This is a genomic window from Adlercreutzia sp. CNCM I-6207 (assembly GCF_977072305.1).
Map to the genome: position 1 here is coordinate 1 of NZ_CDRVLZ010000019.1, position 50,114 is coordinate 50,114.

39 protein-coding genes and 2 tRNA genes are annotated in these 50,114 nt (G+C 62.6%); 34 read left to right on the forward strand and 7 right to left on the reverse strand.

Going from position 1 to position 50,114, the window contains the following annotated elements:
• The first annotated feature begins 496 nt into the window (after positions 1 to 496).
• The 13 genes from ACW4QM_RS09630 to sstT all read left to right on the forward strand — a co-directional run bounded on the left by ACW4QM_RS09630 (position 497) and on the right by sstT (position 13,962).
• Complete coding sequence (locus ACW4QM_RS09630) at positions 497 to 676, forward strand: hypothetical protein (RefSeq protein WP_161127834.1); 180 nt, start codon at positions 497 to 499, stop codon at positions 674 to 676.
• Between the two features lie 462 nt (positions 677 to 1,138).
• On the forward strand, positions 1,139 to 1,399 hold the full coding sequence (locus tag ACW4QM_RS09635) for a hypothetical protein (RefSeq protein ID WP_161127835.1): 261 nt from the start codon (positions 1,139 to 1,141) through the stop codon (positions 1,397 to 1,399).
• Positions 1,392 to 1,667 (forward strand): DUF4160 domain-containing protein, encoded by a 276-nt coding sequence (locus ACW4QM_RS09640; protein WP_161127836.1) that lies wholly within the window; start codon positions 1,392 to 1,394, stop codon positions 1,665 to 1,667. Before ACW4QM_RS09635 ends, ACW4QM_RS09640 begins: the two co-directional genes overlap by 8 nt.
• The gene (locus ACW4QM_RS09645) at positions 1,642 to 2,172 is read left to right on the forward strand and encodes a hypothetical protein (RefSeq protein WP_237975011.1); all 531 of its coding nucleotides are present in this window, start codon (positions 1,642 to 1,644) and stop codon (positions 2,170 to 2,172) included. The genes ACW4QM_RS09640 and ACW4QM_RS09645 overlap by 26 nt, the downstream gene beginning before the upstream one ends.
• Positions 2,173 to 2,339: 167 nt before the next feature.
• Positions 2,340 to 4,967 carry a DMSO/selenate family reductase complex A subunit gene (locus tag ACW4QM_RS09650; protein ID WP_455798407.1) on the forward strand — a complete coding sequence of 876 codons (2,628 nt, stop codon included), beginning with the start codon at positions 2,340 to 2,342 and terminating at the stop codon, positions 4,965 to 4,967.
• Between the two features lie 15 nt (positions 4,968 to 4,982).
• Positions 4,983 to 5,600, forward strand: a complete 618-nt coding sequence (locus ACW4QM_RS09655; protein WP_161127838.1) for a 4Fe-4S dicluster domain-containing protein — start codon at positions 4,983 to 4,985, stop codon at positions 5,598 to 5,600.
• Between the two features lie 144 nt (positions 5,601 to 5,744).
• Positions 5,745 to 7,553 carry an ATP-binding protein gene (locus ACW4QM_RS09660; protein ID WP_161127839.1) on the forward strand — a complete coding sequence of 603 codons (1,809 nt, stop codon included), beginning with the start codon at positions 5,745 to 5,747 and terminating at the stop codon, positions 7,551 to 7,553.
• Positions 7,546 to 8,256: a response regulator transcription factor gene (locus tag ACW4QM_RS09665; protein ID WP_161127840.1), complete on the forward strand. Its 711-nt coding sequence runs from the start codon at positions 7,546 to 7,548 to the stop codon at positions 8,254 to 8,256. Before ACW4QM_RS09660 ends, ACW4QM_RS09665 begins: the two co-directional genes overlap by 8 nt.
• 346 nt (positions 8,257 to 8,602) lie before the next feature.
• On the forward strand, positions 8,603 to 9,757 hold the full coding sequence (gene rpoD, locus ACW4QM_RS09670) for an RNA polymerase sigma factor RpoD (RefSeq protein WP_273701303.1): 1,155 nt from the start codon (positions 8,603 to 8,605) through the stop codon (positions 9,755 to 9,757).
• Positions 9,758 to 10,026: 269 nt separating this feature from the next.
• Positions 10,027 to 12,192 carry a class I SAM-dependent methyltransferase gene (locus ACW4QM_RS09675; protein ID WP_161127842.1) on the forward strand — a complete coding sequence of 722 codons (2,166 nt, stop codon included), beginning with the start codon at positions 10,027 to 10,029 and terminating at the stop codon, positions 12,190 to 12,192.
• A gap of 94 nt (positions 12,193 to 12,286) precedes the next feature.
• Positions 12,287 to 12,361 (forward strand) — tRNA-Asn (locus tag ACW4QM_RS09680).
• Positions 12,362 to 12,524: 163 nt separating this feature from the next.
• A tRNA-Leu gene (locus tag ACW4QM_RS09685) sits at positions 12,525 to 12,610 on the forward strand.
• A gap of 80 nt (positions 12,611 to 12,690) precedes the next feature.
• Positions 12,691 to 13,962 (forward strand): serine/threonine transporter SstT, encoded by a 1,272-nt coding sequence (gene sstT / locus ACW4QM_RS09690; protein ID WP_237418861.1) that lies wholly within the window; start codon positions 12,691 to 12,693, stop codon positions 13,960 to 13,962.
• 170 nt (positions 13,963 to 14,132) lie between these two features.
• On the opposite strand, the gene ACW4QM_RS09695 is transcribed toward sstT, so the two are convergent.
• Positions 14,133 to 15,788, reverse strand: coding sequence for an MFS transporter (locus ACW4QM_RS09695; protein ID WP_161127844.1), 1,656 nt, complete (start codon positions 15,786 to 15,788; stop codon positions 14,133 to 14,135).
• Positions 15,789 to 16,009: 221 nt separating this feature from the next.
• Between ACW4QM_RS09695 and ACW4QM_RS09700 the strand changes: the two genes are divergently transcribed.
• Positions 16,010 to 17,890: a BglG family transcription antiterminator gene (locus ACW4QM_RS09700; RefSeq protein WP_455798408.1), complete on the forward strand. Its 1,881-nt coding sequence runs from the start codon at positions 16,010 to 16,012 to the stop codon at positions 17,888 to 17,890.
• A gap of 168 nt (positions 17,891 to 18,058) precedes the next feature.
• On the opposite strand, the gene ACW4QM_RS09705 is transcribed toward ACW4QM_RS09700, so the two are convergent.
• Positions 18,059 to 19,687 (reverse strand): amidohydrolase, encoded by a 1,629-nt coding sequence (locus ACW4QM_RS09705; RefSeq protein WP_302383247.1) that lies wholly within the window; start codon positions 19,685 to 19,687, stop codon positions 18,059 to 18,061.
• Between the two features lie 25 nt (positions 19,688 to 19,712).
• On the reverse strand, positions 19,713 to 21,398 hold the full coding sequence (locus ACW4QM_RS09710) for an MFS transporter (protein ID WP_455798409.1): 1,686 nt from the start codon (positions 21,396 to 21,398) through the stop codon (positions 19,713 to 19,715).
• A gap of 287 nt (positions 21,399 to 21,685) precedes the next feature.
• On the opposite strand from ACW4QM_RS09710, the gene ACW4QM_RS09715 reads away from it, so the two are divergent.
• The 11 genes from ACW4QM_RS09715 to panF all read left to right on the forward strand — a co-directional run bounded on the left by ACW4QM_RS09715 (position 21,686) and on the right by panF (position 35,462).
• Complete coding sequence (locus ACW4QM_RS09715; protein ID WP_161127847.1) at positions 21,686 to 22,246, forward strand: hypothetical protein; 561 nt, start codon at positions 21,686 to 21,688, stop codon at positions 22,244 to 22,246.
• A gap of 294 nt (positions 22,247 to 22,540) precedes the next feature.
• Entirely contained in the window at positions 22,541 to 23,077 is a 537-nt protein-coding gene (locus ACW4QM_RS09720) for a hypothetical protein (protein ID WP_022740012.1), read from the forward strand.
• A 264-nt stretch (positions 23,078 to 23,341) separates the two neighbouring features.
• Positions 23,342 to 24,742: a trigger factor gene (gene tig, locus ACW4QM_RS09725; protein ID WP_455798410.1), complete on the forward strand. Its 1,401-nt coding sequence runs from the start codon at positions 23,342 to 23,344 to the stop codon at positions 24,740 to 24,742.
• Between the two features lie 379 nt (positions 24,743 to 25,121).
• Positions 25,122 to 25,760 carry an ATP-dependent Clp endopeptidase proteolytic subunit ClpP gene (clpP, locus tag ACW4QM_RS09730; RefSeq protein ID WP_114540283.1) on the forward strand — a complete coding sequence of 213 codons (639 nt, stop codon included), beginning with the start codon at positions 25,122 to 25,124 and terminating at the stop codon, positions 25,758 to 25,760.
• Positions 25,761 to 25,766: 6 nt separating this feature from the next.
• Positions 25,767 to 27,164: an ATP-dependent Clp protease ATP-binding subunit ClpX gene (gene clpX / locus ACW4QM_RS09735; RefSeq protein WP_161127849.1), complete on the forward strand. Its 1,398-nt coding sequence runs from the start codon at positions 25,767 to 25,769 to the stop codon at positions 27,162 to 27,164.
• A 111-nt stretch (positions 27,165 to 27,275) separates the two neighbouring features.
• The gene (locus ACW4QM_RS09740; RefSeq protein ID WP_302148269.1) at positions 27,276 to 29,951 is read left to right on the forward strand and encodes a valine--tRNA ligase; all 2,676 of its coding nucleotides are present in this window, start codon (positions 27,276 to 27,278) and stop codon (positions 29,949 to 29,951) included.
• A 257-nt stretch (positions 29,952 to 30,208) separates the two neighbouring features.
• Positions 30,209 to 30,760: a hypothetical protein gene (locus ACW4QM_RS09745; protein WP_157011698.1), complete on the forward strand. Its 552-nt coding sequence runs from the start codon at positions 30,209 to 30,211 to the stop codon at positions 30,758 to 30,760.
• Between the two features lie 153 nt (positions 30,761 to 30,913).
• The gene (locus ACW4QM_RS09750) at positions 30,914 to 31,417 is read left to right on the forward strand and encodes a zinc ribbon domain-containing protein (protein ID WP_022740006.1); all 504 of its coding nucleotides are present in this window, start codon (positions 30,914 to 30,916) and stop codon (positions 31,415 to 31,417) included.
• Between the two features lie 166 nt (positions 31,418 to 31,583).
• Positions 31,584 to 33,503 carry a threonine--tRNA ligase gene (gene thrS / locus ACW4QM_RS09755; RefSeq protein ID WP_114548443.1) on the forward strand — a complete coding sequence of 640 codons (1,920 nt, stop codon included), beginning with the start codon at positions 31,584 to 31,586 and terminating at the stop codon, positions 33,501 to 33,503.
• Between the two features lie 155 nt (positions 33,504 to 33,658).
• A complete protein-coding gene (locus ACW4QM_RS09760) occupies positions 33,659 to 33,985 on the forward strand; it encodes a DUF997 family protein (RefSeq protein WP_225885451.1) in 327 nt (108 codons plus the stop codon).
• Positions 33,978 to 35,462, forward strand: coding sequence for a sodium/pantothenate symporter (panF, locus tag ACW4QM_RS09765; protein WP_455798411.1), 1,485 nt, complete (start codon positions 33,978 to 33,980; stop codon positions 35,460 to 35,462). The genes ACW4QM_RS09760 and panF overlap by 8 nt, the downstream gene beginning before the upstream one ends.
• Before the next feature lie 90 nt (positions 35,463 to 35,552).
• Here panF and trxB read toward each other — a convergent pair whose 3' ends face one another.
• Together trxB and trxA are read right to left on the reverse strand one after the other, a co-directional pair.
• Positions 35,553 to 36,563, reverse strand: a complete 1,011-nt coding sequence (trxB, locus tag ACW4QM_RS09770) for a thioredoxin-disulfide reductase (protein WP_114540265.1) — start codon at positions 36,561 to 36,563, stop codon at positions 35,553 to 35,555.
• Positions 36,564 to 36,741: 178 nt separating this feature from the next.
• Positions 36,742 to 37,050: a thioredoxin gene (trxA, locus tag ACW4QM_RS09775; RefSeq protein ID WP_161127852.1), complete on the reverse strand. Its 309-nt coding sequence runs from the start codon at positions 37,048 to 37,050 to the stop codon at positions 36,742 to 36,744.
• A 295-nt stretch (positions 37,051 to 37,345) separates the two neighbouring features.
• Between trxA and ACW4QM_RS09780 the strand changes: the two genes are divergently transcribed.
• Positions 37,346 to 38,734 carry a cation:proton antiporter gene (locus ACW4QM_RS09780; RefSeq protein ID WP_161127853.1) on the forward strand — a complete coding sequence of 463 codons (1,389 nt, stop codon included), beginning with the start codon at positions 37,346 to 37,348 and terminating at the stop codon, positions 38,732 to 38,734.
• Between the two features lie 11 nt (positions 38,735 to 38,745).
• On the opposite strand, the gene ACW4QM_RS09785 is transcribed toward ACW4QM_RS09780, so the two are convergent.
• Positions 38,746 to 40,281: a response regulator transcription factor gene (locus ACW4QM_RS09785; protein ID WP_114540268.1), complete on the reverse strand. Its 1,536-nt coding sequence runs from the start codon at positions 40,279 to 40,281 to the stop codon at positions 38,746 to 38,748.
• Between the two features lie 411 nt (positions 40,282 to 40,692).
• On the opposite strand from ACW4QM_RS09785, the gene ACW4QM_RS09790 reads away from it, so the two are divergent.
• From ACW4QM_RS09790 to ACW4QM_RS09825, 8 genes are all read left to right on the forward strand, one after another.
• Positions 40,693 to 43,473, forward strand: coding sequence for a molybdopterin-containing oxidoreductase family protein (locus tag ACW4QM_RS09790; RefSeq protein WP_161127854.1), 2,781 nt, complete (start codon positions 40,693 to 40,695; stop codon positions 43,471 to 43,473).
• Positions 43,474 to 43,490: 17 nt separating this feature from the next.
• Positions 43,491 to 44,069 carry a 4Fe-4S dicluster domain-containing protein gene (locus tag ACW4QM_RS09795; RefSeq protein ID WP_114540270.1) on the forward strand — a complete coding sequence of 193 codons (579 nt, stop codon included), beginning with the start codon at positions 43,491 to 43,493 and terminating at the stop codon, positions 44,067 to 44,069.
• 90 nt (positions 44,070 to 44,159) lie between these two features.
• Entirely contained in the window at positions 44,160 to 45,011 is an 852-nt protein-coding gene (locus ACW4QM_RS09800) for a TorD/DmsD family molecular chaperone (RefSeq protein WP_161127855.1), read from the forward strand.
• A 127-nt stretch (positions 45,012 to 45,138) separates the two neighbouring features.
• Complete coding sequence (locus tag ACW4QM_RS09805; RefSeq protein ID WP_114540272.1) at positions 45,139 to 45,435, forward strand: nucleotidyltransferase family protein; 297 nt, start codon at positions 45,139 to 45,141, stop codon at positions 45,433 to 45,435.
• Positions 45,432 to 45,827: a HepT-like ribonuclease domain-containing protein gene (locus ACW4QM_RS09810; RefSeq protein ID WP_114540273.1), complete on the forward strand. Its 396-nt coding sequence runs from the start codon at positions 45,432 to 45,434 to the stop codon at positions 45,825 to 45,827. Before ACW4QM_RS09805 ends, ACW4QM_RS09810 begins: the two co-directional genes overlap by 4 nt.
• A 162-nt stretch (positions 45,828 to 45,989) precedes the next feature.
• Positions 45,990 to 47,063, forward strand: a complete 1,074-nt coding sequence (prfA, locus tag ACW4QM_RS09815) for a peptide chain release factor 1 (RefSeq protein ID WP_237418862.1) — start codon at positions 45,990 to 45,992, stop codon at positions 47,061 to 47,063.
• A gap of 171 nt (positions 47,064 to 47,234) precedes the next feature.
• Positions 47,235 to 48,344, forward strand: a complete 1,110-nt coding sequence (locus ACW4QM_RS09820; protein WP_161127856.1) for a N5-glutamine methyltransferase family protein — start codon at positions 47,235 to 47,237, stop codon at positions 48,342 to 48,344.
• 14 nt (positions 48,345 to 48,358) lie between these two features.
• Entirely contained in the window at positions 48,359 to 49,189 is an 831-nt protein-coding gene (locus ACW4QM_RS09825) for a purine-nucleoside phosphorylase (protein WP_161127857.1), read from the forward strand.
• A gap of 166 nt (positions 49,190 to 49,355) precedes the next feature.
• Here ACW4QM_RS09825 and ACW4QM_RS09830 read toward each other — a convergent pair whose 3' ends face one another.
• On the reverse strand, positions 49,356 to 49,916 hold the full coding sequence (locus tag ACW4QM_RS09830; protein WP_161127858.1) for a gamma carbonic anhydrase family protein: 561 nt from the start codon (positions 49,914 to 49,916) through the stop codon (positions 49,356 to 49,358).
• Positions 49,917 to 50,114: the final 198 nt, after the last annotated feature.

Here is a 50,114-nt window from a genome sequence, read left to right on the forward strand (position 1 = left end):
CGGCGGTACCAATTTATCTTACCCAGGGTACCAAGCCCGCTGACTGGCGGTACCAGATTCTGCTGATTGTTGGTACCGGAGAGGGTTACTACTCACCGCAATTAGCATAGATCCGAATGATGACGAAGAAGATCTGACGCGTTACAAGAATCTTATATCAATAACAGAGAAGATCCGCGATACTTACTCGGTAACATACAATCCTGGAGACCTATATGTAAGTGCGAAATGGTTTAAAGAGTATGAGCTTACCGACAAGGCTAAAGAAGCACGAGATAATCAGATAAAAAATTGGAAGAGCAAAAAGGAGGAGACGGAAAGGAGAATTCACCAGAAAAAGGTAGATGATTATTGGGGCGCGCACGAGGAGGAAAGAAAAGACATTGAGGAAAGAATTAAATCTCTTGAAAAAGAAGTTTCGGATTTTACCTCCAGCGCAGATTACAAAGAGTGCAATGAAGCCGTTTGCAATTTCATTCTAGAAGAAGCAGATTTGTTGAAAAAGTTGGATCAATGCGGGTTTTTTGCTAAAGGAAAGATAAAAGCTCAAATTAAAGAGGCGAGAAGTAAGGCCAAGCCAACTATGGACAAGCTTACCGCGCTGGACAAGCGTATAGAGCCCAAAAGGGCCGAAATAAAAGGCCTTAAAGAAAAGCTTGCTAATCCCATCCAATGAGTTTTATGAGCATGAGGTAAGGGCGCGTCCTTCCGACGACGGTTGCGTGCAACCGCGGCGACGGCCCCATACAGAGGTAAGGAGGGTATCCACCGCAGTTACCACACTGTGTCGGGGCGCTCGGAACACGGCGAACCACCAGACAGGCAGATACCCTCCTTATCAATGGTTCAACCGCGAGAACGCAACGTGCGCAAGCCGACAGCGAGCGCCAAGGCTCCTCTGCCGCCTATTCTGTTGTAAGCGCCTTGCCCTCAAGGACAACGACACAGTGTGGTACTCGGCATTGTACCATCAATGCGATATACCTCGAAGGACGCAAAAGTGGTTCATGGCATGTAGGATCGTTCTTGAGCAATGGCTGGCTGGAAAGGGAAGGGGGTTGGAATGACGATATTGGCCTTCGGGGTGCGTGCTACAATGGCGTCCAAGACGTGAGTTCCCGATCACGGAGGCCTGCTCATGATGTACGACTATATCAAGCTTGCTGACGACACGCAGATAGCGCACTCGAACATACTGGAAGATCAAACGGTGCAGGTCTCTATTGAGCGCCCTGTTGATGGCGGCTTTTGTTCGGCAACGTGTTTCCTTCCCCAGTGTCGCTGGCAGTCTGTCGAGGGCTTCAACGCCTCCGAACTTGAATACTTTACCGAGATTGTGAGAAACAACGCCCCCCTCATCTACCGTCTTGCCCGAGAGGCGGGAAAGCAATATGCCTAGAGTGCTCGTCTTTGGTGCCTACATCATCTTTTTCTGGGTAGGCGAGAACGGTGAGCCGGTTCATGTGCATGTGGCAGAAAAGAGGCCATCGGAGAACGCTACGAAAATCTGGCTTACCTCTTCGGGTGGATGCCTTCTCGCCCATAATCGGTCGAAAATTCCGGACAGGGATCTATCGAATATTCTGGAATTGATCTCGCTGAATCACGGGTATATTTGCGATAAATGGCGAGAGGTGTTCCATGGCGATATTAGCTTCTATTGCTAGTGAGGCTAAAGGTGATGCCGAGCGCGCCGTAGCGATTTCGGACTTGCCTGAGTATCTCTATAAGACCGAGCGCGAAAACAAGGTGTTCTTCGTTTGCAGCCTGGTCGATTATATCGCGCGCAAGACGAAGAACCGCCGGTCGGATGTTGTGGAAGCGCTCGGGTCGCAGCGCCTGGGGCGCATCGTGGAGTTGGCCGATGTGTACCATTGCGACAACATCGATGTGGTGAGCGATCACTTCATCGAAGAGGCCGATATCGGCGAAGGCGTTTTCGACAACGTCGCCGCCGCTCGCTACGCCGTTCCCTCCCACTGGGACATAGGCAAGGTGTACAAGCGGCTCGTCCTTGCCATCGCCGACCGCGAGGGGACGACCGATGTCGAAGCAATTCTGCGCGCCTACTGCTCGCCGGTCAGTGCCCTCATCGACGACTACAACGGCAGCTTCTACTACGATTCGCCCGAGGCCATCTACGACGCTTACGCCACGGGGGAGTTGGAGTAGCGATTTTTGTGACTCTGACCTGGGATGCAATAATTCGATAAGAAATCCCTAAGGAAAAATGAACCAAATACCCATGGAGGTTCCATGCTCGCGCGCGTAGACTTCCTTTCCGAGGGAGGGCCCGACTTCCACTTCGGGCCCCGAACAAGAAGAGGAAAGGGGAGTCTATGGGAAAGACTGCGCAAACCTTCGGCAAGATCAGCCGCCGGTCGTTCCTCGGCCTGGCCGGGGCGACGGGAGTCGGCGTGGCGCTGACCGGCTGCGCGCCGGCCGCCAAGCAGGAGGAGCCGGCCGCAGACAGCCTGCCCGCCACTGGCGGCGATCCGCTCGATTACGACACCGTCAGCTGGTCTGCATGCCATGTGAACTGCGGCAGCCGCTGCCCGTTGAAGGCCTATGTGAAGGACGGCCAGGTCGTGCGCATCGACATTGATTCTGACGGCGACGACGAGTTCGGCCCCGGCAAGATCTACCAGATGCGCTCCTGCGTGCGCGGCCGCACCAACCGCCAGCGCATCTACAGCCCCGACCGCATCCAGAGGCCGCTGAAGCGCGTCGAGGGCACCAAGCGCGGCGAGGGCAAGTACGAGGAGATCACCTGGGACGAGGCCATCAACCTCATCGCCACCACCATGAAGGAGATCAAGGAGGAGTACGGCAACGACGCCTTCTACATCCAGTACGGCACCGGCGTGCTGGGCGGTACGGTGTCGAAGTCGTGGCACCCCGACCAGACCATGTTCGCGCGTCTCATGAACTTGTGGGGCGGCTACCTGCGCCAGTACGCCGACTACTCCACCGGTCAGATCACCTGGGAGATGCCGCTCTTCAACGGCGACGCCTGGTCGAACAACGAGGTGACCGATCTCGTGAACTCCAAGAACATCGTGCTGTTCGGTAACAACCCGGCCAACACCCGCATGTCTGGCTCGGCCATGCAGTACCTGCTCACCCAGGTGCGCCTGCAAAACCCCGAGGCCACCATCGTAGTGGTGGATCCGCACCTGTCGGACACCGCCGTGGGCGTGGCCAACCGCTGGATCCCTATCCGCCCCGGCACTGATATGGCGCTCGTGGCCGGCATGATCCAGTACCTGTTCAGCGCTGGCAAGCTGGACGAGCAGCTCATCCGCGACAAGTTCGTCGGCTTCTTCTCCGACAGCTTCGCCGACGATGTGAAAGCGGCCGAGCCCACAAGCACCGCCTTCATGGGGCTCGACAAGTCTGGCGCGCTCACCATCGATGAGGATATGTCCTATGAGGCCTACCTCGCTGGCACCGGCGCCTATGCGGGCACCGGCGAGAAGACCCCCGAGTGGGCCGCCGGCATCACCGGTGTTCCGGCCGATACCATCCGCGAGCTGGCCGACCTGTACATGGACGGCCCCACGGCCACCATTCAGGGCTGGGGTCCGCAGCGCCACTCCAACGGTGGCAACAACTCCCGCGCCATCGCGATGATCGCCGCCATCACCGGCAACGTGGGCATCTCCGGCGGCGGCACCGGCGCCCGCGAGGGCGTGGGCGGCGTTCCCTTCGCCACGCCCACGGCTATCCCGTGCTTCCCCGAGAAGAACACGGTGGGGGTGTGCGTTTCGTTCTTCGACTGGTATCAGGCCATCGAAGACTACACGGTCATGAACGACGCCACCTGGGGCATCCGCGCCATCGATGAGACCGGTGTCACCAGCTACGCCGAGGAGCCCGGCACCCTGAAGCTTAGGGCCCCCATCAAGTTCATTTGGAACTACGGATCCAATGTCATGATGGGCCAGCACGCCGACATCAACGACTCGCTCCGCATCTACAACCTGCCTGATGAAAAGGACTCCGGCGTGCGCATGATCGTCACCGTGGACCCGTGGATGACGCCGACGGCTATGGCCTCCGACATCATCCTGCCCGGCACCACGCCCTTCGAGGAGGACGATCTCACCACTGGCGGTACCGCTTGGACCGGCTTCATCTGCTGCGAGTCGAAGGCCATCGAGCCTCTGTTCGAGGCCAAACCCATCTACGAGATCTGCACCCTTCTGGCCGACGCGCTCGGCATCAAGGACGAGTTCACCGAGGGCAAGACCCAGCTCGACTGGATCGAGTGGTGCTACAACGAGGGGAAGGCGGCCGGCGACGACTTGCCCGACACCTTCGAGGAGTTCCGCGCCGCAGGCCTCATCAAGCAGACTGACGACCACACGCCGGCCATCGCCGCGCCGGAGGGCCCGCTCGCCACGCCCTCGGGCAAGTACGAGGTGTTCTCGAAGCAGGCCTACAACCTGTCGCGCCAGTGGGACCTCACCGGCGGCGGGTATGTGCCCGACGACGGCCGCGACCAGATCACGGGCCTGCCCATCTGGTACGAGAACTTCGAGGGATACGGCGACCCGCTGCGCGAGGAGTATCCCTTCCAGCTCATCGGCCATCATACCAAGACGCGCACCCACTCCTCCTACGGCAACGTGCCGTGGATGAGCTCGGTGGCCCCGCAGCAGTGCTGGATCAACGAGGGCGACGCCGCCACGCTCGGCATCAACCAGGACGACACCGTCATTGTGTCCACCGAGCGCGGCCGCTCTCAGATGACCGCTAAGGTGACGAACCGCATCATGCCCGGGGTGGTCAGCGTGCCCCAGGGCGCCTGGTACGACCCGGAGACCCGCGACGGCGCTACCATCGGCGACCCCAGCGTGCTCGATTTGGGCGGCTGCATCTCGGTGCTGACGTCCTCGCGCCCAACGCCGATTTCCAAGGGCAACGGCGTCCATTCCAACCTGTGCAAGATCGAGAAGGCCTAAAGAGGGGGATAGATCATGGAACAGTACGGATTTTTCGTCAACACCGACATCTGCACCGGCTGCAAGGCCTGCATGACCTCGTGCTTCGACCGCAACAACCTAGAGGTGCCGCAAAAGTTCCGCAAGGTGTACGAGTTCGGCGGCGGCGAGTGGAAGGCCGACGATGCCGGTGCCTTTACCGCCACGGCGTTCACCTACTACGTATCGATGACCTGCGGCCACTGCGAGAACCCGGCCTGCGTGGCCAACTGCCCCACCGGAGCCATGCAGAAGGATCCGGAAACGGGCATCGTCAACAACGACAAGGAGAAGTGCATCGGCTGCATGACCTGCGAGAAAAGCTGCCCTTATGGGCATCCCGTGCAGCTGGACGACGGCCTGTCCCACAAGTGCGTGCTCTGCTCGGACGAGAACCCGGAGGGCGTGCCGGATCCGACCTGCGCCAAGGCGTGCCCGGTGCGCGCGCTCGAGTTCGGCACCCTCGCGGAACTGCGGGAGCGTCATCCCGAGGGCGTGAGCGCCCTGGGCGAGCTGACCGATGAGACGGTCCCCGCTGTGGTGTTCGCGCCCCATCGCGACGCGGCCAAAGGCGGCGTGCTGCGCAACCCGCAGGAAGTGAGCCACGAGGCCTGAGCGCCAACGGCTTAAGAACGGGACACTAGCTTTACGGCGGCTGGTAGGGTATAACTCCTACCAGCCGCATCGGGCGTTAGGGAGGGTGCATGGAGAAGAAGGCGAGCCGGCCGCGCGCTGCCTGGAAGCAGGCGCGATAGAGCCATGACGATTTTTGGGCGACAGAGGAAGATCGGGCTGCGGACGAAGCTTATCGGGCTTCTCACGGTTGTTCTCGTGCTGATATCGGCGGTGTTCCTTGCGTTCACCTATGACGATCAATCGCGCCGCGCCGAGACCGATCTTCTGGAGAAGTCGCGGGTGCTCGTTACCGAGATGGATGCCATGTGGGATTTCATCTCGCTGAACCAGAACGTCATCAACTATACCTCCGACGGGGAGTACGACTACAAGGGACTGCATTGCGCCATTGCGGGGAAGTCGGTGGCGGCGCTGTTCTCCGAGAAGACGGATTACTCCATCCGCTTCACGAACTTGAACCCGCGCAACATCTACAATACCCCGGACGCCTACGAGGCCGCCGCCATCGAGACGTTTCTGGCGGATAAGGACACCGACGAGGTATGGGGCTACCAGACCGAGGGAGGCGATCAGGTTTTCCGCTATGTGCGGGCCATGGACGTCTCCAACGACTGCACCGAGTGCCATGGCCAGCCTGCCGGCGAGTTGGATGCGACCGGTTACCCGAAAGAGGGCTGGAGCGTGGGAGATGTGGCCGGAGCGGTGTCGGTGGTGGTGCCCGCAGATGGCGCCATGACCAACATGCGCGACGCCATCATCAGCAACATGATGTTCTTTCTTGCCGTGGTGGCGGCCATGGCGCTTCTCATCTACGTTGTCATCAGCCGACTCATTACCGAGCCCTTGACGGAGCTTCGAGCTTCTTTCTCCCGCGTAGCCGAGCCCGATGCGCACGCGACCGAGGGGGAAACGACCACTCCGAGGGTCTTTGGGCCAGCAGCCGTCGATGCGAATGAGCCCGCGCTCGTTCCAGGTTGCCTACGTGGCCTGCCGGCGCGAGGTTCCCTGGCCACGACCGACCGAGGCGTGCTGTACTCGTCCCGCGAGATAGACGACCTCATCGAGCAGTACCATTCCATGGCCCGGCGCTTGGAGGAGCTTTACGGAAGTCTGGAGTCGCAGGTGGCCGAGCGCACCGAGCAACTCTCCCGCGCTAATGCCGAGCTGGAGCGTCAACGTCGTCGAGCGGAGGAGATCAATGCCCAACTCGCCCGAGACAACCAGTACAAGTCCGATTTCCTTGCCATCGTTAGCCACGAGCTGCGCACGCCACTTACTTCCATTTTGGCTTTCGCCGAGCTCCTGGGCGAGTCCATCGGGCCCGGCCGGCCCGAGGCGCGCCGCCAGTTGGAGGAGATTGGCAAAAACGGTGCCATTTTGCTTGAGATGGTGGACAACGTGCTGGAGTGCGCCCGCATTCAGGCGGGCTCCGAGACGTTGAACCTGGAGCTGGTTGATCTGAACGACCTCGTGGGTATGGTAGAGTCGGCTATGGCGCCGGTGGCCGCCAAAAAGGGCGTAGCCTTTACCACCCGGGTCGACTTCGACGTGCCCCTCATCATGGGGGATTGGGAAAAGCTGCGTCGGGTGCTTGCGAATCTGACGAGCAATGCCGTGAAGTTCACCGATGCCGGCGGCGAGGTGGCTGTGCGCGTTTGCTGCGAGGCGGACGAGGATGACGCTCGCAAAGTGGTGATGCGCGTGACCGATACCGGCATCGGCATTCCGAAAGAGGCCCAGGAGCTTATCTTCGAGCGGTTCCGTCAGGAGAACATGTCCACGGTGCGCCGCTACGGCGGCAGCGGACTGGGGCTCTCGTTGGTGAAGGATCTGGTGGCCATGATGGGCGGCACCGTGGCTGTGGCAAGTGAGCCGGGGTGTGGCTCGACGTTCACCGTCGAATTGCCCGTAGAGGAGGAAGATCATGACTAAGGTGATGCTCGTCGACGACGACGCTTCTATGCAGGTGCTCATCGAGCAGATTGTACGCCGCGGCGGCTACGACTTCTGCTGTGCGGGCAACGGGGCCGACGGCCTGGAGATGCTGAGGGCCGAGCGCCCCGACTTCCTTATTCTTGATGTGATGCTGCCCGATATCAACGGTTTCGAAATCTGCGAGATCGTCCGAGGTGAGGGACGCGAGGTGCCGATCATGTTTCTCACGGCCAAGGGCGACATTGTCGACAAATCAATCGGCTTTAAGGCCGGTGCCGACGACTACCTTGTGAAGCCCTTCCAGCCTGAGGAGCTGCTTTTGCGGCTGAACGCGCATTTGCGCCGTCGAGAACGCGATCGCGAGCGCCAGCATGAGGGACGCGACCGCCGTCCCGAGGCGTTCTCGGTAGGGGATTTGGAGATACGCTTCGGGAAGTACGAGGTTCGAATGCGCGGAGAAGTCGTGGCGCTGTCCTCCCGGGAGATCGAGCTTTTAGAGCTGCTCGCCTCCGATCCGGGCGCCGTGTTCACCCGCGATCAGATCCTCGAGGCGCTTTGGGGAAGCAAGGAGGCTGCCGACCCCAACTCCATCACCGTCATGGTGCGTAAGATCCGCGAGAAGATAGAGGACGACCCTTCCAAACCACGCTACCTCGTCACTATCTGGCGCGTCGGGTACAAGTTGGCCGAGACGATATAGGCCGTTCTTCTATTGGGACTGATTTTCCTTTGAGGTTCGCCGAAACGATGGGGCAACTGCTGCAGCGGCATGGAGCCTTTCTTCCATGGAGGTTCCATGGATAATGCGTTTGTCGTTGCGCTTAAACTTCCGGCCGGTTTTCTCTTGAAGGGGTCTTCTCTTTGTAGTATTCTTCTCTGCTGTATCTCTGCGCCAGAATTGTGTTTCTATGCCCAAAATCAGGCGCAGACGCCAGAGAAAGGACTATCGCGTGGCTGATGCTGCAAAGAAGAATCCTGAGAACGAAACCGAAGAGATCGTCGTGACCGAGGACGTCGAGGAGATGGATGACCTGGATGACGACGACATGGACAACGCGGAACCTCCCGCGAACGCGACGAACGACACTGCTTCCGACAGCCTGACCGAGGACAAGATCGAGGCCGGCATCGACTCCGAAGAGGATCTGCTCGACGGCATTCCCGAGGAGGAGCTGAAGGCCACCGTTGAAGCGGCTGCTCTCCCCAAGGTCACTCCCCGTACCAAGGCCCGCGCCCGCAATCGCGCCAAGCGCAACGCCGATGCCGGCGTGACCATGCTCACGGGCGATCCGGTGCGCATGTATCTGAAGGAAATCGGCAAGGTGCCCCTGCTCACCGCTGCCGAGGAGATCGATCTGGCCATGAAGATCGAGGCCGGCGTGGCCGCCACCGAGGAGCTGGAGCGCGCCGAGGCCGACGGCGTGGAACTGGATCGCCGCGAGAAGCGTCGCCTCGGCCGCATCGAGCAGGTGGGCCTGGACGCCAAGCAGCAGCTCATCGAGGCCAATTTGCGCCTGGTGGTCTCCATTGCCAAGCGCTATGTGGGCCGCGGCATGCTGTTTCTGGATCTCATTCAGGAGGGCAATCTGGGCCTCATCCGCGCGGTGGAGAAGTTCGACTACACCAAGGGCTTCAAGTTCTCCACCTACGCCACCTGGTGGATTCGCCAGGCCATCACCCGCGCCATCGCCGACCAGGCCCGCACCATCCGCATTCCTGTGCACATGGTGGAGACCATCAACAAGCTCGTGCGCATCCAGCGCCAGCTTCTGCAGGAGCTCGGCCGCGAGCCAACCCCCGAAGAGATCGGCGAGGAGATGGGACTCACTGCCGAGCGCGTCCGCGAGATCCAGAAGATCTCCCAGGAGCCGGTGAGCCTTGAGACCCCCATCGGCGAGGAGGAGGACTCCCAGCTCGGCGACTTCATCGAGGACGATGCCGCCGTGGTGCCCCCCGATGCCGCCTCGTTCTCTATGCTGCAGGAGCAGCTGGCCAAGGTGCTGGAGGGCCTGGCCGAGCGCGAGCGCAAGGTTATCAGCCTCCGTTTCGGCCTGGAGGACGGTCATCCGCGCACGCTGGAGGAGGTGGGCCGCGAGTTCGGTGTCACCCGCGAGCGCATCCGCCAGATCGAGAGCAAGACGCTTGCGAAGCTGAGGCACCCCAGCCGGTCCAGCAAGCTTAAGGACTATCTGGAGGACTAGGAAACGATCCGACAGATCCGATGCCCGCGGCCTCGCTGCTGCGGGCATCTTCTTTTGCGGCAAAGATTTTTGGAAAAATGGTCACAAAGTCGAGTTTTGGGTTTCTGCGATGGCTTAAATTCGCATATCTTGCTTGTCTCGGCTTCTTCTGCAGACAAATTAGGGCATAAATGTCGCCGAATCGCCGAAAACGTTGATCCAGAAAACCCAAAACTCGATTTTGTGACCAGAAATTTCAAAACTATTGTAAGAGAGGCAGTGAAAGCCCTATGAACGAGGCCGTTTATGAGTTCTTCGCCACGTGCCTGCCGGGCGCCGAGAGGCTCCTGGCGGACGAGCTGCACGGACTCGGCGTGAAGAAGGTGCGTCCGCTGTCCGGCGGCGCATCGTTTTTCGGCGCGCCCGAAGACGCCCTGCGGGTGTGCCTGTGGTCGCGGCTCGCGGGGCGCGTTAATCTCACGGTAGGTCGCGTGGCGGCGCGGGACGCCGATGCCCTGTACGCCGGCGTGCGCGAACTTCCCTGGGAAACGGTGATCGCCGATGGTGCGAGTATCGCCGTGCGGGCGAGCGGTACCAACGCGGAGCTGCGCAACACCCAGTTCGTCGCCTTGAAGGTGAAGGATGCTATCTGTGATCGCCTGGCCGAGACTCGCGGCGCGCGGCCCGATGTGAAGCCCCAGCAGCCCGACGCTCTCGTTGAGGTGCGCCTTAGAGAGGAGAAGGCGAGCCTGTCTCTTGATCTGTCGGGCCGCTCCCTCACACGCCGGGCGTACCTTGGCGACGAGGCCGGGGAGGAGGCGCCCTCGGTGGTGTCGCAGGCGGCGACGCTGCTCGCGGCAGTTGGTGCGGCCGAGCTGTTTGCGGAGGGGACGACGTTTCTCGACCCCGTCGACGTCGACAGCATCCTCGCCCGCGAGGCAGCGGAGGTGCGCGAGGACCGGGCGCCGGGCCTCTTGCGCGAACGATGGGGGTTCACGGGCTGGACAGCGTTTCCCGATAAAGCCTGGGGCGACCTGTTGGACGAGGCGGACGAACGCTGCGAGGCGCGCATGGCGCTGCTTGCCACCGCGCCGGCGTGTCCCGATGCCCCTCGGCTCGTGGCCAGCGTCGCCTCGGTCTTTCGGGCCGACGACGATGCCGAGGCCGTGGCTGTCCGGGCTGCCTGCGTGGCCGCTTCCCGCGAGGCGCCGGCCGGCTCCCGTTTCGCCTTCGCCGGCTTCGAGGGCATGGCTGCGAAGTTCAAGGAGGAACCGACGGTGCGCCTCAAGCTGGGCCGCGGCCGTTCAGAGACGACAGTCGAGGTGTTCGATAGGCCGCCCCGGCGCCCCTCGGTTATCTCTGTGGCCAACCCCGCCGGTGGCGCCGACATTCCCGTTGAGGTGAACGACCCGGCGGCGGCCCAGTTCGCGAGTCGTTTGCGCAAGGTGGCCCGCGAGCGGCGCAAATGGGCGGCGCGCGAGGGGGTGGCCTGCTATCGTCTCTACGATGCCGATGTGCCTGAGTACGCCTGCGCCATCGACCTGTACGAGGGGGCGGCCGAGGCCGAGGGCGAGCTGTACGCCCATGTGGCCGAATACGCGCCGCCCAAATCCGTCGACCCTGAGCAGGCCCACGCACGTTTCGAGGACGTGCTCGCCCTGGTGCCCGTCGTGCTGGGCATTCCGCCGGAGCACGTGTTCTCCAAGTCCCGCCTGCGCGCGAAGGGCGGCGGGCAGTACCGCGACGCCGGCGGTCGCCGTTTTGTGACCCACACGAGCGAGGACGGCTTGATCTGCGAGATCGATTTGGGCGGCTATCTTGATACGGGCATCTTCCTCGATCACCGCGTAACCCGCGAGATGGTAGGGAAGATGGCCGCCGGCAAACGCTTCCTGAACCTGTTCGCCTATACGGGCGTGGCGACGCTGCATGCTGCGGCCGGCGGTGCGAAGGAGACGACGACGGTGGACTTGTCTCAGACGTACCTGGACTGGGCGGCCCGCAATCTTGCGGCCAACGGGTTCGCCTTCGAAGTTGTTGACAAGCCGAATCGAAGGGATCGAACGGACGGAGGTTCGGCGAGGGGTCGGCGGGGAGGGGCGGCCAACAAGCTCGTTCGCGCCGACGTCACTCGCTGGATCGCCGAAGCGCGCCGCCGCCATGAGCGCTACGACCTTATCTTCGTGGATCCCCCGACCTTCTCCAATTCGAAGGCCATGGGCCGACGCACCTGGGACGTGCAGCGCGACCATGTGGAGCTGCTCGTCGGCGTCTCGCGTCTGTTGGCCGACGGGGGAGTGGCGGTCTTCTCCTGCAACCTGCGAACCTTCAAGCCCGATCTCGAGGAGCTGGCGCGCTGCGGCGTGGAATTGGAGGACATTACCGCCCAGACCATTCCGCACGATTTCGAGCGAAACCTCCGCATCCACAAATGCTATCTGGTGCGCCGAAAATAATTTTCGCCTTCGAGGAAAATAGGGTCTTGCAAAGAGAAGCCCCTCCGTTATAATACTATCTTGCGCGTCAGGGCAAAGGTTCTGAAAGCGACATTCCTCGGTAGCTCAACGGCAGAGCATCCGGCTGTTAACCGGAGGGTTGTAGGTTCGAATCCTACCCGGGGAGCCAGAATTTTCGCGAGTCCGCTTCGGCGGGCTCGTTTCTTTTTCGGCAGCATTTGCGGGTTAGGGGCGCGGCACCGTCATCTCATCCGAATTGTGACCTCGCATTCTGGGTTTCTTTGCTATTATTAACCAATCCGACAAGCTGTTTTGTCGGCAACCGCAGAAGTGCGGGCGTGGCGGAATTGGCAGACGCGCCAGATTTAGGTTCTGGTGGGCAACCCCCGTGAAGGTTCAAGTCCTTTCGCCCGCACCATTCCCGTTCGAGTCCTGCCGGGACCGTGCGGCTGGGATGCGCGCCGAAGTATGGGCGCGCGCGAGAAAAGGAGAATCACCTTGGCAGTCCCCGCAGTATTCAGGAAGTACAACGAGATCAGCCTTATCAAGCGCATTCTCGTCGGCCTTGCCATCGGCATCGTCTTGGCGCTGCTCATTCCGAATGTGCAGCCTTGGACCGACATCATTACGCTTCTGGGCTCGCTGTTCGTCGGCGCGTTGAAGGCCGTCGCTCCCGTGCTCGTGTTCTTCCTGGTCATCAGCGCCCTTTGCAACGCCCAGGGTGCCGGTACCATGAAAACCGTCGTCGTGCTCTACGTCATCAGCACGCTGGTGGCGGCTATCGTGGCCCTCATCGGCAGCGAGATCTTCCCGACAACCCTCACGCTGGACACCTCTTCCATGGTTGAGCAGGCGGCCCCCGAGGGCATTGGGGAGGTGCTCACCACGCTGCTCATGAACATCGTGGCCAATCCGGTGGACGCGCTCATGAACGCCAACTACGTAGGCATCCTCGCCTGGGCCGTGGTGCTCGGCGTCGCCCTGCGCGCTGCCGGTGAGCGCACCAAGGAAGTGTTCACCGCCATCTCCGACGCCGTTTCCAAGGCGGTGCGCTGGGTCATCAATCTGGCTCCCTTCGGCATCCTCGGCCTGGTGTACGCCTCGGTCAGCACCTCGGGCCTGGAGATCTTCACCGAGTACGGCCATCTCATCTTGGTGCTCGTGGCCTGCATGCTCATCATCGCGCTGGTCACCAACCCTCTCATCGTGTGGATCTGCACCCGCAAGAACCCCTATCCGCTCGTCCTGCGCTGTCTGAAGGATTCCGGCCTCACCGCCTTCTTCACCCGCAGCTCTGCCGCCAACATACCGGTGAACATGGAGCTGTGCCGCAAGCTCGGCCTGAACAAGGACAACTACTCGGTGTCCATCCCGCTGGGCGCCACTATCAACATGGCCGGCGCGGCGGTCACCATCACGGTCATGACCATGGCCGCCTGCCAGACCATCGATCTGGCGGTCGACCCGGTGACGGCCGTCATCCTGTGCGTGCTGGCCGCCGTGTCCGCCTGCGGCGCGTCCGGCGTGGCCGGCGGGTCGCTTCTGCTCATCCCCATGTGCTGCGCGCTGTTCGGCATCAGCAACGATGTTGCCATGCAGGTTGTCGGCATCGGCTTCATCATCGGCGTTATCCAGGATTCCTGCGAGACGGGCCTGAACTCCTCTTCCGACGTGGTGTTCACGGCCACCGCCGAGTATCGGCAGCTCATCAAGGAGGGCAAGGAAGTGCACCTGGGCAAGGACTCCTTCGCCTACCACGAGCTCTCCTAACAAGCTGCGCGCACCGCGCATTCTGAATCACATTGCGGAAGGGAGCCTGCGGGCTCCCTTCTCGTTTGCCTTGCTTGTCTCCCACGGCCTGAGGCAGTGTCGACTTGCCGGAACGAGCATACCAGCAGGTCGGATTCGGCTGCGTTCGATGGCCCCGGCCAAGAGGGGTCTCAGTGGGATTGTCTCGCCTTCGCCTTGTCTTGCTCGGCGCGCGGCGCGGCAGTTTCCACGAGGTGGCGAGTGGTGAGAAGGCCGGCTGCCATAAGGAGGCCGAGAGCGCCAAAGGAAAGGCGCATGGCGTCGGCCTGCGCAGAGGCCTTCACGTCCACGAGCTTGTCGACCTGCGCGGCGTCGGCCCCCCAGGTTCTCGCCTCGTCGGAAAAGGCGCTGTCGCTCATGAGCGTCGAGGCGGTCTCCGCAGCGGGAGCCACATAGCTCTGGTCGATGCCCGCCGAGGCGGCCTGGGCCGCGAAGCCGCCCGCCATGGTGAGGAGAAGGAAGGTTCCGGCGAGCGCCGTGCCGAGGGCGAGCCCGATGCTGCGAGCGGCTCCCTGGATGCCGCCGGATTGCTCGGCCTCTTTGCGGGTCACAGCGCAGGCTACGGCATTGTTCGATTGGGAGTTGACGGCGCCCACGCCGAAGCCGCCGAGGGCCATTCCGGCGAACAGCGTTCCCGTCACGCCGTGCGCGTGGACGCCGAAGGCCATGAGCGCGCAAGCGATGGCGATGGCGATGAACCCCGTCCGGATGATGAGGCGCGAGGAAAGGTGCGGGGCGAGCTTGGGCAAAAAGGTTGCCAGAAGGAACATCGGGATGCCCGACAGGAGGGAGAGCATGCCGGTTTGTAGCGCCGTGAACCCGGTGACGAGCTGGAGGTACGGCGTGGCCAAGATGCCGACGGCGCCCATGTAGAAAAACGGCAGCGCGACGGCGGAGAGTCCCGCGCGCACCTTGGGGGAGGTGACGAACGCAGCGGGGATGAGGGGGTTGCCGCGACGTTGGGCGCGTCGCTCGGTGGGTACGAGCAGGCCGAGCAGCACGAGCCCGATGAGGATGGCGGGCAGGGTGGGGGGCAGTCCGCACAAGGTGAAGGGGCAGAGCTTCTGCGGATCGACGATGCCCCAGTCCGAGAGGTGCGCCACTCCGAACAGCGCGAGCCCCATGCCGAGAGCGGCCACGATGGTGCCGGCCACATCGAAGTGGCTGTGATTGCCGGAGAGGGGGGTGCGGGGAATGAGCCGCGTGCAGCACAGCACGAGCACGAAATAGATGGCCATGATGGCGAAGGTGAGGCGGAAGCCCGAAGAGTCCATAACGATGCCCAAGGCCAGAGGGGAGAGCGTCGAGAGCGCGGCCGCCCCGGCAATGGTGCCGAACGCGATGGCCCGCTGCCGCCCTTGGTAGAGCGCCGCGACCAGCCCGAGCACCGAGGGCGTGATAAGGCAGGCGCCAAGTCCCATGATGACGCGCCCGCCCCAGGTGAAGGCGAAGATGTTGGGGGAGAGCGCCGCCACCATCTCGCCCGCAACGGCCAGGGACAGCCCCATGGCCAGTGCGCGGTGCAGGCCGATGGTCACGCCGACGAGCCCTCCGGCTATCATGAACGCGCCGGCGATGAGCGAGAACAGCGTGGTGGCCATCTGGATATCGTCGAGGGTGGCGCCCAGCGTGCCCACGAGGCTTGCCGTCGCAAGGTTCATGGCCGCGCTGTCGCTTGAGGTGCCGATCTGCGCGAGGGCGAGAACGGCCAAGGGCGCATAGCTCGCCTTCGTGATTTCTGCCGGCCGCCGGGTGGTGGCGTTGGCGGTAATGGTCGTAGTTGCCATGATGCGCCTCTCAACTGTTTGCGGCGCCCCATGGCGCCGCCCCACTATCTTGTTGTCCCAGGGAAATTCTCTCCCAAATGCACGTCCATGCTGTCGTATTGCGCAGAATCTCGTACAATCGTTGCCATCTTGCCACGGTATTGTCGCCCTCAAAGGCTAGGCTCGCTCTACACTGGGAGCAGGGTCGTTCGCCCCGAGGGACCAAGCGGTGAGGAGGAGCTATGAACAGCAGGCAAGGAGCGCTCCTGCGGGCGCTGCTCGAAGCCAGCGGCTACCGGACATCTGCCGATTACGCTCGCCGATTCGGCTGCTCGGATCGCACGATTCGCACCGACGTCAAGGCCCTCAACTCGTTTTTCGAGCACGAGGGACTCGCCACGCGGGTGGGCCGCCAGCGCGGGGCCGGGCTGCGCCTTGCGCTGGCTCCCGGCGAGGAGAACCGGCTCGTGCGCTTGCTCGAGGAGAGTGAGACGGAGATGCACCCTCGCTACGAGCGCCTGTGCCAGGAGATGATCGCGCTGACGTGCTATCCCGGGCCCCATACCGCCGACAGCCTCGCGCGCCGCATGTTCCGCAACAAGCAGCAGATTCAGTCCGATTTGCGCTGGTGGCAGGGGATATTGAAAGTGAGCGGGCTCACGCTGTCCGTCGGCCGCCAGATCACCGTCGAGGGCCCCGAGTGGACTATTCGGGGCTTCGTCATGTCCATGCTGTTCTCGTTCTCCTCGGCTGCGGTGCGCCGTCGCATCCTGCCCTCGCTGTTCGGATCGATCGAGCCCTACGACCGCCAGTTTCTGGAGCGCTGCATCGCCGAGATGCAGCGCGACCTCGGCTTCGAGTTCTCCAGCAACGCGCAATTGCAGTTCGGCGTGTACCTCTGCATTATGGTGACCCGCCTTCGCCTCGGCCATGGCCTGATGGCGTGGCGCGGCGCCGACGGGTCCACGCCGTTCTTCGCCTACCTCAAGAAGCGGCTCGAGCGCCATTTCTCCCTGACGGTGAGCGATGCCGAGATGGGACTGCTCAGCGACATGGCCCACTGCTGCACCTGGCAATGGAGTCTGGCCGCTATGAGCGCCTACGAGCCGAGCGAGCGCGCCCGCGCGTTCACCGACGACGTCGAAGAGGCCCTCAAGAAAGCGTTCGGCGCGCCCTTGCCCGAGGATGTACGCAAGCCCTTGGCCATTCTGTTCGAGAGCGGCCTGGCGCGACGCACCTGCGGGTTGGTGGCGGCGAATCCCAACGAGGAGTCGGTGAAGTACGAGGCCATGGACGGCGCCTGTCTTCTGTCCTCGGTGCTCTGCGAGGTGCCTTCGCTTGTCGAGGCCGACCTGTTCAGCCCGGACTACGCTCGCATTGTGCTCGTGCTGCTCGATTACCTCGACCAGGTCGGCGCGCTGCGCTGCTATCGGGTGGGTCTGGTGGTGAACTGCGGAATCGATCTGGCCCTTTGGGGCGCGCATCGCATCGAGAAGCTGACGAGCCGCCTTGAGGTGACCGATGTCCTGACGGAGAACGAGGTGCTCGCCGCCGCGAGCCGTCCCAATTCGACGCTGCTCGAGCGCTTCGACTTCCTCGTGTCCTTCGAGCCGATGGACGTCGATTTCCCCTGCGTGACGATCTCGCCGGGCGTCAGCCGCGCCGATATCGATCACATCATCGCCTCCGTGCCGCTTTGGCGACGGGGCCAGGAGGTTCACACGGCGTGGGAGCGGGGCGTCCTGCCCGCCGGCCCCTCGCCCGAGAGCATGTTCGCCTCGCTGCACGCGCGCCTTACGGCCGACGGCCTTATCGACATGTCCCTCGAGCGCTTCGAATGGCTCGTCTGGACTCTGTCGGTGGTGAAGGATCGCACGCTCGTGTTCGCCTGGTGCGGGTCGGGCGTCTGCAAGACGGGCATCCGCATCTTCCGCCTGGAGGAGGGCGATCAGGCCGAGTGCGGCCAATGCACGATGGCCGCCGTTCTTGTGGGGGCGCCCGCCGAGCGGGGCGATCTCACGCCGCTCACGCAGGGGTTCAAGCGGCTGGTGGAAGACTATGCCGATACCTCAGATCTCGTCAGCGACGACGGATTTTTCGTCTGCTTCCCGGAGCCCGAATAGGGGACGAAAGGTCGGGGAAGCGAAGCTCGGGCAGGACGCGCGCGGCGCTAGGGGAGCAAAGCTCGACCAGCGTGCGAAGCCCGGACACAGCGCGAACAGCGCCGAGAATGCGAAAAAAGAAGGGAAGCCCGCGGGCCTCCCTTCTTCTTTCAGGCGACTGAGCCGTCGCTATTTCGCGTCGCGCTCGTAGAGGGTGTCGCCCTCCTTGATGGTGGCGAGCACTTGGATGTCGCGGATCTCGCGCGGATCGACGGCCAAGGGATTGCGGTCGAGCACCACGAGATCGGCCAGCTTTCCCGCCTCCAGGGTACCCTTGTCGGCCTCCTCGCCGTACTGGTAGGCGCCGTTGTAGGTGATGGCGCGCATGGCCTCGTACGGCGTCACCTTCTGGTCCTCGTCCAGCTGGACGCCGGCCTTGGTGATGCGGTTCACGGCGCACCAGGCGGCCTCCAGCAGGTTCGGGCGCAGCACCGGGGTGTCGGTGTGCAGGGTGAAGGGCAGCCCGGCCCGCTCGGCATCGCCGCAGGCGCTCACGCGGCCGCCGCGCACGGGACCCAAGTTCCGCAGGTGCGCGTCGCCCCAGTACCACACGTGCGAGGAGAAGATCGAGGGGATCATGCCGATTGCCGCCATCTTCTCGTACTGGTCGGTGCGTGCCGTCTGGGCGTGGATCATCACCGGGCGCAGGGCCATCTTCTCGGGGTTGTCCGATGCGTCCCGCGCCGCCTCGTAGACGCGCAGAAGCTGGTCGGCCGCCGCGTCGCCGTTGCAGTGGCACAGAAGCTGGTGGTTGGAGTCGATGGCCATCTTCGCGAAGGCGATGGCGTCCTCGTCGGTCATGGTGCTGTAGGCCACCCAGTCCTTCTCCCCGTCGGGGCCTTCCACGTAGGGCTCGGTCATCCAGGCGGTCAGTCCCTGGGGCGAGCCGTCGAGGAACATCTTCAGGCCGCCGAAGCGGAAGTGCCCGGTGTAGCTCTGGCTGTCGAACTCGGCGTTGTCCGCGAGCGTGGCCATCACGTCGCTGCCCCACATGGGATAGCTCACGATGTCCATCTTCAGCAGGCCGGCGCGGGCGAGGCCCACCAGCACCTTGGCCATGTCGGGCGCGGTGGCGCCGTCCTGGCAGGTGGTCACGCCGTGCTCCAGGTAGATGCGCTGCATGTCGGGAACCATGGCCGCGAAGTCCAGGCCCAAGCGGGGAGTGGTCACGGCGTAGAAGGGGTTCATGGCCGCCGGCTCCTCGGCGTAGCCGTCCAAGTCGCCGGTGCCGTTCATACGTCCGTAGCGGCCGCCCTCGGGGTCGGGGGTGGTGGGCGTGATGCCGGCCAGCTTCAACAGGCAGTCGTTGGCCACGCCCATGTGGTTGGACACGTGCGTGATGAGCACGGGGACGTCCTCGGACACGGCGTTCAGGATGGACTTGTCGGGGTGGCGCTGCTCGATGAGGTTGTTCTGGTCGTAGCCGTTGCCCATGATGACGCCGTCCGGGCCGATGTTTCGCTCGGCGGCGAACTTCTTCAGCGTCTCGGTGATCTCGGCGAAGGAGGTGCACTCGGAAAGGTCGGCGTACAGGAGGTACTGCAGCGCGCCGGTGAAGTGGCTGTGCGGGTCGATGAGCCCGGGCAGCACGGCCGCGCCTCCCAGGTCGACCTCCTCGGCGCCCTCGGCGAGGCGGCGCGCCTCTTCCAAGGTGCCGACGTAGGCGATGCGGCCGTCGTCATCGACGAGGAGCGCGTCGGCGGTGTCGACGTCGTCAACCATGGTGACGAAGGTGGCATTGGTGAAAAGTCGTTTCATGAATTTCCTTTCAAACACGCGCGAGTTACATCTCGCGGTCGACGACCGGCTCGAAGGGCATCTCGTCGGCCGTCTCGGCCACGATGGTCTCCTCCTTGCCGTCCTCATCCTTCTTGAAGATGGTGATCCAGCGGGTCGTGAACAGGCCGAGCAGGATCAGCACGCCGGACACCACGTACGAGGTGATGGTGGACTCGATGCGGGCGTCGGAGTTCAACTGCACGAGCTCGGTGCGCTGCTCGTCGGTCATGGGGATGTCGGCGATGGTCTGCTCGAACTGCTCGTCGCCCATGAGCGAGATGTTGCGCTCGGCCACGGCGGTGCGAACCTCGGGGGTGATGACGGGGCTGTCGGCCATGGCGTTGTCGATGTTGGCGGTGATGCCGAACAGCAGGACCGCGCCGATGGCGGCCACGCCGATGGCCTGGCCCACGTTGCGCATGGTGGTCTGGATGCCGCCGGACTGCGACGCGTCGCGCTCGTTTACGGCCAGGGCCACGATGTTGTTGGCCTGGGCGGAAACGATACCGGCGCCGGCGCCTGCCACGGCCAGGCCCACCCACATGAGCCCGTTGACCTCAGAGCCGTGCAGCGAGAAAGCCATGGGGATGAACGCGCTGGCCATCACGATGTAGCCGACCTGGATGACGCGGCGCGGGTTGGCGTTGGGCATAAACTTCGGGATGCCCAGCGAGAAGATGAAGGTGGGGATGCCCACGGCCAGCGCCATGACGCCCATGAGCACCGGCGACCAGCCGGCCACGAGCTGCAGGTAGGGGGACAAAAGAATCGCCTGGACGCCCATGAAGAAGAAGGTGATGGCGCTTGCCACGAGGCCGGCGCGCACCTGCGGGGTCTTCAGGAACGACTGGGGCAGAAGGGCGATGCCGTTCTTCTGCTCGACGCGCTTCTCGACCGGCACCAAGATCACGAGCAGGATCAGGCCGAGGACGGCCATGGGCAGGGCCGGGGAGATGCCGAAGATGGTGAAGGGGCACTCGGCGAAGGGCTCGATGAGGCCCCAGGCGGAGATGCGGGAGAGGCCCACGAGGAACAGGAACAGGCCCGTGGCGGCGATGCCGGTGCCCAGCCCGTCGAACTTCAGCTTCTCAGCGGGCTTCTCGATGGCCGGCAGCTTGAAGGACAGAAGCAGCGCCAGGGCGAAGTACACGGCCAGGGCGCCGAAGGTGATGCGGAATCCGCCGAACTGCATAACGATGCCCAAGAACAGCGGCAAAAATGCCGACAGGCCCGAGGCCGCGCCGATGCAGCCGAAGGCCAGCACGCGGTTCTTGCCATGGTAGATGAACGGAATGAGGCCGAGCACCGAGGGGATCATGAAGCTGGCGCCGAAGCCGACAAGGATGCGGCCGCCCCAGATGAAGATCGTCATGTTCGGCGACAGCGCCATGACCAGCTCGCCGGCGGCGCACAGAGCCGCGCCGAGGCGGAAGTTGGTGCGCCAGCCGATGATGGTGCCCACGAGTCCTCCGGCCACCATGAAGGCGCCGGCCATGAGCGAGTACACCATGTTCGCCAGCTGAATGTCGGGAGTCGTCGCGCCGAGCACGTCGACCAGCTGCTGGTTGGCCAGTCCGAGCGCGCCATTGTCGCCCGACGTTCCCATCTGCGCCAGAATCAGCACGATAATGGGCAGCACGAGGAACTTCTCAACACCCCCCTCGGGATGCGTCGTTTTGCTCTTCGCCATTATGTCCTCCTTTAATCTTGGATGGAATGCCTATGCCGAAAAGGGTAGTCTCGCAAGCTCCCTCCGTAATTCGGCGGCGCTCATTGTAGGAAGACTGCTTCCTTTTCGATCGGGAAACGTTTTCCGTTGCAACGGAAATGTTCCATTTGGGAAAAGGGAACACGGGTTCCTATACTGCTTGTCGGTCAATTTCCGTGCGGCCCGCTGTCGCGGCAGCTCAAACCAGTGAAACGTTGCGAGCGGGCGCGCGGTCGCGAGTGAGCGCAACAAGAAGAAAGGAATGCTTCATGGCAAAGACCTCCAAGATCGCAAAGGCTCCCAAGTCCTTCAAGTCCTACGCGCTGAACAAGTGCCTTATCGGCTACGGTGTGGTGAACGGCATCATCAACGCGGCCATCTTCGCCGGCATCAACGCCGGCGCTCCCGATGCGATGTTCGGCATGCACGACATCGTGCACGACCTCGCCTTCACCGGCCTTCTCCTCGGTATGCTGCTGTTCGCCTGCGTCGTGCCGCTCACCCGCATGGATCTGCGCAAGGGCGTTTTCTCCCTGCCCGGTGCGGCGGGCGGTGCCTTTCCGCTCGTCTCCTCGTCCTACGCGGTCTCCATTCTCGGCGTGGGCGCGCTCGCCGCGGTGGTCATGACCGGTGCCGGCGCCCTTCTTTCCTTGGCATTGCCGGCCGCCGGCGCTACCGTGACCGGCATGATGTTCCTCAAGGGCCTGGTGTGCGCTTTGGGCGGCGCGGTCGCCGGCTGGTTCACCATCAGCTTCGTGGTGCGCGGCCAGCAGAAGGCCGACGAGGTGGCGGCCGCCATGGCCTCCAAGACTGCCGGGGCGGCGCTCTAGGATAGCTTGCTCGGTCCTGCGCTTGCGCCCGTCGAGATCGGTCTTGCGAAAGGCCGTTCCCGGCGGGCGCGCTTTGTTTCGAGCGAGGCGCGGGACTGCTTGTCGAAACAGGTCGGGAACGAATCGGTGGCCCGCCGATGGCAAGGTTGCCCCTAAGGTTCCTCCGTGCCCACCCTTCCGTAACGGCACTCCGGGTTTTCGCCGATGGCATCAGGGCGACGCCCATACTGAGAGGCGCCGGGCGACTTCGGCAAGTTGTGCCGGCAGACGAAGATCCCGATGAAAGGAATGCTCATGGCAAAGTCAATGGCTGGCTCGGCGCCCGCGGCGCCGACGCGGTCCGCTAAGCCGTTCAATTCATACTTACTGAATAAGTGCATCGTCGGTTACGGCATCATCAACGGCATCATCAATGCGGTCATTTTCTATCTTATGCACCTGTCCGAGCCCGAGCTCCTCTTCAGCGAGGCCGATATCTTCCATGACTTCGCGCTTACGGGGGTTCTGCTCGGCATTCTGCTGTTCGTCATCGTGGTGCCGCTCACCCGCATGGATCTGCGCAAGGGCGTTTTCTCCGGGCCGAATGTCGCCAATCTCGGCGGCGCGGCGTCTCTCGTGCCAGCAAGCTACGCTCCGGCGCTGCTCGTGGCAACGGTTGCCGCCACCGTCTCGCTGATGGGCGTCGGTGCTTTCGCCTGCGTGCTTCTGCCGCTGCCGCTTACCGTGACGGGTCTTATGCTGCTCAAGGGCCTTGTGTGCGCTTGCGCCGGTGCCGTCGCCGGGTACATCACGATCTGCTACGTCGTGCGCTCCGGCAAAAGCGAGGCCTAGGGGGCCGGTCTGCAGAGCCGCGGCGCCCTGCTTGGGACGGGCGGGGTCGGCAGAGTGCGGCGAATCGACGCCATAGGGAGACGCGGGATGTCCCGCGTCTCTTTTTTGTGTCATGGTCTCGGTGACGTGTAGCCACTGTGGGAGGGTTGTGGCATAATAGCGAACCGTGCGCTTCCGCGGCGGATTCCCGTGGCGGATCGCCGAGGAAGTGTTCGCGCGGGCGATAAGCCCGTACCGTGTCAGGAAACGATGGAGGAACTATTCGTGGAAACTAAGGTTGAGTCCCTGGAGGGCAACAAGGTCAAGGTCACCGTCACGGTGGATGCCGCCGATATCGACGGCCGCATCAAGAAAACCTACAAGGACTTCGCTCGCAAGTACAACTTCCCGGGATTCCGCAAGGGCAAGGCCCCGCGCCCGGTTATCGACAACGCGCTGGGCGCCGAGGCAGTCGTCGGCACCGTCACCGAGGAGCTGCTGAACGGCACGTGGACGGCCGCGATCGACGAGGCCAAGCTCGCCCCGGTGGGCGGCCCGGTCATGGAGACCAACGAGATCGTGAAGGCCGGCGAGCCCTACGAGTACTCCTTCACCATCGAGCTGCGCCCCGAGGTGGAGCTTACCAGCTACGAGCCCGTGGCCATCGAGATGCCCTTCGCCGAGGCCACCGATGCCGAGATCGACGAGCAGGTCGAGGCCATGGCCGAGCACTACACCGACTACGAGGACGCTTCCGCCGCCACCAAGATGAAGCCGGAGAACTACGCCGACCTCACCATGAAGGCCACCGACGCCGACGGCAACGAGATCGCCGCGCTCACGAACGAGTCCCGTCTGTACGGCCCGGGTACCGGCATGTTATCCGAGGCCTTCGACGAGGAGATCCTTGGCATGAAGAAGGGCCAGACCAAAGAGTTCACGCTCGAGGTTCCCGAGGACGAGACGGCCGTGCTTCTGGCCGGGCAGGCCGGCAAGCCTGTCACCTTCGAGGTCACCTGCAACGTGGTGAAGAAGAAGGTCACGCCTGAGGTCACCGACGAGTGGGCCAAGGAGAAGATGGGCTTCGAGTCCGTCGAGGACATGCGCGAGCGCATCAAGGAGTCGCTGAATGCGCAGAAGGGCTCGCTGATGCCGCGCATCAAGGAGAACAACATCATGGTCGAGCTGCGCGACCGCGTCGAGGGCGATGTGCCCGAGTCCCTGGTCGAGCAGGCCGAGACGTCGCTGCTCCAGGACTTCTTCGGCCAGCTGCAGCAGGCCGGCATGACCTTCGACGCCTACCTGGCCAGCCAGAACATCACGCCCGACCAGTTCAAGGCCGACCTGAAGGCCCAGTCCGCCGACCAGGTGAAGGAAGAGCTGGCGCTCGAGGCCTGGGCGCGCCACAACAACATGGAGATCACCGATGCGGACGTCACTGCCGAGTTCGCCAAGACCGGCGTTGAGGATCCCGCGGCGCTGGAGCAGGAGTGGCGCGACGCCGGCCGTCTGCACCTCATCCGCACCGGTCTTTTGCGCCAGAAGGCCATCGAGGATCTCATGGAGAACGCGAATGTGACCGAGGTGGACTTCGCCGCCAAGGCTGCCGAGGAGAAGAAGGCCGCCAAGAAGCCGGCGAAGAAGAAGGCTGCCAAGAAGGACGAGGCCGAAGAGGCCGCCGAGTAGCTTCGAACAAGATGCGCTTTCGGAAGGGCGGGCTTATCCCGCCCTTCTTGTTGGGGGTCTCCCAAAAGCGGGCTACGGGGTACAGCTCAGTCGCTCAGACAGTCCTCGCTCGGCAGAACAGGACATTTAGTCCTGTTCTGTTCGCTGCGGAACTCGCTTGGTGAGCAGCACCCCGTATCCCTTTAAGCTCTTACATTCTTCGAAGTGTTCCTAACCTGAACACCCCGTGTCTCCATCCTGTCTTCCATGCTCCCGTATGGGCGTTTTGCATTCGGGCTTGCATTGCGAACGGATGTATAGCAATATGATCTTGAACTATGTGAAGGCCGCTGCGAGCGGCCCTATTTACGAAAGCGAGGTATCTATGGGCATCGAACGTATGCAGAGCGGCCTGGTCCGCCCGAGCAACGCCCTCATCCCCTACGTCATCGAGCAGTCGCCGCGTGGCGAGCGCAGCTACGACATCTACAGCCGCCTGCTCAACGACCGCATCATCTTCCTCGGCGAGCAGATCGACGACCACGTGGCCAACTCGGTCGTGGCCCAGCTTCTGCACCTGGAGGCCACCGATCCGGACAAGGACATCTCCCTGTACATCAACTCGCCCGGCGGCTCGGTCACGGCCGGCCTCGGCATCTTGGACACCATGAACTTCATCAAGTGCGACGTGTCCACCATCTGCATCGGCGAGTGCGCCTCCATGGCCGCGGTGCTCCTCTCCTCGGGCACCAAGGGCAAGCGCTTCGTGCTGCCGAACTCCATGGTGCTCATCCACCAGCCCTTGGGCGGCGCCCAGGGCCAGCAGACGGAAATCGCCATCGTGGCCGACTTCATGCTGAAGACGCGCAAGCGCCTGAACAAGATCCTGGCCGAGAACACCGGCCAGTCCATCGAGAAGATCCAGCTCGATACCGAGCGTGACAACTACATGACCGCGGAGGAGGCCAAGGAATACGGCCTCGTCGACGAGATCATCTACCATCACGGCGCCATGCCCGGAGAGAAGAAGAGCGAATAAATTCTCATGAACCACCGTCACGACAATTACGGCCCCACTGACACCAATTACTTCTGCGCCTTCTGCGGCAAGACCGGAGACCAGGTCAACGCCATGATCTCCGGCCCTAACGGCATCTATATCTGCGACGAGTGCATCTCGGTGTGCGCCGACGCCATGATGCGGGACATGGGCTACGCCATGGCCCAGGAGGTGGAGATGCTGGAGGACGACCCGCGCCGCATGGGCTGGATGAACCCGCCGGCTGCCCAGGTCGAGCGCCAGGCCAGTCCCGTGGTCGACAACGCTCCGTCGCCGGCCGAGGTGCTGGGGGATCTCCCAACGCCTCACGAGCTGTACGCGCGCCTCTCGGAGCACGTCGTCGGCCAGGAGGAGGCCAAGCGCGCCCTTTCCGTGGCCGTCTACAACCACTACAAGCGCATCTCCATGGGCGCCGCCGCCCAGGAGGGCGACGTGGAGCTGGCCAAGAGCAACATCATGCTCATCGGCCCCACGGGCTCGGGCAAGACGCTTCTGGCCCAAACGCTCGCCCGCACGTTGAAGGTGCCCTTCGCCATCGCGGACGCCACCACGCTCACCGAGGCGGGATACGTGGGCGAGGATGTGGAGAACATCCTGCTCAAGCTCATCACCGCGGCCGATTTCGAGGTGCCCCGGGCCGAGATCGGCATCATCTATATCGACGAGATCGACAAGATCGCCCGCAAGGCCGAGAACCTTTCCATCACCCGCGACGTGTCTGGCGAGGGCGTCCAGCAGGCGCTCCTCAAAATCGTCGAGGGCTGCGAGGCCTCCGTTCCGCCCCAGGGCGGCCGCAAGCACCCCCAGCAGGAGCTCATCCCCATCGACACGACGAACATCCTGTTCATCTTGGGCGGCGCCTTCGTGGGCCTGGCCGACATCGTGGCCCAGCGCGTGGGCACCACGTCCCTCGGCTTCGCCAGCGAGCTGCCCGCCTCCAAGAAGGAGTCCGAGGCCGAGCTTCTGAAGAAGGTGCTGCCGGAGGACTTGAACAAGTACGGCATGATCCCCGAGTTCGTGGGCCGCATTCCGGTTATCACCTCCTTGAACGAGCTGTCGGAGGAGGATCTCGTCCGCATCCTCGTGGAGCCGAAGAACGCGCTCGTCAAGCAGTACACCCGCATGTTCGAGTTCGAGGACTCGCGCCTCACCTTCGAGCCTGCAGCCCTTACCGCCATCGCTCACGAGGCGGTGGAGCACGGCACCGGCGCCCGCGGCCTGCGCTCCATCTGCGAGCGCGTGCTCATGGACGTCATGTACGATTTGCCGGAGCACAACGGAGCCACCACGGTCACGGTGCGCGCGAGCGACATCGCTGGCGAGACGCGACCGGAGATCGTCGAGGTCGCCGACGCCACCGCTCAGGTGGCCCTTTCTGCCTAGGGCAGCGGGCCTTCTGTGCGATAATCGCCCAAGGCAATCTGGCGGGCGGCCGCGTGCGTGCCGCCCGCCTTGTTTTATACCGAGCATTCAGGGAAAGCGAGGGTCAAGGCAATGTCCGAGGACAAGAGGAAGTCCACCGACTACGCCGCCATGGAGCGGCCCATCTTCGAGGCGTGGAAGGACGCCGGCTACTTCCAGCGCACGCCGGGCTTCGGCGAGCACGCGGGGGAGTCCTACACCATCGTCATCCCGCCTCCGAACATCACCGGCGTGCTGCACATGGGGCACGCGCTGAACGACACCATCCAGGACGCCTGCATCCGCCGCGCCCGCATGCGCGGTTTCCAAACCCGCTGGATCATCGGCACCGACCACGCCGGCATCTCCACCCAGACCAAGGTGGACAAGCGCCTGGCCGAGCAGGGCATCTCCCGTTTGGAAATCGGCCGCGAGGCGTTCATCGAGGAATGCTACAAGTGGCGCGAGGAGTACGGCACCACCATCGTGAACCAGATCAAGGGTATGGGCTGCTCCTGCGACTACTCCGACGAGCACTTCACGCTCGAGCCGGCCTACGTGCGCGCCGTGCGGAAGCTGTTCACCGACTGGTACCACGAGGACATCATCTACCGCGGCAAGCGCATCGTGAACTGGTGCCCGCACTGCACCACGGCCATCGCCGACGACGAGGCCGAGTACGTGGACGAGGCGGGGCATCTGTGGTATCTGCGCTACCCGCTCACCGAGCCGGTGTGTGGCCTGGAGTACCTGGTCGTCGCCACCACGCGCCCCGAGACGATGCTCGGCGACACCGGCGTGGCTGTCAATCCCAAGGACGAGCGCTTCGGCCACCTTGTGGGCAAGACGGTGAAGCTGCCGCTCGTGGACCGCGAGATCCCCATCTTCGCCGACTGGCACGTGGATACCGAGTTCGGCACGGGCTGCGTGAAGGTGACGCCGTCGCATGACCCCAACGACTGGGCCATGGGGGAGCGCGCCGGCCTTGAGCGCATCAACATCTTCGACGAGACGGCCCATGTCGTGGAAGGCTACGGGAAGTTCTCCGGCATGGACCGCGACGAGGCCCGCGAGGCCATCGTGGCCGCCTTCGAGGAGCTGGGCTTGCTCGATCACGTGGAGGACCACGATCACTCCGTCATGACCTGCTACCGCTGCCATACCAAGCTGGAGCCCTGGGAGTCTGAGCAGTGGTTCGTGGCCGTGGACGCCCTGAAGGAGCCGGCGGCCCGCGTGGTGGAGGACGGCTCCATCCAGTTCCATCCCGCGCGCTGGAAACAGGTGTACCTGGACTGGCTCGCGAACCTGAAGGACTGGTGCATCTCCCGCCAGCTGTGGTGGGGCCACCGCATCCCCATGTTCTACTGCGATACCTGCGGCTGGGAGGACGCCTCGGTGGAGGAGATTGAGGTCTGCCCAGTCTGCGGCGCGCCAGTGCGCCAGGACGAGGACGTGCTGGACACCTGGTTCTCCAGCCAGCTGTGGCCCTTTGCCACCATGGGCTGGACGGAGGAGGGCATGGACGCCCCGCAGATGCGCGACGCCTACCCGACCCAGGTGCTCTCCACGGCCCGCGACATCATGGGCCTGTGGGTGGCGCGCATGGTCATGGCCTCCATGTACTGCTGCGACGAGACCATTCCCTTCGACGACGTCATCATCCACCCGACGGTCATGGCCGCCGACGGCAAGCCCATGTCGAAGAGCCGCGGCAACGGCGTGGACCCTCTGCGCCTCATGGAGGACTACGGCGCCGACGGCATGCGCTTCGGCCTGCTCATGCAGGTGACCGGCGCCCAGGATCTGAAGTTCAACGAGGCGAAGCTGGAGAGCTCCCGCAACTTCGCGAACAAGGTGAAGAACGCGAGCCGCTTCGTGCTCATGAACCTTGAGGGGTATGAGCCCGGCTCTCCCGAGCCCACCACGCCGGCCGACCGCTGGATCTTCTCGCGGCTGGCCAAGATCGTCGCTGCGGTGGACGCGGCCTACGACAATTTCGAGTTCGGTGAGATCACCCGCGAGCTGTACAGCTTCGTGTGGAACGAGTTCTGCGACTGGTACATCGAGTTCTCGAAGGCGCGCTTGGGGGCCGATGCCGATCCGGCCGACCGCGCCGTGTGCCAGCGCAACCTCGTGTTCGTGCTGGGGCAGATCCTGCGCCTTCTGCACCCCATCATGCCGTTCGTGACCGAGCAGGTCTACGGCGAGATGCCCAAGGAGGATGATGCGGCGCCGATGCTCATCGTGGCCGCCTGGCCCGATGCGGGCGAGCTCGCCGCCTACGTGGACGAGGATGCCGAGCGGGCCATTGCCATGGTGTGCGAGGTGGTCGGTGCCGTGCGTTCCACCCGGGCGCGCTACGGCATCTCCCCGAAGACGGCGCTGCCCGTGGCCGTGAAGGTGGCCGACGAGGCCGACGCCGCGCTGCTTATTGCCCAGGAGCACCTGGTGCGCCAGCTCGCCAATGTGGAGGAGTTCGACGTGGCCGTGGAGGCTTCCAAGCCCGCCGAGTCCGCCGTGGTGCTGGGAAGCGGCCTGGAGGTGTACATCGTGCTGGCGGGGCATGTGGACTTCGCCGCCGAGCGCGCCCGCCTCGTGAAGGAGCGCGAGGGCGTGGCCAAGGATGCCGCCAAATTCGAGAAGAAGCTCTCCAACCCCGGCTTCCTGGCGAAGGCGGCCCCCGAGATCGTCGAGAAGGACCGCGCCAAGCTCGCCGACCTCACCGACAAGCTCGCCCGTCTGGACGCCCAGATCGCCGAGCTGGGGTAAGCTTTTTCAATTCCGCATTACTCGTGATTTGATCCGTAGGGGGCGACCTTGGTCGCCCCTTTTCAGTTTCGTGAATCTCCCTTTTTTGGGAGGGCGGCGCAAGCGCCGCCCCTACGGAGTTTTGCAACTTCGCGCGGTGAGAATGCGCTGCGACGCGACTGCGGTCAGCGCGGGGAGCGAAACGGGACATTCTCGCGTCATTTCTGCGGTTTGGCTCTGCCGGGAAGCGCTTCCGGTACTACCAGGCTGTCCTGGGTGTGAGGGAGCTTCCCGCTGGGGACGACTACGACCGGTTGCCCGAGAGCTTCGTCGTCTTCCTGTGCAGCCAGGATCCCTTCGGGTACGACCTGCCCGTCTACCACCTCGAGCGCCGATGCGACGAGGTCCCCGAATTGCGGCTCGGGGATGCCTCGCACTGGCTCGCGCTGAACGCCCGGGCATGGGAGGACGCGCCGGGCGGCGATCTGCTCGATCTGTTAAGATATGCCCAGACGGGCAAGGCCCTGGGATCGCTCTCGCGCAAGATAGAGGCAGCGGTCGGGCGGGCCAACGAGGATCGAGAGTGGGTGGACAAGGTGTGGTCGGTGAGCACGATCGTGGAGAACGCCGCGCGGCGCGAGCGCATAAACGGCCGCATAGCCTGCGAGGAGGCGCGCGAGGAAGGTCGCCAAGAAGGTCGCGAGGAGGGTTCCGCGCGATTCGCCGCCCTGGCATCCCGGCTCATAGAGGCCGGCCGTGTCGACGACCTTGCGCAAGCGGCGTCCGATCCCGCTCGTCGCGACGAGCTCTTCCGGGAATTGGGAGTCTGAAGTTGCTCATCCTCTAACAGCAACCAATGTGCTTTCGTCTCTCGCCCTCGGCGGAATATACGGTGCGTTCGTGCAGGTGGGGTTCACTTGCTTGCAGGTTTGCTATAATGGGCCGACACGTCATCAATTGCACTCGAATCAGAAGAGGTTGATATGAGCGAGCTTCTTGCCCAGCTGTGGACGCCGGAGATGCAGGCGGCCTTTACTGTTGTCTTGGTTCTGCTGGTCATTTTGTACGTGCTTTCCATCGTGTGGGTCGTGCGCGACGCCTATCTGCGCGGCACCGCCTGGTACATCTGGGCCGTGGTGGCGCTCGTGCCGGTGCTGGGCTTGGTGGCCTACTGCTTGCTGCGCCCTCCGCTGCTCCAGCTCGATCGCGACGAGCAGGAGCTGGAGATCGCGCTCAAACAGCGCCAGCTCATGAAGTACGGCGAATGCGCCAACTGCGGCTATCCCGTAGAGGCGGACTTTGTCCTGTGCCCGAACTGCCACACGCAACTGAAGAACCTCTGCATGCGCTGCAACCACGCGCTTGAGCCCTCTTGGACGGTCTGCCCTTACTGCGCCACACCCGTGGGCGCCCCTGCTCCGCATGCCACGCGTCAGCGTCGCCCCTCCGGCCAGGCGCGTCAGAGCCGCCCGGCCAGCCAGGGCTAGGCTTTTTTCAACAAGTTAGCCTAAAGGCAGAGCCGCCCCCGTGCGGCTCTGTTTTAATAGGGGAGCATCGGAATCCCGGTGCTTCGAAACGGAGTCGGGGTAGTCAACGCCCCGGCGGAAACCGCGCAGGCGCTCTGTGCGCGCCCGGCGCGAGGAAAGGAGTTCCATGAACATCGTACTGCCCGACGGATCCGTCAAGGAGCTGGAAGAGGGCGCCACCGTCGCCGACGTGGCCGCCTCCATCGGCGCGGGGCTCGCCCGCGCGGCGCTGGCCGGCATCGTCAACGACACCCCCGTCGACTTGGACGCCGTCGTCTCCGACGGCGATTCCGTGGCCATCGTCACCGCCAAGAGCGACGAGGGCCTCGAGCTCATGCGCCATTCCACGGCCCATCTTCTGGCCGCCGCCCTCACCGATATGTACCCCGGTGTGAAGTTCGGCGTCGGCCCGGCCATCGAGAACGGCTTCTACTACGACATCGAGCTGCCCGAGGGCGTGACCGTCTCGCCGGACGACTTCGCCGCCATTGAGGCCCGCATGGCCGAGATCGCCAAGTCCGGCGCCGCCATCGTCCGTCGCGAGGTCAGCCGCGACGAGGCGCGGGAGATCTTCGCCGACCAGCCGCTCAAGCTCGAGCTCATCGACGAGCTGCCCGAGGACGAGACCATCTCCATCTACCAGCTCGGCGACTTCACCGACCTGTGCCGCGGGCCGCACGTGCCCGACACCGGCAAGCTCGGCGCCTACAAGCTCACCAAGGTGGCCGGCGCCTACTGGAAGGGCGACTCGGACAACGAGATGCTCACCCGCATCTACGGCACGGCGTTCTTCAGCAAAAAGGAGCTGGAAGAGTACCTGCACAACCTGGAGGAGGCCGAGAAGCGCGACCACCGCAAGCTCGGGCGCGAGCTGGGCATCTACATGATGGAGCCCATGGCCGGCGTGGGCCTGCCGCTGTACCTCCCTAAGGGCGCGCGCGTCATCCGCACCCTGCAGGAGTGGCTGCGCCGCGATCTGTACGAGCGCGGCTACGAGGAGGTCATCACCCCGCACATCTACAACGCGGATGTGTGGAAGACCTCCGGCCATTACGGCTTCTACCACGAGAACATGTACTTCTTCCAGATCAACGAGGGTACCGATGAGGAGCCGCGCTACTCCGAGTACGGCGTGAAGCCCATGAACTGCCCGGGGCACGTGATCATCTACAAGAACGAGCTGCACTCCTACCGCGACCTGCCGCTGCGCTACTTCGAGTTCGGCACCGTGTACCGCCACGAGATGTCCGGCGTGGTCCACGGCCTGCTTCGCGCCCGCGGCTTCACCCAGGACGACGCCCACATCTTCTGCACCAAAGATCAGGTGGTCGATGAGGTGGTCGCCATCCTGGAGCTGGTCGACTACATCATGGGCACCTTCGGCTTCACCTACGAGGCCGAGATCTCCACGCGCCCGGACAAGTCCATCGGCACCGACGACATGTGGGAGCACGCCACCGAGTCGCTGAAGGAGGCCTGCGCGCGCCGGGGTCTCGCCTACGACATCAACGAGGGCGACGGCGCCTTCTACGGGCCGAAGATCGACATCAAGGTGAAGGACGCCATCGGGCGCACCTGGCAGTGCTCCACGGTGCAGATCGACTTCAACATGCCCATGCGCTTCGGGCTGACCTACCGCACCGAGGACAACACCGAGGAGACCCCCTGGATGCTGCACCGCGCCATCTTCGGCTCCATCGAGCGCTTCCTCGGCATCCTCATCGAGCACTATGCCGGCGCGCTGCCGCTGTGGCTGGCCCCGGTACAGGTAGCCGTCATCCCCATCGCCGACCGCCACAAGGAGGCGGCGGCCGAGTTCGCCGGCGAGCTTAAGGCCGTGGGCGGCCGCGTGGAGGTCATGGATCAGAACGAGCCCATGAAGGTGAAGATCGCGAAGGCCCAGAGCCAGAAGATCCCCTACATGATCGTCATGGGCGACAAGGAGGTCGAGGAGAAGCTCGTCAGCGTGCGCGAGCGCTCGGAGGGCGATTTGGGCCAGTGGGATCGTCAGAAGTTCATCGACGTGATCAGGGATGCCGCCATCTAGACCTATAGCCAGAAACTATAGGTAACACCGCGTCAAACGCAAGGCTCCGAGGGTACACTGCCCTCGGAGCTTTTTACGTTCCGAAGGAACGAGCGCGGGATCGAAGGGGCCGGATGTCGAAGGGGGCGGAAGGCCGGTGGCGAGAGGAGATGGGCATGAGGAGAACGTTTTCCACCTATGGCGCCAAGATGCGCCAGGCCAACCGGGAGGCGGTGGCGACCGTCGTCGCGCTGGCGGTCATCGTGGCCGTGTGGCTTGTGGGCGGTATCGGGCTTGCCGGCTGTGGCATCGAGGTGTTCTCGACGCCGCTGTGGATCATCGGGGGCACAATCGGTCCATGGATCGCGGCTATCGTCTGCGCCGTCGCGCTTGCCCGCTGCGTCTTCGCGGATTTCAACCTCGACGATGATGCCGAGGTTGTAGCCGGTGCAGCCACTGCCGGCGCAACGGACGCTGAAGGGGAGGAGGCCCGCCGTGGCTAGTCTCGCCTCCCTCATCCCGCTTATCCTCTTCCTCCTCGTTGCCCTGGCGGCGAGCATCGTCGTGCGTCGCCGTGCCGATGCGGCCGGGGGCGGCTTCGTCAACAGCTACTTCATCGGCAACCGTGCCCTTGGCGGCTTCGTGCTGGCCATGACCACCATCGCCACCTACGGATCGGTGAGCTCCTTCGTGGGCGGTCCCGGCCAGGCATGGCAGATCGGTTTCGGCTGGGTGTACATGGCGGTGGTACAGGTGACGGCGCTGGTGCTTCTGTACGGCATTTTCGGGAAGAAGATGGCGCTCATCTCCCGCAAGCTGGACGCCGTCACGGTGGTCGACGTGATTCGCGCCCGTTACGGGTCCAATGCGCTCGCAAACTTATCGGCGCTCGTCATCGTGCTGTTCTTCGCCGCCACCATGGTGGCCCAGTTCGTCGGCGGCGCGAAGCTCTTTGAGGCGGTGACCGGGTACTCCTACCTGGTGGGCCTGGCGCTGTTCGGGGTGGCGGTCATCCTGTTCACCACCATTGGCGGCTTTCGCGGCGTGGCCGTGACCGATGCCCTGTGCGGCATCATGATGCTCGTGGGCATCGTGGTGCTCGCCGGGGGCATTCTCACGGCCGGGGGCGGCTACGAGGCTATCATGACCTCCATCAAGGAGACCTCCCGGGAGATGCTTGAGCCCTTCGCCGGGGGCGCCATGCCGCCGTCTCTGTACTTTACGCAGTGGTTGCTCGTGGGCGTGTTCACCTTCGTGCTGCCCCAATCGGTGGTGCGCACCATGGGCTACAAGGACGTGAAGTCGCTGCACCGCGCCATGATCTGGGGCACCGTCATCATCGGCGCCATGATGATCGGCGTCACCTCGCTCGGCGTGCTTACAGCCGGTGTTCTTACGGAGGACCTCGCCGCCTACGGGGGCAGCGTGGACAACATCATCCCGACGGTCATCACGGCCTCGCTGCCGCCGGCGTTGGCGGGCATCGCCATCATAGGACCTGTGGCCGCGTCCATTTCCACGGTGTCATCGCTGCTCATCTCGTCGTCCTCGGCCATCATCAAGGACGTCTATCTGCACTGGTGCGACGACCGCGGGCACGCGCCCTCCCAGCGCTCCGTCGCCCTTTCCAGCCAGGCGGTGACGCTGGCGGTGGGCCTGCTCGTGTTCGTGCTCTCCATCGTGCCGCCAGACGTCATCTGGAAGATCAACATGTTCGCCTTCGGCGGCCTGGAGACGGCGTTTCTGTTCGTGCTTGTCTGCGGGTTGTTCTGGAAGCGGGCCAACGCCACGGGCGCTCTGCTCTCGCTCGCCGGCGGCACGTTGGCCTACTGCGCCGCCATGGCCGCGGGCTTCAAAGTGGCCGATTTGCACCAGATCGTCATCGGCGTGACGGCAGCCGGCGTCCTCATGGTGGTGGGAACGCTCGCTGGCAAGCAGAAAGAAGACGCCCGCATGGACGTCTTTTTCCCGACGGACTAGGGCCGCGGTCGGTCAACACGGCGCGCCCGGATCCTTTTCGGGATCCGGGCGCGCTTCTTTTATGAATGGGATTTCGACGCTCGGACGTCTTTATACCGCCGAGGGAGCCTCTTCAATGGCCTCCTTGGCCTCCAGAAACTCTGAGGCGGACTGGGCGCAGTTGGCGCCGTCGGCCACGGCGGTGACCACCTGGCGCAGCTCCTTGGTGCGCACGTCGCCGGCGGCGAACACGCCGGGCATCGTGGTTCTGCCCATGGCGTCGGCGACGATATAGCCTCCGCCATCGGTTTCCAGGTCGCCCTCCAAAAAAGCGGTGTAGGGCCTCATGCCGATGGCGATGAACACGGCCGAGGCGGCAAGCACTCGCTCGTCGTCAGTCTTCACGTTGCGCAGCTTGAGTCCCGTCACGCGCCCGTTCTCGCCCGTGATGAACTCCTCGGCAACGCTGTCCCAGCAGAACTCGACGTTGCCGAGCTCGCGTAGGCGTTCATGGTAGATGGCCGTGGCCCGCAGCTTGTCGCGCCGGTGCACCAGGTACACCTTGCGGCAGATGCGCGCGAGGTAGATGACGTCGGCCGCCGCCGTGTTGCCGCCGCCCACGACCACCACGTCCTTGTCGCGATAGAAGTTGCCGTCGCAGGTGGCGCAATAGGATACGCCGCGGCCGCGCAGCTCATCCTCGCGGGGCAGCCCGAGCTGGCTGGCCACCGCGCCCGTGGCCACGATGACCGTGCGGGCGAAGTAGGTGTTGAAGGGTGTGACGAGCTTGTTGGGCTCGGCGGAGAAGTCCACGGAGGTGACGTCTTCCATGATGGCCTTCGCCCCGAAGGAGAGGGCCTGATCGTACATGTCCATGGATAGCTCGAAGCCGCTGGTGGATCGGGTGTAGCCGGGGTAGTTCTCCAAGTGCTCGGTTTGGGCGCACTGGCCGCCGGGGGAGAGGCGCTCGAATAGCGCGGTGGAGAGTCCGGCGCGGGCCGCGTACAGCGCCGCCGTGAGACCGGCTGGGCCCGCGCCGATGATGGCGAGGTCGTACACCTCCTGGCCCTCATCGGGCCCCACCGGCGCGCCCATGCGGTTGTCGGTAACTTGTTCAGTCATAGTTGTGGGTCTCCCTCGGGCGGGACCACGGGGTACCTTGATTCGCTCAAACAGTCCTCGATGGTATCGAAGGCGAGGCGATCTTGCGTACTCTGCAGCTTTGCGCCTTCGATGCCATCTGCGGAACTCGCTCGGTCAAGGCACCCCGTGTTTCCGCTGAACATTGCCTCTGTTGAAACTAGAGCATCGCGAGGATGTTCTGCTTGGGCTGGGCGCCGAGGCGCTCATTTTTGATCTGGCCGTTCTCGAAGACGATGAGGGTCGGCACGCTGGAGACCTGGTACTTGAAGGCCAGGTCCGGACTCTGATCGATGTCCACCTTGTAGACGGTCACCTGCCCCGCCTTCTCGGTCGCGATCTCGTCGATGACCGGCGCCACCATACGGCACGGGCCGCACCAGGTGGCGAAGAAGTCGACGAGCACCGGGGTCTTCGCCTCGAGCACCTTCGTCTGGAACTCGTCAGCCGTTTTGATTACCTCAGCCATGATATCCTCCTAAATGGATGTTCGTATAGCGCGGAATGGGCCGAACTCGCCTTGGCGCGCATCGGCTGGGATCCGCTTCCGCCTGGTATTCTAGCCAAAGGCGCTGCCGACGCGACGCCGCGTCAAGGGGCTGACACGAAACCGTGGCACAGACGGCAGATAATCTGCGGCTGAATCGCTCACGTCTTCAACAGTCTGTCATCGCCGCTCCCTGCATGCCGCTCACATTCGTTAAAATGCCTATAGTGGACTCGAATACCGCGCGCGTTCGCGCAGGGGAGAGAAAGGAAGCGTCATGGCGATCGATTTGGTCTCGCTGGCCCTCATATCTCTGGTGTCCGTCGCGTGCCCCATCATCGCCGGACTCATTCCGGGCAAGCCGATTCCCGAGACGGTGCTCCTTCTTCTGGCCGGGGCGCTGCTCGGCCCTCACGGGCTCGGTGCCATTCAGTCTACCGACGCCATCAACCTGCTGTCCGATTTGGGCCTCGCCTTCCTGTTCCTTCTCGCCGGCTACGAGATATCGCCGAAGAGCCTCACCGGCACGGAGGGGAAGCGCGGCGCCGTCACCTGGGCGGTCACCTTCGCCATCGCGTTCGTCGTCGTGGCCATTTGGCCGACGCTGTCGGCCTTCGAGCTGGACGGCCTGGCCGTGGTCATCGCGCTCACTACCACGGCCATGGGCACGCTTCTGCCCATTCTGCAGGAGCGAGGCATCCTGGGCACGCGGATGGGGAACGAGATCATCGCCTACGGCACCTGGGGTGAGCTGCTTCCCATCATCGCCATGGCGCTTCTGCTCTCGACCCGGGCCACCTGGCAGACTGTGGTCATCCTCCTCGCGTTCCTCGCTATCGCCGTGGCGGCCGCCGCCGTGCCGAAGATCGCCGAGCGCATCGGCGGCTACGTGCACCGGTTCATCGTTGCCAATGCCAACACCAACTCCCAGATGGTCATCCGCGCGGTGAACCTGCTGCTCATTGGGCTGACGGCCATCTCCGCGGTCTTCGATTTGGATATCGTGCTCGGCGCCTTCGCCGCCGGCTTCATCCTGCGCTATCTCATCCCCCAGGGCGACCAGACCATGGAGATGAAGCACAACGCCATTGCCTACGGCTTCCTCGTGCCGCTGTTCTTCGTGGTCTCCGGCGCGAAGGTGGACGTGCGGGCTATCGGTGCCGAGCCGGAGCTTTTGGGACTGTTCATCCTCCTTCTGCTGTTCGTGCGCGCGCTGCCCATCTTCGTAGGCCTCTCCACGGGACGCGAGTCGCGCACCATGGACGTGCGCGAGCGGCTCACCGTCGCCTTCTACTGCACGACGGCGCTTCCCATCATCGTGGCCGTCACCAGTGTGGCCGTCTCCGCCGAGGCCATGAGCCAGCAGACCGCCTCCGTGCTCGTGGCCGCCGGCGGCGTCACGGTGTTCCTCATGCCGCTGCTCGCCTCCGTCATGGCCCATTCGGTTAATGCCGATCTGGGCGAGGCACTGCATGAGATCCGCGAGCAGCCCCGCGCCGTGGCCCATATTCTGGCCGAGCACCGCCGTCGCGAGCGCGAGCTGCACCGCCAGCTGAAGGCGCGCCTGGCCGCAGCGGGTGCGCGCCATGCCGACACCTTCGACCTCACCGAGCGCTGCCCCGGGGGCGTCTGCACCATAGCCGACACCGAGGACGACGGCCATTAATCGTCTTTGATTTACCTTGGTTTCGGGGGCTTTTGTGGCGATCGATCTTTGACATAGTCCGTCGAGGACCGGACTATGTCAATTAACTCCTGCTTCTTATGAATGCCCATCTTCGCATAGAGCCGCTTGCAATGAGTTTGCACGGTGCCGGTGGATATGACTAAACTTTCGGCGATGGCAGGGACGGTGTTCCCTCTGGCGAGCAGTTCTAATACCTCGGCTTCACGCGCCGTGAGACGAAAACGAGCTGCTGTATTGGCGCACTGTTTCGCAAGCCTGTCCCAATAGGGGTTGCTGGAGGCGTCCCGAGAATTGGTTGAAACGATCAGGCAAGAATCGGAATCGGGGACATGGCTAAGGGCGATAAACTCTGCATTCGTGAATGCTGTCGTCTTCGAATCGAGATCGCCCCGTACTAAATAGAAAACGAGTGACGTGACGAACATGGCCGATAGAGCGATGACGAACCCATGCGATTGTCCGAAGAAGGCATAGGTCTTCAGTATCGAGCTGAAGCCATAACCGAGAAGCTGTATAACGTTGACAATGCCGAAATAGAATCCAAACATAAACAAAGGACTTACTCCATCTCTCTTGCACGTTTGGCAACACTGCACCATTCCTATGGATACCAGAAGAGAAAAGATTCCATACGCGATGCCGTAAGTGATCTGAGGGAGCGCTGTGGCGAATAGCGGAATGGCGGCAAATAGGCAGAGCAGGAACGGAAAGAGCGAGCGGAACACCTGTATGACATTGAAAGAGAAGGAGCGGCGCTGCCATAGCGCCATGATGGCCAAGGACGCTGCAAGCATTCCGAGCAGTGGCGCATAAGTCAATATTCCATTTAAGGTGCTATTGCTACTTGTAAACGCCGATCTTAAAACCGTGTACAGGAAGGCAAGTGAGCCGATGCACAAAGCGCTTTTCCATGACAAGACCATGACATTGAGATAGGTGCGCCGATGGTCGAGCGGGCGCTCGGCGTACATCGGCGCGCTCCAGTCCATCGAACGGTAGCAACGGGTCAAAGCGACGGCCGCAACAAGCAATATCACCGCACGCAGCCCCATCGTTTGGCTGCTGCTCGATATAAGGCCTAGCAAAGCAAAGAGCAGAACGGGAAGTCCGCGACCGACCAGTATGTCGGCGATGCACTGGTCGTCGTCCTCGCTGGCAAAGTATTGTTCCCACAATAGGTAGAGCAGGGGCGCGCCAATGTTGTTCGCTATCGTGCCCGCAACGTTTGCCTCAATGGGGATTTCGAATCCGCATTGCCGGAAGAGAACGATGGCCATGTTCGCATATATGAGACCGAGCGCCCCGAAGGCAACTGGACCCTTTGCGGATGCAGGAGCGAAGAAGCCTATGAACATGCATAGGATCCATGTCAAGCAGTAGGTCAAAGGACTTATAAGCTCCATGAGCAAATGGGGCAAACCGCTTTCAGCATTCGGAACAAAAGGATGCCATTCGGCCATAGAGTTGGCAGCAATGATGAGAGCAAAGCTGAAAGAAGCTTCGGTGATGTACTTGATGCGTTTCAACGGGATCCTCCTCTGAAGCTATCCTAGCACGAAAGGGATCAGCAAGAGATTGCGCAAAGTGTCTGAAAGACGTCACGAAGGGCAATATCCCATGTTTCATGAGACGCGATTTACCTCGAGGTATCCAATTTCATGGCCGGCTGCCCTCCTGTTTCGATTTAGCATGACCAACCAGTTCGGTGCTGTCGGATACGAGCAAATCGTTCGAGTGGCGCATCGGGAGATACCGCTTTGAGTCTCAAATCCCCTCCCTTCTCCTTTTATTGCCCTGAAGCGTGCTGTGCGCCGACGGCTCCGAACCTTGATCAAGGCCGGGCGCTCATTCACGATGCGGCGGCCGCAAGAGAGAGGAGATCGTTTGCTCGAAGATGTTTTGCCGGGAAAGTCAATGTGCGAATAGGAGGAGGATCAATGTCGTCAAAAAGTAGTACCAGCGTCAGCCGTCGCAGCTTCTTGCGTAGCGGAGCCACGGCGGCCGCATTGGCCGCGGCAGGTGCGGCCTTCGGCTGCGCGCCAAGTGGTTCAGAAAGCTTATCCGCGACGGGAGAAAAGGCAGATGTCGCCGATTTGAACGAGCATGTCGTCGAATCGGATACGGCGATCCTAGAAGGCCGGGGCCGTTGGCAGGGCGCTCCTTGCCCCAAGGGCTGCTCTCTCACGTGTTCTCCGTGCCAGTATGTGGTCGACAACGTCCCCGTGCGGGGGAAGGTCGTTGACTATTTTGAAGAGGATGACTGCAACCGCCAGCTGAGGAGCTGCCACGCTTACAAGGTCGCTCGAGAGTGGATATACAGCCCCAGCCGCATCAAGTATCCCATGAAGCGCAAGGGATGGCAGCCTGGCGGCGGAGAGAATTCGAACGGCCAGATGCGTGGCAAAGACGAATGGGAGCGCATCAGTTGGGATGAGGCGCTCGACCTCTGCGCCTCAGAGATTAAACGTATATATGAAACCTATGGTCCCACATGCACCATCAGCTTTATCAGCATGGGCGGCTCGATTCAGAATGTTCTGAACCTCATGGGTGGTTACGTGGAGATCAACGACACTATTTCCTGTGGAACATGGCAGGCGGATACGAGTTGGTGGGGCCTGCCCTTTTACGGAAACTACATGGGCGACGACCCCCAGGATTGGGTATATGCCGACTATTTCGTTCTCGCGTCCTCGGATCCCGTGTTTACCGCGAACGCCTCCGGCGCTTATCTGACGGTTGCGAAAGAAGCGGGAGCGAAATTCGTCTATGTGGGGCCTTGCTACAACCAGGGTGCTACTCAACTTGAAGCGCGGTGGATCCCGGTTCGTCCCGGAACTGATACAGCGTTTTGGAACGGTGTCGCCTACGAGATGGTGAAGCTGGACGAGAGCGCGGGCGATGTCATCGATTGGGAGTTCCTTGCCAAGTACACCAAGGGCTTCACGATGGACAACATGCCCGACGACGCCAAACTCCAGGAATGTTACCAAGGATATCTGTTGGGAGAGTACGACGACACGCCCAAAACAGCGGCGTGGGCCAGCCTCATTTGCGGTGCACCTGAGCAGGACATCAAGGACATGGCCGCGATCATGAGCAAGCAGAACAACGTAATTTTGGCGACGGGCACAGCTGCGGCGCGTTGCACCGGTGTGGAGAACTATCCCCAGGTGATCTATACCATCGGGCTCATGGGCGGCCATATGGGCAAGCAGGGCAATGCCGTGTTCTACAACCTGACAGCGATGAACTACGTCACTAAAGCCTACACTGGGGCACGCGGTCGCGCGGCGTCTTCGATTCAGAACCCCCTGAAGTTCGAGGCCGAGCCAGGAGTCAATCTCGCGGGCATCCCCTCGGTTGGGCGCAACTTGATCGCTGCGCCGCTGCATTGGCGCAACATGCTTGAGGGGAAGTACACCTCTTACGGTGCCCATTCCCAGCAGGAATCGCCGAATCCCTATAACAGTGGCGTTGAGCACGACATCAACGTCAAATTCATCTGGAACGGATGCCGCAACTTCCTCTCGATGAGCATCGATTTGTTCAACGCGGTGAAAGTGTACAGGAACTGTGAGTTCGTTCTCACCAACGCCATTTATGCGTCCACGGTCGCGCGATTCAGCGATATCGTGCTGCCGGTTCCTTCCAAATGGGAGGGCAGCTTCGACCATGCGGAGTATGCGTGGCCGAGCGGCACCGTCAATCGTTACTATGGCGTCGACTTCGTATCTGCCAACTATCCCGTGTGCGAGCCCATGTGGGAGTGCCACTCGGACGATTGGATATCCAGGGAGATAGGTGCGCGCCTGGGTTTCGATCCCGACGAGATTGTTGCAACGGATGCCATCCAGAGCTATTTCAATTGCATGGCCGGTGGTGTCGCGACAGATGAGGATGGGACCGAGCACACGCTGCTGACGATTACTCAAGACACCATCGATCGTCACGGCGTCGAACTAGAGCCCCAAGAGGGTGAGGTCGATTTCGAGGAATTCGTCGAGCACGGCGGTTACCAATATCCTCGCTCGAAGGACGATGCCTACGCGAAGCGCTATTGCTATCAGGACTTTATCGATGACCCCGCCGCGAATCCTCTTCCTTCGGCAAGTGGCCTGTGGGAGATTTATAGTCAGCTGAAAGCGGACAATTTCAATACGCCCGACTTCGTCGATCCTGAAACACCGATGAAGCCCTACCCCAACTACTACGAGCCTACGATAGGGTACGAAAAGACGTTCAGCGATTGGGACAAGCAGATCAAGGGCGATTATCCCTATCAGTTCTTCACTTTCCATCCGGCCCGTGGCAGCCACTCCGACAACTGGAGCCTTGTCGGCAAGGAGCTGTATCCCCACAGCCTTTACATCAATCCAGTCGATGCTCAGAAGGAGGGGTTGGAGGAAGGCGATACGGCTCGTATCTGGAATCCTGATGGCGGATGCATTTTGCGACGCGTCACGTTGATGGAGGGGGTCATGCCCGGTTGCCTGGGCCTGGCGGAGAGCGCTGGCAACCTCGATCTCGACGAGTCGGATCCGGAGCATTGGATCGACCGCGGCGGTTCTGCCAATGTCCTTACCCCTGCAGTTCGTAGCAATTACATGCCCGGATTGTCCGGCTACAACAACGGTATCGTCAATATTGAGAAGTACGAGGGAGAGCCCGTGCCGCCCGATTGCGAGCGCGATATCTTCCAGATTGAGGAACAGTAAGGAAAGGAGGGCTGGAAATGAGTCTGGGATTCTACTTTGATATGACGCGTTGCTCCGGATGCGCCGCGTGCCGCACGGCGTGTCAAGATCGTTTCGACCTCTTCGAGGTCGGGTTCGCTCCTCGCAGGGTGCATCGCTATCAAACGGGCACTTTTCCTTCGGTGGCCGGGTACGTCACAAGCGTTTCTTGCAACCATTGCGAGAAACCGGCATGTGTCGAAAATTGTCCGACGGGAGCTATGTTCAAGAACAAGGACGGCCTTGTGCTGCATGACGATGATGTGTGCATCAGCTGTCAAACGTGCCTGAACGTATGCCCCTATGGCGCACCTCAGTACATCGAGGCAGAAAACCTCGTTGTGAAGTGCGATACCTGCAACGCTCTGCGGGAAGGCGGATACTTGCCGGTGTGCGTGGACGCATGTCCCTATCGCGCATTAGAGTTCGGTGACTTGAATGAACTGCGTTTAGCCCATGGCGACGATTTGGTTCAGGAGGTGTCGGTGCTTCCCAGCGCTGACGTGACGGGACCCAATCTGCTGATTAAGTCGCGTGAAGCTGCCCTCGAGAGCGGTTATCGCGAGGTGACCTACTAATAGTCGCGGACGCGGGGCGTCTTTATGCCCCGCGTCTCTCTGTCGAGAGCGAGTTATTTGATGTTCGGTATGAGTGAGGCAGGAGGTGCCATGACGGAAGAAATGGACTCTTGCGAAAAGATACTATCTGCAAGGGCGTATCTCTATCTGCTGTTCCACAAGCTTTACGGTGGTGAGCCGACTGAAGAGTTGATGGAAGCGCTTGGCGGCTCTGATACTTCGGAGGCCTTGTGCATTTACGCCCAAGAGGACGAGACGATCGAAAAATGCCAGGGCTTTCTTGAGAGACTGTGTCGCGAGCTGGCAGATGATGAGAGGCGGCAACGCTTTCTCGGGCTATGCGGTGACGAGTACGTCGCAATCTTCTACGGGTTTCCGAAGGCGCTTGTGGTTCCGTCTGAGTCTTTCTATCGCTCTGGCGATCATTCCCTGCTTTCGGAAGTGACATTAGCCGTTCGGGACTTTTACCGTCGGTTCAATGTTCTTCCTGCGCGCTATCCGCGAACGCCGGATGACCATATTGCGCTAGAAATGGCCTTCATGTCGTGTCTTGCCCGAGATGCCATGGAGGCATTCGATAAGCGAGATTGGCGCGAGCTCGTGACGCTTCTGCAGGCGCAAGCGAAGTTCGCCGACGATCATCTGCTTGCATGGATCCCCTCATTTGCGGCAGAAGTGCGTAAAATGAGCGATCCTTGCCTTTACCCGCAGCTGATCAAGACTACTGAGGCATTTGTTTCGACGGACCGTCAGTGCTTGAACAACATCGCGCTCTGGCTTGCCGAGGAAGTGGCTCCGACGGATAGAGATGCGCCCTTGGGTGGCACGGATGGCAACGCAGCGGTCTCATCCCATGAAGATGGGACAGGGGCATTGGATCGCTTGGAGTCTTTGCGCTTGCCGCATCTGGAGGACAACGAGCTTGTGCCAACCACCGCATAAATAGCTGCAAGCATCATCTTAAAGAGAGGGACGGAATGGCCTCCGTCCCTCTCTTTGGTTCGGAGATGTTACGTCCCAAGTATTCTTATCTGCTAAAATGGGGCTCAAGCGAAAGGAGGATGTTTCGATGGAAACGGGTTTGCTCACAACAGATCAAATTCGCTCGTGGGTCATACCCTTGCTTGAGAAGTACGATATGTGCTCGGCAAGCCTGTTCGGGTCCTATGCTCGCGATGAAGCAGATGCGTCCTCCGACATCGACATCTTGCTCGTAGGGAACCCGGGTTTCAGGCCCCTCAATGTGTTTGGCGTGGCAGAGGATCTTCATCGGCTTTCGGGCAAAAAAGTCGATGTGTTCGAGCTCTCTGAACTCGATGCCGGCCCTTTCCGCGACGCTGTTCTGAGGGATGCGGTGCTCTTATGAAAACCGACCGCTATCGTCTGAAACGCATCGTAGCCGTCGGGGATCAGCTTCTCAACGTGATCTCCCTACGCGATCTAACTCCTGAAACGCTGCTCTCGGACATCCAAATGCAATGGATGGTGACAACGCCTCTCTACAACATCGGTGAACAGGCTAATTGCATCTCTCGCGAGTTTGCCGATGCCCATCCAGAGGTTCCGTTCGCGCAAATTGCCGGATTGCGTCATCGGCTTGTTCATGATTATGAAGGAATCAACTGGTCGATCATCTCCTCTGTTTTGTTCGATGAGCTGGAGACGTTTGTGGCTCAAGCGCGAGATCTTATTGCCGAGCTGGACGAGGGGGAGAGTGGTCCCCAGGAAGCTGATTTCGACGAAGACGTTACCAGCTAAATCGCGACATTGGCTGCTGGTTGCAATTTGACTGCCGAAGAGCTGTCGGGGCGTTACGCTGGAACGGGAAGGGCTGGCCCTTTCGGTCCCTTCTGCTACAATGCGAAGTTGCGCCTTTAAGGCGTTTTCTAACCCACACCGTTTCACGCAAAGGAAGCACCCATGCAGGAAACTGATATGAAAGAGAAGCTCCAGAAGATCATCGAGGCTTATGACGAGCTGCAGGCCAAGATGGGCGATCCGGCAGTGCTCGCCGATCAGAAGGAGTACAACCGGCTCGCCAAGGAATACGCCTCCCAAGGTCCGCTCGCCAAGAAGGCGGCCGAGTACGTCGCCGCCATGGACGACTTGGAGGCGGCTAAGGAGATGCTCTCCGACGCCGACATGAAGGAGTTCGCCCAGGAGGAGATCGCCTCCATCGAGGCCAAGCTGCCCCAGCTGGAGGAGGACATCAAGTTCATGCTCATCCCGGCCGACCCGGCCGACGAGAAGGACATCATCGTGGAGATCCGCGCGGCGGCCGGCGGCGACGAGGCCGCCATTTTTGCCGGCGACCTCTACAAGATGTACGAGCGCTTCGCCGCGGCCCAGGGCTGGAAGACCGAGACCATGGACGCCTCGCCGTCGGAGGCCGGCGGCTTCAAGGAGATCCAGTTCAAGGTGAAGGGCGATCATGTGTACTCGGTCATGAAGTTCGAGTCCGGCGTGCACCGCGTCCAGCGCGTGCCCAAGACCGAGTCCCAGGGGCGCATCCACACCTCCACGGCCACCGTGGCCGTGCTGCCGGAGGCCGACGAGGTGGAAGTGGAGATCAACGAGGGCGACCTGCGCATCGACGTGTACCGCGCTGGCGGCCCGGGTGGCCAGTGCGTGAACACGACCGACTCCGCCGTGCGCATCACGCACCTGCCCACGGGTCTCGTGGTGCAGTCCCAGGACCAAAAGTCGCAGCTGCAGAACAAGATCGCGGCCATGGCCGTGCTGCGCGCCCGCCTCTACGAGAAGATGCTCGCCGAGCAGCAGGCAGCCGAGGGCGCCGAGCGCCTGGCCCAGATCGGCTCCGGCGACCGCTCCGAGAAGATCCGCACTTACAACGGCCCGCAGGACCGCGTGACCGACCACCGCATCGGCTTCAACTCCACCTACAACGGGGTGCTTCTGGGCGACAACCTGGGGGATGTGATCACGGCTCTGCAGGCGGCCGACCGCGCGCAAAAGCTGGAAGCTGCTGTTTAGCCTCAACCTGACGGCGCGGCCAGGAGGCGACGGCACCGTGCTCAAACAGCATTCAATGGCAGGGCTTGCAAAGGGTTGCGGCTTTCACGGATGCCATTGAATGAACTGCGCGCGGCACCATCGCCTCCTGTCCGCGCCTGACTTCTACACTACTGAAAGGCCGTTAACCCGATGTCTGAATGGACGATAAAGAAAGCGCTGGAATGGACTGAAGGGTACCTGGCCGACAAAGGGGATGAGAATCCCCGGCTCTCGGCGCAGTGGCTGCTCTCCGAGGCCTGTGGGCTCTCGCGCACCCAGCTGTTCATCAATTTCGACCGGCCGCTCTCGGAGGACGAGCGGGGAGTGCTGCGCGGCTATGTGCGGCGGCGCGGCGCGGGTGAGCCCCTGCAGTACATCACCGGGGAAGTGGCCTTTCGGCACATCACCGTGAAGGTGCGCCCCGGCGTGCTCATCCCGCGGCCCGAGACCGAGGTGCTTGTGAGCGAAGTGCTTGCGGCGCTGCCGACGCCCGGCCCCCGCGACGTGGCGTGGAACCCCGAGGCCGCCGAGCAGGAGCGCGAGGCTGTCGCCGCCGTGAAGAAGGCCCTGGAGGAGGCGGGGGAATCTGCTTCCCTCTCCGTAGGGGGCGACCTCGGTCGCCCCTCGGCTGCGAATGACGACGACGCTGATGCGGCAGCCGAACCGAGTGGTGCTGCGGAGGACTCCTCCGTAGGGGGCGACCTTGGTCGCCCCTCGTCTGCAGGCATGGATGAGACTCGCAAAAGCCTTCTCGTGGCCGACCTGTGCACGGGATCCGGTTGCATCGCCTGCTCGCTGGCCTACGAGCACCCGGATGTGCGGGTCATCGCCACGGATGTCGCGCCGGAGGCGGTGGCGCTCGCCAAAGAAAACACCGAGGCCTTGGGGCTTGCCGACCGCGTGGCCGTGCTGCAGTGCTCGCTGGGCTCCGGCATCGGCGAGAAGCGCATGGGCACCTTCGACGCCGTGGTCTCCAACCCGCCCTACGTGCCCACCGCCGTTATGGCTGGCATTCCGCGCGAGGTGGCCGATTTCGAGCCGACGCTCGCCCTGGACGGGGGCGCCGACGGGCTCGATCTGTTCCGGCCGCTCGCCCAGTGGGCCGCTCGGGCCCTGAAGCCTGGCGGCGTGCTCGCCTGCGAGCTGTATGAGGGACACATGGATGCCGCCCGTGCCGTGGCCGAGCAAGCGGGATTCGTCGACGTGCATATCGTGGACGATCTGACGGGAAGACCCCGCGTACTGGTGGCGAAACGCTAGGAAGGATATTCTCTATGGCTCTGGAAAACCTGAGGGGGACGCTGGATGCGGCCCAGGCGGTGATGGAGGAGCGCCTCGGCACCTTCCGGCCGGAGGTGGGCCTCATCTTGGGCTCGGGACTTGGTCCTCTGGCCGAGCGCATCGCCGATCCTGTCTTCGTTCCCTTCGGCGAGGTGCCCGGCATGGGCGTCTCCACGGCCAACGGGCATGTGGGGCGCTTCGTGGCCGGCATGCTGGGCGGCAGGCGGGTGCTCGCCATGCAGGGGCGGCTCCATGGCTATGAGGGCTATACCGCCCAAGAGGTCGCCTTCCCCGTGTGGCTGATGGCGGCACTCGGCGCGGACATGCTCATCACTACCAATGCCGCCGGCGCCATCAACGAGGGCTACCGCGTCGGCGATTTCTGCATCATGACCGACCAGCTGAATTTCACGGGCCGCAACCCCATCACCGGTACCGAACCCGACGCCATGGCCCCGCGGTTCTTCTCGATGTTGGACGCTTACGACCCGGTCCTGCGCCAGCTGGCCCGGCAGACTGCCGAGGCGCTGGCCATTCCCGTGCAAGAGGGCGTGTATCTGGGGCTGCTCGGCCCCTCCTTCGAGACGCCGGCGGAGATTCAGATGTTCCGCTCTTGGGGCGCTGACACCGTGGCCATGTCGGTGTGCGAAGAGGTCATCGCGGCGCGCCACGTGGGGATGCGCGTGCTCGGCATCTCGCTCGTGAGCAACATGGCCTGCGGCGTTGAGGGCGCGAGCCCCTCCGACGAGGAGGTGCACGAGGTGGCCCAAACAAGAGAAGCCGACTTCTGCCGGCTTATTGAGGAGGTTCTTCTCAAGATATAGCGCGTTTCGCTCGTGAAAACTAGTGCGAAAGCCCTTCTGTAGTGGGCGACCTCGGTCGCCCCTCTGTCGCGAGATGATCGGCGCCAATGCGATAGCCTTTACGGCTTTCGAGCATTAGGGCTGACCAAGGTCAGCCCCTACGGGCTCACTGGCAGCGCGGCGCTCGCTAGTCCCGGGCGAGAGCGATGGTGCGCGCGTCGGCGGGGATGTTGGCGCCCCAGTAGAGGATGCCCTGCTCGGCCAGGTCGCGGCCGATGGCGGCGTAGCCCTCGGCCGCCTCGCGGTTGCCGGCGATTTCCTCCTCGGTCAGCGCCCGGCGCACCTTCGCCGGCACGCCCACCACAAGCGACCCTTCCGGCACCTGTGTGCCTTCGGTCACCAGAGCGCCGGCGGCCACCAGCGAGTTCGCGCCGATGTGCGCCCCGTTCATGACGACGGCTCCCATGCCCACGAGCACGTTGTCGCCGAGCGTGCAGCCGTGCACCACGGCCCCGTGCCCGATGGTCACGCCGCGGCCCACGATGCAGTCCTGGTTGTAATCGAGGTGCAGACAGCTGTTCTCCTGCACGTTGGAGCCCTCGCCCACGACGATGCGGCTGCCGTAGTCGCCGCGCAGCGTGGCATTGAACAGGATCGTGGCATCTTTGGCCACTTCCACATGGCCCACCAACGTGGCGTTGGGGGCGATGTGCGATTCGGGATGAACGGTGACCTGGCGGTAATCCATGGGATCTCCTTGCAACGTGTTCCAAAGCTTAGCCCCACACATTACCGCTCTTGAGAAACGAAGAAAACACCCAAACCGCGGGAACCGTTGCGAGGATTCGGTAACGTACAATCTCTTGCGCACTTTCACAGCAGCATAGCCTAGATACCAAAAGACACGGCTCCGGCCTTCGGTATGATTCGAGTTGTCTAGATTCGA

Coding starts and splice junctions, on each gene's coding strand:
- ACW4QM_RS09700 (WP_455798408.1), top strand. CDS start 16,010: ATGAACAGCAGGCAAGGAGCGCTCCTGCGGGCGCTGCTCGAAGCCAGC.
- ACW4QM_RS09825 (WP_161127857.1), top strand. CDS start 48,359: ATGGCTCTGGAAAACCTGAGGGGGACGCTGGATGCGGCCCAGGCGGTG.
- trxA (WP_161127852.1), bottom strand. CDS start 37,050: ATGGCTGAGGTAATCAAAACGGCTGACGAGTTCCAGACGAAGGTGCTC.
- ACW4QM_RS09790 (WP_161127854.1), top strand. CDS start 40,693: ATGTCGTCAAAAAGTAGTACCAGCGTCAGCCGTCGCAGCTTCTTGCGT.
- ACW4QM_RS09635 (WP_161127835.1), top strand. CDS start 1,139: ATGATGTACGACTATATCAAGCTTGCTGACGACACGCAGATAGCGCAC.
- ACW4QM_RS09795 (WP_114540270.1), top strand. CDS start 43,491: ATGAGTCTGGGATTCTACTTTGATATGACGCGTTGCTCCGGATGCGCC.
- ACW4QM_RS09705 (WP_302383247.1), bottom strand. CDS start 19,687: ATGAAACGACTTTTCACCAATGCCACCTTCGTCACCATGGTTGACGAC.
- ACW4QM_RS09715 (WP_161127847.1), top strand. CDS start 21,686: ATGGCAAAGACCTCCAAGATCGCAAAGGCTCCCAAGTCCTTCAAGTCC.
- ACW4QM_RS09710 (WP_455798409.1), bottom strand. CDS start 21,398: ATGGCGAAGAGCAAAACGACGCATCCCGAGGGGGGTGTTGAGAAGTTC.
- ACW4QM_RS09645 (WP_237975011.1), top strand. CDS start 1,642: ATGGCGATATTAGCTTCTATTGCTAGTGAGGCTAAAGGTGATGCCGAG.
- ACW4QM_RS09830 (WP_161127858.1), bottom strand. CDS start 49,916: ATGGATTACCGCCAGGTCACCGTTCATCCCGAATCGCACATCGCCCCC.
- ACW4QM_RS09780 (WP_161127853.1), top strand. CDS start 37,346: ATGGCGATCGATTTGGTCTCGCTGGCCCTCATATCTCTGGTGTCCGTC.
- ACW4QM_RS09760 (WP_225885451.1), top strand. CDS start 33,659: ATGAGGAGAACGTTTTCCACCTATGGCGCCAAGATGCGCCAGGCCAAC.
- ACW4QM_RS09720 (WP_022740012.1), top strand. CDS start 22,541: ATGGCAAAGTCAATGGCTGGCTCGGCGCCCGCGGCGCCGACGCGGTCC.
- prfA (WP_237418862.1), top strand. CDS start 45,990: ATGCAGGAAACTGATATGAAAGAGAAGCTCCAGAAGATCATCGAGGCT.
- ACW4QM_RS09675 (WP_161127842.1), top strand. CDS start 10,027: ATGAACGAGGCCGTTTATGAGTTCTTCGCCACGTGCCTGCCGGGCGCC.
- ACW4QM_RS09805 (WP_114540272.1), top strand. CDS start 45,139: ATGGAAACGGGTTTGCTCACAACAGATCAAATTCGCTCGTGGGTCATA.
- ACW4QM_RS09665 (WP_161127840.1), top strand. CDS start 7,546: ATGACTAAGGTGATGCTCGTCGACGACGACGCTTCTATGCAGGTGCTC.
- ACW4QM_RS09660 (WP_161127839.1), top strand. CDS start 5,745: ATGACGATTTTTGGGCGACAGAGGAAGATCGGGCTGCGGACGAAGCTT.
- ACW4QM_RS09640 (WP_161127836.1), top strand. CDS start 1,392: ATGCCTAGAGTGCTCGTCTTTGGTGCCTACATCATCTTTTTCTGGGTA.
- ACW4QM_RS09800 (WP_161127855.1), top strand. CDS start 44,160: ATGACGGAAGAAATGGACTCTTGCGAAAAGATACTATCTGCAAGGGCG.
- ACW4QM_RS09820 (WP_161127856.1), top strand. CDS start 47,235: ATGTCTGAATGGACGATAAAGAAAGCGCTGGAATGGACTGAAGGGTAC.
- ACW4QM_RS09655 (WP_161127838.1), top strand. CDS start 4,983: ATGGAACAGTACGGATTTTTCGTCAACACCGACATCTGCACCGGCTGC.
- rpoD (WP_273701303.1), top strand. CDS start 8,603: ATGGACAACGCGGAACCTCCCGCGAACGCGACGAACGACACTGCTTCC.
- ACW4QM_RS09740 (WP_302148269.1), top strand. CDS start 27,276: ATGTCCGAGGACAAGAGGAAGTCCACCGACTACGCCGCCATGGAGCGG.
- ACW4QM_RS09650 (WP_455798407.1), top strand. CDS start 2,340: ATGGGAAAGACTGCGCAAACCTTCGGCAAGATCAGCCGCCGGTCGTTC.
- trxB (WP_114540265.1), bottom strand. CDS start 36,563: ATGACTGAACAAGTTACCGACAACCGCATGGGCGCGCCGGTGGGGCCC.
- clpX (WP_161127849.1), top strand. CDS start 25,767: ATGAACCACCGTCACGACAATTACGGCCCCACTGACACCAATTACTTC.
- ACW4QM_RS09695 (WP_161127844.1), bottom strand. CDS start 15,788: ATGGCAACTACGACCATTACCGCCAACGCCACCACCCGGCGGCCGGCA.
- thrS (WP_114548443.1), top strand. CDS start 31,584: ATGAACATCGTACTGCCCGACGGATCCGTCAAGGAGCTGGAAGAGGGC.
- clpP (WP_114540283.1), top strand. CDS start 25,122: ATGCAGAGCGGCCTGGTCCGCCCGAGCAACGCCCTCATCCCCTACGTC.
- ACW4QM_RS09810 (WP_114540273.1), top strand. CDS start 45,432: ATGAAAACCGACCGCTATCGTCTGAAACGCATCGTAGCCGTCGGGGAT.
- ACW4QM_RS09750 (WP_022740006.1), top strand. CDS start 30,914: ATGAGCGAGCTTCTTGCCCAGCTGTGGACGCCGGAGATGCAGGCGGCC.